Annotated in this window: 60 protein-coding genes, 1 tRNA gene and 3 pseudogenes (1 of these 64 running past the window's edge); 3 read left to right on the top strand and 61 right to left on the bottom strand. The window is 41.8% G+C overall.

Going from position 1 to position 57671, the window contains the following annotated elements:
* A partial coding sequence (locus D8872_RS04870) for a hypothetical protein (RefSeq protein ID WP_142999573.1) occupies positions 1–1095 on the bottom strand: 1095 nt, incomplete at its 3' end.
* A 50-nt stretch (positions 1096–1145) separates the two neighbouring features.
* The gene (gene relB / locus D8872_RS04875) at positions 1146–1481 is read right to left on the bottom strand and encodes a type II toxin-antitoxin system RelB family anti-toxin (RefSeq protein ID WP_125390165.1); all 336 of its coding nucleotides are present in this window, start codon (positions 1479–1481) and stop codon (positions 1146–1148) included.
* A 467-nt stretch (positions 1482–1948) separates the two neighbouring features.
* On the opposite strand from relB, the pseudogene D8872_RS04880 reads away from it, so the two are divergent.
* Positions 1949–2113 (top strand): annotated as a pseudogene (locus D8872_RS04880) (conjugal transfer protein); the annotation flags it as partial.
* A gap of 175 nt (positions 2114–2288) precedes the next feature.
* On the opposite strand, the gene D8872_RS04885 reads toward D8872_RS04880, so the two are convergent.
* The 41 genes from D8872_RS04885 to D8872_RS05095 form a co-directional block, all read right to left on the bottom strand.
* Positions 2289–3170, bottom strand: coding sequence for a class II fructose-bisphosphate aldolase (locus D8872_RS04885; protein ID WP_001019005.1), 882 nt, complete (start codon positions 3168–3170; stop codon positions 2289–2291).
* Between the two features lie 182 nt (positions 3171–3352).
* Positions 3353–3438: transfer RNA gene (locus tag D8872_RS04890), tRNA-Leu, on the bottom strand.
* Between the two features lie 130 nt (positions 3439–3568).
* Positions 3569–3919: a 30S ribosome-binding factor RbfA gene (rbfA, locus tag D8872_RS04895; RefSeq protein ID WP_005590924.1), complete on the bottom strand. Its 351-nt coding sequence runs from the start codon at positions 3917–3919 to the stop codon at positions 3569–3571.
* 175 nt (positions 3920–4094) lie between these two features.
* Positions 4095–6896, bottom strand: a complete 2802-nt coding sequence (gene infB, locus D8872_RS04900) for a translation initiation factor IF-2 (protein ID WP_125390166.1) — start codon at positions 6894–6896, stop codon at positions 4095–4097.
* A 16-nt stretch (positions 6897–6912) separates the two neighbouring features.
* The gene (locus D8872_RS04905) at positions 6913–7212 is read right to left on the bottom strand and encodes a YlxQ-related RNA-binding protein (protein ID WP_125390167.1); all 300 of its coding nucleotides are present in this window, start codon (positions 7210–7212) and stop codon (positions 6913–6915) included.
* Positions 7205–7501 carry an RNase P modulator RnpM gene (rnpM, locus tag D8872_RS04910; protein WP_045498837.1) on the bottom strand — a complete coding sequence of 99 codons (297 nt, stop codon included), beginning with the start codon at positions 7499–7501 and terminating at the stop codon, positions 7205–7207. Before rnpM ends, D8872_RS04905 begins: the two co-directional genes overlap by 8 nt.
* A gap of 11 nt (positions 7502–7512) precedes the next feature.
* Positions 7513–8748 carry a transcription termination factor NusA gene (gene nusA, locus D8872_RS04915; RefSeq protein WP_285875305.1) on the bottom strand — a complete coding sequence of 412 codons (1236 nt, stop codon included), beginning with the start codon at positions 8746–8748 and terminating at the stop codon, positions 7513–7515.
* A 63-nt stretch (positions 8749–8811) separates the two neighbouring features.
* A complete protein-coding gene (rimP, locus tag D8872_RS04920) occupies positions 8812–9300 on the bottom strand; it encodes a ribosome maturation factor RimP (protein WP_037586333.1) in 489 nt (162 codons plus the stop codon).
* 146 nt (positions 9301–9446) lie between these two features.
* Positions 9447–11324, bottom strand: a complete 1878-nt coding sequence (pknB, locus tag D8872_RS04925; protein ID WP_045498830.1) for a Stk1 family PASTA domain-containing Ser/Thr kinase — start codon at positions 11322–11324, stop codon at positions 9447–9449.
* Positions 11321–12061 (bottom strand): Stp1/IreP family PP2C-type Ser/Thr phosphatase, encoded by a 741-nt coding sequence (locus tag D8872_RS04930; protein WP_045498827.1) that lies wholly within the window; start codon positions 12059–12061, stop codon positions 11321–11323. The genes pknB and D8872_RS04930 overlap by 4 nt, the downstream gene beginning before the upstream one ends.
* An 18-nt stretch (positions 12062–12079) precedes the next feature.
* The gene (gene rsmB / locus D8872_RS04935) at positions 12080–13396 is read right to left on the bottom strand and encodes a 16S rRNA (cytosine(967)-C(5))-methyltransferase RsmB (protein WP_185761391.1); all 1317 of its coding nucleotides are present in this window, start codon (positions 13394–13396) and stop codon (positions 12080–12082) included.
* Complete coding sequence (fmt, locus tag D8872_RS04940; protein WP_125390169.1) at positions 13386–14324, bottom strand: methionyl-tRNA formyltransferase; 939 nt, start codon at positions 14322–14324, stop codon at positions 13386–13388. The genes rsmB and fmt overlap by 11 nt, the downstream gene beginning before the upstream one ends.
* Positions 14325–14424: 100 nt before the next feature.
* On the bottom strand, positions 14425–16830 hold the full coding sequence (locus D8872_RS04945; protein ID WP_125390170.1) for a primosomal protein N': 2406 nt from the start codon (positions 16828–16830) through the stop codon (positions 14425–14427).
* Positions 16831–16881: 51 nt separating this feature from the next.
* Positions 16882–17196, bottom strand: a complete 315-nt coding sequence (gene rpoZ, locus D8872_RS04950) for a DNA-directed RNA polymerase subunit omega (RefSeq protein ID WP_005590937.1) — start codon at positions 17194–17196, stop codon at positions 16882–16884.
* A 26-nt stretch (positions 17197–17222) separates the two neighbouring features.
* Positions 17223–17855, bottom strand: a complete 633-nt coding sequence (gene gmk / locus D8872_RS04955; RefSeq protein ID WP_005590938.1) for a guanylate kinase — start codon at positions 17853–17855, stop codon at positions 17223–17225.
* A 112-nt stretch (positions 17856–17967) separates the two neighbouring features.
* Positions 17968–18501, bottom strand: a complete 534-nt coding sequence (locus D8872_RS04960) for a DUF177 domain-containing protein (RefSeq protein WP_125390171.1) — start codon at positions 18499–18501, stop codon at positions 17968–17970.
* 148 nt (positions 18502–18649) lie between these two features.
* The gene (locus D8872_RS04965) at positions 18650–20035 is read right to left on the bottom strand and encodes an amino acid permease (protein ID WP_185761392.1); all 1386 of its coding nucleotides are present in this window, start codon (positions 20033–20035) and stop codon (positions 18650–18652) included.
* A gap of 203 nt (positions 20036–20238) precedes the next feature.
* On the bottom strand, positions 20239–20937 hold the full coding sequence (locus D8872_RS04970; RefSeq protein WP_125390172.1) for a 3-oxoacyl-ACP reductase: 699 nt from the start codon (positions 20935–20937) through the stop codon (positions 20239–20241).
* Entirely contained in the window at positions 20930–21166 is a 237-nt protein-coding gene (locus tag D8872_RS04975) for a DUF2829 domain-containing protein (protein WP_002899859.1), read from the bottom strand. Before D8872_RS04975 ends, D8872_RS04970 begins: the two co-directional genes overlap by 8 nt.
* A gap of 61 nt (positions 21167–21227) precedes the next feature.
* Complete coding sequence (locus tag D8872_RS04980) at positions 21228–21686, bottom strand: GNAT family N-acetyltransferase (protein WP_125390173.1); 459 nt, start codon at positions 21684–21686, stop codon at positions 21228–21230.
* Between the two features lie 15 nt (positions 21687–21701).
* On the bottom strand, positions 21702–22127 hold the full coding sequence (locus tag D8872_RS04985) for a GNAT family N-acetyltransferase (protein ID WP_125390174.1): 426 nt from the start codon (positions 22125–22127) through the stop codon (positions 21702–21704).
* Between the two features lie 155 nt (positions 22128–22282).
* Positions 22283–22528 carry a hypothetical protein gene (locus D8872_RS04990; protein ID WP_125390256.1) on the bottom strand — a complete coding sequence of 82 codons (246 nt, stop codon included), beginning with the start codon at positions 22526–22528 and terminating at the stop codon, positions 22283–22285.
* Between the two features lie 89 nt (positions 22529–22617).
* The gene (locus D8872_RS04995; protein ID WP_125390175.1) at positions 22618–23073 is read right to left on the bottom strand and encodes a hypothetical protein; all 456 of its coding nucleotides are present in this window, start codon (positions 23071–23073) and stop codon (positions 22618–22620) included.
* A 6-nt stretch (positions 23074–23079) separates the two neighbouring features.
* A complete protein-coding gene (locus D8872_RS05000; RefSeq protein WP_125390176.1) occupies positions 23080–23580 on the bottom strand; it encodes a hypothetical protein in 501 nt (166 codons plus the stop codon).
* Between the two features lie 219 nt (positions 23581–23799).
* Positions 23800–24447: an imm11 family protein gene (locus D8872_RS05005; protein ID WP_061422405.1), complete on the bottom strand. Its 648-nt coding sequence runs from the start codon at positions 24445–24447 to the stop codon at positions 23800–23802.
* 147 nt (positions 24448–24594) lie between these two features.
* The gene (locus tag D8872_RS05010) at positions 24595–25164 is read right to left on the bottom strand and encodes an SMI1/KNR4 family protein (protein WP_125390177.1); all 570 of its coding nucleotides are present in this window, start codon (positions 25162–25164) and stop codon (positions 24595–24597) included.
* Positions 25165–25225: 61 nt separating this feature from the next.
* Positions 25226–25612, bottom strand: a complete 387-nt coding sequence (locus D8872_RS05015) for a Cdi1I family immunity protein (protein WP_125390178.1) — start codon at positions 25610–25612, stop codon at positions 25226–25228.
* Positions 25613–25726: 114 nt separating this feature from the next.
* On the bottom strand, positions 25727–26113 hold the full coding sequence (locus tag D8872_RS05020) for a barstar family protein (protein WP_125390179.1): 387 nt from the start codon (positions 26111–26113) through the stop codon (positions 25727–25729).
* 86 nt (positions 26114–26199) lie between these two features.
* A complete protein-coding gene (locus D8872_RS05025; protein WP_125390180.1) occupies positions 26200–26625 on the bottom strand; it encodes a PIM7 family immunity protein in 426 nt (141 codons plus the stop codon).
* Between the two features lie 10 nt (positions 26626–26635).
* Positions 26636–26818 (bottom strand): hypothetical protein, encoded by a 183-nt coding sequence (locus D8872_RS05030; protein ID WP_125390181.1) that lies wholly within the window; start codon positions 26816–26818, stop codon positions 26636–26638.
* A 16-nt stretch (positions 26819–26834) separates the two neighbouring features.
* A complete protein-coding gene (imm40, locus tag D8872_RS05035; RefSeq protein ID WP_125390182.1) occupies positions 26835–27152 on the bottom strand; it encodes an Imm40 family immunity protein in 318 nt (105 codons plus the stop codon).
* A 109-nt stretch (positions 27153–27261) separates the two neighbouring features.
* Complete coding sequence (locus D8872_RS05050) at positions 27262–29538, bottom strand: RHS repeat-associated core domain-containing protein (RefSeq protein ID WP_260471672.1); 2277 nt, start codon at positions 29536–29538, stop codon at positions 27262–27264.
* Positions 29539–29765: 227 nt separating this feature from the next.
* Complete coding sequence (locus tag D8872_RS05055) at positions 29766–30143, bottom strand: hypothetical protein (RefSeq protein WP_125446141.1); 378 nt, start codon at positions 30141–30143, stop codon at positions 29766–29768.
* A gap of 69 nt (positions 30144–30212) precedes the next feature.
* Entirely contained in the window at positions 30213–30638 is a 426-nt protein-coding gene (locus D8872_RS05060; RefSeq protein ID WP_125390184.1) for a hypothetical protein, read from the bottom strand.
* Positions 30616–32256, bottom strand: a complete 1641-nt coding sequence (locus tag D8872_RS05065; RefSeq protein ID WP_223367642.1) for a hypothetical protein — start codon at positions 32254–32256, stop codon at positions 30616–30618. The genes D8872_RS05060 and D8872_RS05065 overlap by 23 nt, the downstream gene beginning before the upstream one ends.
* 329 nt (positions 32257–32585) lie before the next feature.
* Entirely contained in the window at positions 32586–33125 is a 540-nt protein-coding gene (locus D8872_RS05070; protein WP_125390185.1) for a T6SS immunity protein Tdi1 domain-containing protein, read from the bottom strand.
* Between the two features lie 12 nt (positions 33126–33137).
* Entirely contained in the window at positions 33138–33614 is a 477-nt protein-coding gene (locus D8872_RS05075; protein WP_125390186.1) for a hypothetical protein, read from the bottom strand.
* Between the two features lie 4 nt (positions 33615–33618).
* Positions 33619–35358 carry a pre-toxin TG domain-containing protein gene (locus tag D8872_RS05080; protein ID WP_185761393.1) on the bottom strand — a complete coding sequence of 580 codons (1740 nt, stop codon included), beginning with the start codon at positions 35356–35358 and terminating at the stop codon, positions 33619–33621.
* On the bottom strand, positions 35348–36007 hold the full coding sequence (locus tag D8872_RS05085) for a DUF4176 domain-containing protein (RefSeq protein ID WP_125390188.1): 660 nt from the start codon (positions 36005–36007) through the stop codon (positions 35348–35350). Before D8872_RS05085 ends, D8872_RS05080 begins: the two co-directional genes overlap by 11 nt.
* The gene (locus D8872_RS05090; protein WP_061422386.1) at positions 36004–36288 is read right to left on the bottom strand and encodes a hypothetical protein; all 285 of its coding nucleotides are present in this window, start codon (positions 36286–36288) and stop codon (positions 36004–36006) included. Before D8872_RS05090 ends, D8872_RS05085 begins: the two co-directional genes overlap by 4 nt.
* Positions 36289–36299: 11 nt before the next feature.
* On the bottom strand, positions 36300–36725 hold the full coding sequence (locus tag D8872_RS05095; protein WP_061422385.1) for a hypothetical protein: 426 nt from the start codon (positions 36723–36725) through the stop codon (positions 36300–36302).
* Positions 36726–37013: 288 nt separating this feature from the next.
* Here D8872_RS05095 and D8872_RS05100 point away from each other — a divergent pair.
* Positions 37014–38399 (top strand): annotated as a pseudogene (locus D8872_RS05100) (IS1182 family transposase).
* Positions 38400–38490: 91 nt separating this feature from the next.
* Here D8872_RS05100 and D8872_RS05105 read toward each other — a convergent pair.
* The 16 genes and pseudogenes from D8872_RS05105 to D8872_RS05180 form a co-directional block, all read right to left on the bottom strand.
* Complete coding sequence (locus tag D8872_RS05105; protein WP_125390190.1) at positions 38491–39891, bottom strand: amino acid permease; 1401 nt, start codon at positions 39889–39891, stop codon at positions 38491–38493.
* A gap of 130 nt (positions 39892–40021) precedes the next feature.
* Positions 40022–42010: an ABC transporter permease gene (locus D8872_RS05110; protein ID WP_125390191.1), complete on the bottom strand. Its 1989-nt coding sequence runs from the start codon at positions 42008–42010 to the stop codon at positions 40022–40024.
* Complete coding sequence (locus D8872_RS05115) at positions 42003–42770, bottom strand: ABC transporter ATP-binding protein (protein WP_125390192.1); 768 nt, start codon at positions 42768–42770, stop codon at positions 42003–42005. The genes D8872_RS05110 and D8872_RS05115 overlap by 8 nt, the downstream gene beginning before the upstream one ends.
* A gap of 527 nt (positions 42771–43297) precedes the next feature.
* Positions 43298–43429 carry a hypothetical protein gene (locus D8872_RS11005; protein ID WP_005590956.1) on the bottom strand — a complete coding sequence of 44 codons (132 nt, stop codon included), beginning with the start codon at positions 43427–43429 and terminating at the stop codon, positions 43298–43300.
* Positions 43430–43624: 195 nt separating this feature from the next.
* Positions 43625–43972: a class Ib ribonucleoside-diphosphate reductase assembly flavoprotein NrdI gene (locus tag D8872_RS05125; protein WP_125390193.1), complete on the bottom strand. Its 348-nt coding sequence runs from the start codon at positions 43970–43972 to the stop codon at positions 43625–43627.
* Positions 43973–43981: 9 nt separating this feature from the next.
* Positions 43982–44332: a hypothetical protein gene (locus D8872_RS05130; protein ID WP_125390194.1), complete on the bottom strand. Its 351-nt coding sequence runs from the start codon at positions 44330–44332 to the stop codon at positions 43982–43984.
* A 186-nt stretch (positions 44333–44518) separates the two neighbouring features.
* Positions 44519–45085, bottom strand: coding sequence for a TetR/AcrR family transcriptional regulator (locus D8872_RS05135; RefSeq protein ID WP_125390195.1), 567 nt, complete (start codon positions 45083–45085; stop codon positions 44519–44521).
* Positions 45086–45269: 184 nt separating this feature from the next.
* Positions 45270–45671 (bottom strand): DUF3021 domain-containing protein, encoded by a 402-nt coding sequence (locus D8872_RS05140; protein WP_125390196.1) that lies wholly within the window; start codon positions 45669–45671, stop codon positions 45270–45272.
* 10 nt (positions 45672–45681) lie between these two features.
* Positions 45682–46137 carry a LytTR family DNA-binding domain-containing protein gene (locus D8872_RS05145; protein ID WP_125390197.1) on the bottom strand — a complete coding sequence of 152 codons (456 nt, stop codon included), beginning with the start codon at positions 46135–46137 and terminating at the stop codon, positions 45682–45684.
* A gap of 20 nt (positions 46138–46157) precedes the next feature.
* Positions 46158–47021, bottom strand: coding sequence for an ABC transporter permease (locus tag D8872_RS05150; protein ID WP_125390198.1), 864 nt, complete (start codon positions 47019–47021; stop codon positions 46158–46160).
* 218 nt (positions 47022–47239) lie between these two features.
* Positions 47240–47888, bottom strand: a pseudogene (locus tag D8872_RS05155) (ABC transporter ATP-binding protein); the annotation flags it as partial.
* A gap of 149 nt (positions 47889–48037) precedes the next feature.
* Entirely contained in the window at positions 48038–50038 is a 2001-nt protein-coding gene (locus D8872_RS05160; RefSeq protein ID WP_125390200.1) for an ABC transporter permease, read from the bottom strand.
* Entirely contained in the window at positions 50019–50798 is a 780-nt protein-coding gene (locus D8872_RS05165) for an ABC transporter ATP-binding protein (protein WP_005592422.1), read from the bottom strand. The genes D8872_RS05160 and D8872_RS05165 overlap by 20 nt, the downstream gene beginning before the upstream one ends.
* 83 nt (positions 50799–50881) lie before the next feature.
* Positions 50882–51640: a TraX family protein gene (locus tag D8872_RS05170; RefSeq protein WP_125390201.1), complete on the bottom strand. Its 759-nt coding sequence runs from the start codon at positions 51638–51640 to the stop codon at positions 50882–50884.
* A gap of 111 nt (positions 51641–51751) precedes the next feature.
* Positions 51752–52732: a sensor histidine kinase gene (locus D8872_RS05175; protein WP_125390202.1), complete on the bottom strand. Its 981-nt coding sequence runs from the start codon at positions 52730–52732 to the stop codon at positions 51752–51754.
* Positions 52716–53402, bottom strand: coding sequence for a response regulator transcription factor (locus D8872_RS05180; RefSeq protein ID WP_037615348.1), 687 nt, complete (start codon positions 53400–53402; stop codon positions 52716–52718). The genes D8872_RS05175 and D8872_RS05180 overlap by 17 nt, the downstream gene beginning before the upstream one ends.
* A gap of 220 nt (positions 53403–53622) precedes the next feature.
* Between D8872_RS05180 and D8872_RS05185 the strand changes: the two genes are divergently transcribed.
* Positions 53623–54828 carry a DUF2974 domain-containing protein gene (locus D8872_RS05185; protein WP_125390203.1) on the top strand — a complete coding sequence of 402 codons (1206 nt, stop codon included), beginning with the start codon at positions 53623–53625 and terminating at the stop codon, positions 54826–54828.
* Positions 54829–55054: 226 nt separating this feature from the next.
* Here D8872_RS05185 and D8872_RS05190 read toward each other — a convergent pair whose 3' ends face one another.
* Together D8872_RS05190 and metG are read right to left on the bottom strand one after the other, a co-directional pair.
* The gene (locus D8872_RS05190) at positions 55055–55465 is read right to left on the bottom strand and encodes a DUF805 domain-containing protein (RefSeq protein WP_125390204.1); all 411 of its coding nucleotides are present in this window, start codon (positions 55463–55465) and stop codon (positions 55055–55057) included.
* 353 nt (positions 55466–55818) lie between these two features.
* Positions 55819–57671, bottom strand: the 3' portion of a protein-coding gene (gene metG / locus D8872_RS05195) for a methionine--tRNA ligase (protein ID WP_125390205.1). Its footprint extends 145 nt past the window's final position; only the last 1853 of its 1998 coding nucleotides appear in the window; the start codon falls outside the window, past its right edge; its stop codon occupies positions 55819–55821.

Raw genomic sequence — 57671 nt, forward strand, 5'->3', positions numbered from 1 at the left:
AGACAATTGTTTATCAATGTGTAAAATGAAATTATCTAGATCAACTTTTTGATTCTCATTTTGAAAATAATCCAAATATTCTATGTCTAAGGCATCAAGTCTTTTTTCAATTTTTATTAAATAATCAGTAGGTAACTCATTAATATGTAAGCTGAAGTGAGTAATAGCGTTTTGAATATTATTTAAAATTATTTTTATGACTTTAATTTTACTTAGAAATTCAAAATCATTGGATCCATGGAGGTTTTCAAATATTGATTGAAAGAAATTTTCTGCCGAATGTGTTTCAAGGCTGCTTGCTATTGATTGATAGAAATTAAAGGCCATTTTTCCTCTGTACTCATATGTAGTATCAAAGAATATCGAGTCTATTTCTCTATTCTGAACATCGCCTAAAGTATTATAGCTTCCCCAATTTTCATCAGCAGCTATTTGGCTATAAACACCTAGGAGAGGAATTATTGGTTTCCCTGCCTCTTTTAAATATTTGTGAATTTTTACTTGACCATTTAATGATCCAAATATAACATATTCTCCAATTTGAGTTCTTGCAGTAATAAAAAATGAATTAGATTTTTTTGCACCTACAATTTCTCCTGATTTCAAATTTTCAATGTAAGTATATTCAGTTTTATCATGCTCGTTGAAATAAAATCTTATCTCTTCGAGATAAATATCATTATTTCTCATTAATAATACTATTTTTTCTTCTCCTTTTTTATCATCCGTTATTACGAAAGTTGGACGATACTTATCTCTCTTATTTTCTAATTCCTTTTGCTTTTCTTTATTTTCAGCCTCTATATATTTTTTTTGGCTTTTTTGTTGTTCATATATAAAAGAAAATACAGAAAATACAATACTTAATGATGTTGCGTAAAACGGTAAATTCGAATAGATGACATTCAATAATGACTTGCCTATATTTTGAGGCAAAACTTTAAATCCGTGCTCAAAAAAGTATATTCCAACTTTAATTAATATTGGGAATGCCATAATGAATGAAAACGTAACAAAGAATTCTACAAAAATTGTTACTTCCTTATTTTTACTAGACAAATTAAAAGCATCATTCTCTTTTTTTTTATTAAACAAACTAAATACCCTCATTTTTTAATCAATAATAACAATTTTTAACACTTATATTATTTACTGAACGCTTTTTTTCGTTCTTCCATAAACTCAATCAATTCTTTTCTGAATATTTCTTTTTCTTCATCAGTCAATCCTTTTGAATTCATACGGAAAAGCAACTCAATATTATCTAACTCATCTGATTTTTCCTCTGAGTTTCCAACTAGATAATCTACTGACACATTCAAAATCTGTGCAATCTTCACTAAATTTTCTTGTGTTGGTTTTTTTACTCCACGTTCCCATGAAGCGTATGCTGGTTGCGAAATGCCTAGTTTTTCCGCCACATCTACTTGAGTTAGTCCTGCTTGTCTCCTAAGGTCTTTTAAGCGTTCTGAAAATTCCATTTTAAACCTCTAAAAAATTTTTCCTCTTTTCAAAATAATTTCTTGACAAACATAACTAATGGTTATACAACGTGAATATAGCCGATAGTTATATCGGTTTTAAAAATAATAACGCCAAACTTTCGGCATTACGATCATTGACAATTAAACAAAAAGTGCGTCTGACAACCAGAGGACTGATCATCAGAACATCACATAAACTTCGTACCTTTATTGTAAATGTTTTGATAGGAAAAGTCAATTCCGTTGATGGTTGAAGTGAAGATTTAAAACAAGTATTTGTGGGCTTCCACGCATTTCGGACTTTCGCACTTTTCCGAATAGTAAAGTGAACTAGTTGCGCAAAGCAGCAATTCTGTTGCTCCTGCCCTCAATGTCTTTGCTGAAAAATTGGTACTTAAAAAATAAGAAATGAAAGGATAAATTACATGGCTAAAATTGGATTAAACTATGGAGAAAAACTATAAATTGCAGATAAAACTTATCGCGTTATTACAGACGGACTTAACGTTCCAGAGATTCTCGGAAAACTGACTTTCCGAGGTATCGAAGGACCCGATATTATTTTTGAAGAAGATCGCACACAACGAAATCCTGATGGATCATTTGTTCAGGTTAACACTGAAGAGATCAGCTGTGGGAGGATAAACTAAATAATAGACCACGAAAGTATCTCAACTGGAAAACTCCTTGTGAAGTATTTTATGGTGAAATTGTGTCCTTAATTTGACAATTCAAGGACAAAACAAAGAAAAAAGGTTTATCCAAATTGGATAAACCCTGTTATATTAAGCTTTTACAAGCTTCTTATGCTTTACCTTCTGAACCGAATACGTCGATACGTTCTTCAACTGATGCTTGGATAGCTTTTACACCGTCAGCCAAGAATTTACGTGGGTCGAAGAGTTTCTTCTTGTCGTATTCTGCTTCGTTTGCTTCGTAGTCACGAGCAAATTTACGAGTTGCGTTAGCGAATGCGATTTGGCATTCAGTGTTAACGTTAACTTTTGCAACACCAAGTTTGATAGCTGCTTGGATTTGGTCATCAGGGATACCTGAACCACCGTGCAATACGATTGGGAATCCTGGTACAGCTTCAGTCAATTTTTGCAAGTGGTCAAGATGAAGACCTTTCCAGTTTGCAGGGTATGGACCGTGGATATTACCGATACCAGCTGCCAAGAAGTCGATACCAGTTGCAACCATTGCTTTAGCATCTTCGATTGGAGCCAATTCACCATCACCGATGATTCCGTCTTCTTCACCACCAATAGTTCCAACTTCAGCTTCTACTGATACACCATTTGCGTGAGCAAATTCTACAACTTTACGAGCTTTTTCAAGGTTTTCTTCAACTGGAAGGTGTGAACCGTCAAACATAACTGAAGTATAACCAACTTGAATACACTCAAGTGCATCTTCGTAGTGACCGTGGTCAAGGTGGATCGCTACTGGTACAGTGATACCCATTGATTCAACAAGGTTAGCGATCAAGTTGCGAGCAACTTTGTAACCACCCATATATTTAGCAGCACCCATTGAAGTTTGGATCAAAACTGGTGCTTTTTTAGCTTCTGCTGCGCGCAAGATAGCTTGAGTCCACTCAAGGTTATTTGTGTTAAATCCACCAACTGCATAACCATTGTCACGAGCTGCTTGGACAAATTTTTCTGCTGAAACGATTGCCATTTGTAATAGGCCTCCTCTTATTTTTTGTGGAATGAACCACTTACATTGTTTATTTTATCACTTTTTCATTAAAATTGCTAGTTTTTCCTGAAATTTTAAGTAATTCCCAAGTAATTTTTGAATTCAGACAGCTTCAGCTTCTTTGAGAAAACAAAAAAACTGACCGAAGTCAGCTAATCCTATGCGGAGAGAGGGACTTGAACCCTCACGACCTAAAGCGGTCACAGGATCCTTAGTCCTGCGCGTCTGCCAATTCCGCCATCCCCGCGATTGAGTACTTTACTAGTATAACAGGATAATCTCCACTTGTCAACACCTTTTTTCAAAACTTTTAAAAAGTATTGAAAAAATAAAAATGAGACAGGGCTCGTAAACACTGCCCCATCTCACTCTTTTCATTAATGTTTTTCTAAATTGCGTAACATTTGATCAATCTTATTACCGTACTCAATAGACTCATCTTTGACGAAGGTCAAATCTGGAATCTTATACATCTTGAGGTTTCGGCCCAGTTCACGCTTAATGGTGCCGGTTGCCTTTTCCAAGCCCAGCTGTGCCTTTTGATTATCTGAAGCCAAGTCACTCATGATGCTATAGTAGACCTTGGCCATAGACAGATCGCCCAGCATTTGGACATCGGTAATGGTCACACCTTGGACACGTGGATCACGGACTTTCTTTTGCAAAATCTCATTGACTTCACGCTTGATTTCCATTCCTACACGGTCGGTACGAAAATGATTTGCCATAGGATTTCCTTTCTAATCTTTTCTTCTGCAATATAAGCTAGGCTAGGCCTAGCTTATAATTTTAATTTTAGTTAAATGAAATTCGCTCTAAACTCTTTGCGAAAAAGGTGCTTGGGATAGAAGTATCGACTTCCACCCAATATGCTTTTCACTGAGAGTTTTCGACGTATTTCTCTTATTTCTTAATTTCTTCCATGATGTAGGCTTCAATCGTATCATCCACTTGGATATCGTTATAGCCGTCAATCATGAGACCACCTTCGCGGCCGTTTGTAACTTCTTTCACATCATCCTTGAAGTGTTTCAAGCTAGCCAACTGACCGTCGTAAATTACGACGCCATCACGGATGACACGAACCTTAGAATCACGGGTAACTTTACCATTGATAACCATAAATCCACCGATAGTACCAACCTTGGAAACTTTGAAAGTTTCGCGGATAAGGGCTTCCCCGATGATTTTTTCTTGGTATTCTGGGTCCAGCATTCCTTTCATGGCATCTTCCATTTCTTCGATAACCTTATAGATAATGCTGTGAAGACGGATTTCTACATCATCAGCTTCTGCTTGCTGGCGAGCTTGTGGTGTAGGGCGAACGTTAAATCCAATGATAAAGGCATTTGAAGCTTCTGCCAAAGTTACGTCGGATTCATTGATAGCACCAACCGCTGAGTGGACAATGGTGATCTTAACACCTTCCACTTCAATCTTCTGCAAGGAAGCAGCCAAGGCTTCTACAGAACCTTGTACATCGGCTTTGATAATGACGTTAACAGACTTCACTTCACCGGCTTTGAGGGTATCAAAGAGATTTTCCAGACTGACACGATGAGTAGCTTGACGTTGCTTGAGAAGGGCACGTTTAGCACGTTCTTCACCAGCTGCACGCGCAGCTTTTTCATCTTCATAGACAGCAAAATGATCACCTGCCATCGGAGTTTCATTCAAACCTGTGATAGAAACTGGCGTAGATGGACCTGCCGCTTTGACACGACGACCTAAGTCATTGGTCATAGCACGGACACGTCCGAAGGTATTTCCGACAACGATTGGATCTTGAACATTCAGCGTACCTTGTTGGACGAGAAGGGTTGCAACTGCACCTTTTCCTTTATCCAAACGGGCTTCGATAACCGTACCGATAGCGCGAACTGTTGGATCTGCCTTGAGTTCTTGAATTTCTGCTACAAGTAGAACTGTTTCCAAAAGTTCATCGATGTTTTGGTTGAACTTAGCTGAGATTTCAACAAACTCAGAATCTCCACCCCAAGCAGTTGACATAACACCATGCTCAGCCAATTCACCAATCACGCGCTCAGGATTGGCACCTGGCTTATCGATCTTGTTGATGGCCACAATAATTGGCACATTAGCCGCTTTAGAGTGGTTGATCGCTTCAATAGTCTGAGGCATAACACCGTCATCAGCTGCTACGACCAAGATGGTAATATCGGTAACAGAAGCACCACGCGCACGCATCGAAGTAAAGGCCGCGTGTCCAGGTGTATCCAAGAAAGTAATCTTCTTGCCATTTTCCTCAATCTGGTAGGCACCGATATGCTGAGTGATACCACCCGCTTCACCTGTCGCAACGCGAGAGTTACGTAGAGTATCCAAGAGGGTTGTTTTACCATGGTCAACGTGTCCCATGATAGTGACAACTGGCGGACGTTCTACTAATTCATCTGGATTGATGTAGCCTTCTTCGACAAAGAAGCGCTCAATATCAGCTGTATCCACTTCTACCTTCTTCTTAGCTTCGATACCGTAATCCACCATGAGGAGCTCAATAGTATCACCGTCAAGAGATTGGTTTTGCGTTGCCATCACGCCCATCATAAAGAGCTTCTTAACGATTTCAGCTGGCTCGCGCTTGATCCGTTTTGCGATTTCCGCAACGGTCATGCCATCTGTGTATTCGAATTCGCTTGGCAACTCATGGAACTTGCGTTCTGTAACAGGTTTTGGAACCTGATTCTGGTTACCTTTTCCTTTTTTATTTTTCTTATTGTTATTCCAGTTACTGTTTCTTTGATTTCTCACTTGATTTTGACTATTTCGATTCTTTTGTTGTTTTCTTGGACCTTCTTCTTCGCGATCAAAATCATCGCGCTTCTTATCTGGTCGAGCTTGCTTTTTACGACGAGTATCTACCGCAGCTTGTGCTGGTGCAGGAGCAGCCGGTTGGACTGTTTCAGTCGGAGTAGCTTTAAATACTTCAGCAGTTGTTGGCTCTGCTTGGACTGGCTCTTTCCGTCTATTCTGGCGTTCCTGCGCTTCTTTGGCTGCTTGAGCCTGCTTGAAACGCTCCTCACTAGAACGGGCATACTCCGCATTTTGCTCTGCTTTCAGAGCTGCTGCCCGAGCCTTAAAGTCAATTTTCGGCCCTTGTGACTGTTGACGGTTCTGACCGTTGAATCCTTGATGATTCTGACCATTACGACGACCATCTTGACTACGATTATCACGACGGTCATTGCGACGATCTTGGCGATCATTGTTGGCCTTGCGGTCATGACGATCACGCTCATTACTTTCCTTCTGGTCAGAATTTTGTGGTTTCCGATTTTGTTGCTGCTTACGTCGCTCTGCTTGTTCCTTGGCACGTGCTTCACGCTCTGCCTTAAAATTTCGACTTTGTGGCCGAGCTGGAGCCGGTTTAGCTGGAGCTTCAGCTGCTGGTACGTCGGCTACTTTTGGCTCTTCTTTTCTAGCAGAGGCCACTTCCTTTTGGACTGGAGCAGCTGGTTTTTCAGCTACTTTATTTGGTGCTGGCTGGACAGCCGCTTCTTTCTTTGGAAGAGGCTTAGCAACTTCTTTAGTCGCGAAGCTAGCCTTAATGCGCTGGCTTGCTTCTTCTTCTACACTGGAAGAATGGCTTTTGACTTCTAGGCCTAATTCCTTAGCCCGAGCTACTACCTCTTTACTTTCCTTCCCCAATTCTTTTGCGATTTCGTACAATCTAATTCTAGACAATTCTTGTCCTCCTCTTCTATTGCATAAGAGACCTCATTTTCTTTGTAAAACCAGCATCTGTGATGGCGGCTACTTTACGAGCCTTGCCAATCGCAGTGCTTAATTCCAGTGTTGAAAACACGGTTGACACTTCTATCTTGTAATAATGGCTTTTATCAGTAATCTTTTTCATCAGATTTGGTCCGGCATCCTCAGCTAGAAAGATCAGATGAGCCTTTCCTTCTTGGATGGCTTTGATGACCAATTCTTCTCCTGAAATGATGCGGCCAGCTCGCTGGGCCAAACCCAGCAAGTTTGCTAGTTTTTCTTTATTCAAGACCCAACTCTCTTCTCTTGACCTTGTGATCGACATAGGCAATCAGCTCGTCGTAGAAACTTTCTTCTACTTCCATACTGAAACTACGATTAAAGACCCGTTTTTTCTTGGCCTGCTGAGCTTCTTCATTATCTAGCTTGATATAAGCACCTCGCCCATTGGCCTTGCCTGTCGGATCAATGAAGACCTGACCTTCTTTATTCTTGACGATGCGCAACAAATCACGCTTGTCAATCACTTCATTTGACACAACTGATTTTCTTAAAGGGATTTTTCTTGTTTTTGCCATATCTGCCTCCCTTATTCTGCGACTACTGCTTCACTTTCTTCGAGTTCGATTTCAGTTGCCACTTCTGTATCATTCAGCTCTTCCGCTTCAAATTCTGCTGAAGCAGCATCTACTTCGGTTGGTACGTAATCTTGGCCAAATCCACCAAGCTCGTTGGCTGCTTCCATTGCTTCAAATTCGCTAGCTGACTTGATATCAATTCTGAAACCAGTCAAATGAGCTGCCAAGCGAACGTTTTGACCACGACGGCCAATAGCTAGAGAAAGCTTATTATCTGGCACAACAACCAAAGCTCGCTTGTTGTCTTCTGCATGGAAGATAACTTGATCGACCTCAGCTGGAGCAATAGCATTATAGATATACTCGGCTGGATCGGCAACCCATTCGATGACATCGATATTCTCTTCAGTCGGAATCATACGCCCACTTTTGGCATCATATTTGGCTGGGTGGAATTTGCTGGTAATCTTCTTGATATTGGCACCACCACGTCCGACGATGGTTCCGATCGCATCCACGTTTGGATTGTGGCTGCGAACCGCTACCTTGGTCCGATCGCCCGCTTCACGAGATACGCTCATGATTTCAACAGTTCCGTCGTAAACCTCAGGAATTTCCTGCTCCATCAAGCGCTTGATCATCTCTGGATGGCTACGGCTAACGAAGACATTGACACCACGCGGATTGTCTTCTACCTTGTAGACAAAAACCTCGATGCGGTCATGAGAGGCAAAGACCTCACCAGGAATCTGGTCTTGTTTAGATAATTGTGCTTCAATAGTGCCCAGATTGACATAGATAAAGCGATTATCAAAGCGCTCCACAGTTCCTGACATAATTTCATTTTCATGTTCTTTGTAGGTATTGTAAGTGATGGCACGGGTTTGCTTACGCATCTTTTCCATGATGGTCTGCTTGGCAGATTGAGCTGCTACTCGGCCAAATTCAGCTGGCGCTTCTTCAAACTTGATCTTGTCTCCTAGCTCATAGGCAGAGCTGATAGCCAAGGCATCCTTGAGGCTGATTTCCAAGCGGCTGTCAAAGACCTCGTCCACGACTTCACGGACAGTATAGACATGGAAATCACCTGTTTTTTCATTAAACTCAATGGCTGCGCTGTCTGCCTGACCGTAGCGACGACGATAAGCAGAGCGAAGGGATTCTGTCACTGCTTCGATAATATCTTCTTTTTTAATACCTTTGTCCTCTTCCAAAATACGGAAGGCCTCTAGCATTTCTTTACTCATCTTCATGTAACTTTTGCCGAAGCAAAAGTATTCCTTTCTTCATTATATTATTGCGATCTGTTACTAAAATTTAACGGCCAGTCTTGCTTTTGACACTAGATTATATGGAATTTCAACTTCTTTTTTGCGTGTTTTATCCATATATTCCATGAGCAAGACATCGTCTTCAAATCCAAGTAACGTTCCTTCGAAAACCTTATTTTTATCCAGTGCCTTATAAAGACTGACATGGATATAGCTTCCAACTGCAGCTGCCACAGCTTCCTTGGTCTTCAGCGGACGCTCCAAGCCTGGGCTAGTCACTTCCAGAAAATACTGGTCAGGAAAAGGATCGGGCTTGATAGAGTCCAACAGAGGACTGATAATATCAGTCAAATCTGCTGTATCATTGACCGTAATCCCCTCGGGCTTGTCTACAAAAACACTGAGAACATAGTCACCGCCCATCTTGCCGTATTCAATATCTACTAATTCATAGGGTTCTTGTATGGCTGGCTCAATGACTTCTCTTACTAATTCAACAATCGTTGCGATAAGACTGCACCTCCTCACAGACAAGAGGCGAAGATACTTCCTCGCCTCTCTTTTATATTCACTAAAACGATTATAGCATAGTCTGCCTTGAAAATCAAGGGATATACTTCTATTTCTCTACAAAACCTAAAATAGATCAGATAGGATAACTGTAGCTAGACGCCTTATTGATGGTCCGTCGATGCTGTTGTAGAGCTGCTAGAAGAGCTAGAGTGACTTTCACTCTCACTCGTAGTGCTGCTGGAAGGCGATGACGACGATGAACGTTCGCTTGTACTAGAAGAACTTGTTACCGTACCGTCTGTCACGTAGAAAGTAATCTTGGTATTTGATTTCAATTTAATACCTTGACCAGCTGCTGGAGACTGGGATGTCACCAAATCAGCTTGACTGGACTCCACGGAGCGATCAATCACTCGCTCAATACGAGACGAAGCGATTCCCATCTCCATCAGATAGGACCGTGCATAGGCATACGAAACTTGGAGATGACCAAAGTCCGGCATTGGAACAGTAGTCACTGTTTTAGCAACTGTCAGAGTAATCTGTTTATTGGACGTCACATCATAAGAAGAGCCTGCAGCTGGGGTTTGACTGATGACCACTCCTTCTTCAGCATCAGAACTTTCTTCTTCTACGATCTTGATCAGCTTCTCAGGAATATTGTAAGTGCTTTTCAGATCTTCAATCGCCTCTGAGGACTTCTTACCAACGTAATTTTCTACTGTAAAGGTTTTTGCTCCTTTGGAGACAATCAAATCCACTTTACTGTTTTCACGGCGTTGACTATTAGCTGGTGGATCTGTCTTGATGATCTTACCTTCCGCCACTTTATCACTGTAGTCCTCCTTGATTTCTCCTACCTCAAGACCCTTAGCAGTGATGGTCGAACGAGCTTCTGCTACTGTTTGTCCTGCTACATCTGGAACCGTAGTATTGGCAGGACTCTTGTAGATCAGAAAGAAGAAGGCCGCAAAAACTAAGAGAATAGCTAAGAACAGAACTTTGTATCTAGCTCTTAAATGACGTTTTTTCGGCTTTTTGACTGGAGCTTTTAAAACAGGGGCCTCTCTCTTCACATCAGCCGCAACTTTAGGAGCCACTGCTTCTGCGACAGGACTTGGAGCTGACTGAGGAACTGGAGGAACTTTTGGCAAAGTTTTAGTATCTGCCTTGGCCCCATCATCAAAGACCAGTTTCTTTTCATTTCGACGGTCATAAGATAAGCTACTGGACAAATCAACATACATCTCTGCAACGGATTGATAGCGATCGCTCAGCTTTTTAGCTGTTGCCTTAATGACCACATTTTCCAAGGCCTGAGGTACATTCGGATTTTCTGCGATGATTGAAGGCAGGGGCTTTTGGAAATGCTGCAAAGCAATCGTCACAGCACTATCTCCGTCATAAGGGATATGCCCTGTCAGCATCTCGTAGAAAATAATCCCCATGGCATAAATATCGCTCTGAACAGTGGCTTTGGAACCCCGTGCCTGCTCTGGCGAAAGATAATGCACCGACCCCAGCATCGAATTGGTCTGGGTCAGACTGGTCTCAGCGAAAGCCACGGCAATCCCAAAGTCTGTTACCTTAGCATCGCCATCTGGTGTCAAGAGGACATTTTGTGGTTTTAGATCACGGTGGACAATCCCACGTGTATGCGCTAGGCGCATAGCCAGTAGGATTTGCCCCATGATTCTAACTGCTTCTTCGTTTGAAAGTGGAGAATTTTCTTTGATATAGCGCTTAAGGTCAAGCCCAGACACATATTCCATGGCCAGATATTGCTGACCATCTTCTTCTCCAATATCGGAAATCCGGACAATGTAAGGATGATCCAAGTCCGCCATTGCTTTGGCTTCTCTTTGGAAGCGGGCAACTGCAATAGGATCTGTCTGATAATTGGTTCTAAGAACCTTTACAGCAACCTCCTCACCATCAAGTATCAGATCTCGCGCCAGATAGACATCTGCCATGCCTCCACGGCCAATCTGTTTGATGATTTTATATCGCCCGGCAAAGATCTTGCCGATTTGAATCATTCCTGTTCCTCCTTGTCAAAACGAACCAGAGCAACTGTGATATTATCCAGCCCTCCAGCATTGTTGGCAAAGCGAATTAAGGTTTCAGTTTTTTCAGATAGGCTGATATCGCTAGTGACAATATCATAAATTTCGCTGTCTGAAATCATATTGGTCAGACCGTCACTGTTGAGCAGAAGGTAATCACCATCTTCTAACGTGATCATGCCGTAGTCAGGCTGCACTTCGTCTTTTTGACCGATAGACTGAGTGATAATATTTTTCTGCGGATGGCGTTCCGCCTCTTCTTGTGTAATCTGTCCAGCCTTGAGCAAAGCATTAACAAGTGAATGGTCACTAGTTAATTGGCTATATTCCTCACCGCGAATCAAGCCAATGCGAGAATCACCAATATGAGCATAGATAGCTTGATTATCAATAATAGCCAAGGCTTCTAGCGTCGTGCCCATGCCCTTGTATTCTTCGTCCTGACCAAATTGGTGGATCCGCTGATTTTCTTGTTCCAAATGCTCTGCAAACCATTCACGGACTTGGTTCACTGAGTCAATCTGAGTATCAACCCATGCGGCACCCAGGTCTGTTACTGCCATTTCACTGGCAATGTTACCAGCTCTGTGACCACCCATACCATCAGCCAAGATAATCATAGTCTTGCCAGCCCGATTTACAAAAAGATTGGCATAATCCTGATTATTTGTCCGCTTTTGACCAACATCTGTTAATATTGAAATTTCCATACTGTCAGTTTCCTCCTCTTAGTCTGATATCTTCCTAAATTGACTGATAAAAAATCCATCGCTTCCGTATAATTCCGGCGTAATCAAGATACAGCCGTCTTTCACGATATCTTCTCTTTCATGTTCTAGTCTAACTTGCTCAAAATTTGGATGTCTTTCTAGAAATTTCTTAACTACTTCAAAATTCTCTGTAGACACAATCGTGCAAGTACTATAAGTTATTATACCACCTTTACGTAGACTTTGACAAACGCTGTCTAATATATCCAGCTGAATTTTTTGTAAATTTTCAAAATCAGCGTTTTCCTTATTATATTTAATGTCTGGTTTGCGGCGAATTAAGCCAATGCCAGAGCAAGGAGCGTCTACTAAAATCTTATCAAAAGCATTAGGTCCAAAAGTCTCAAACACCTTGGTCGCATCCAGTTTTTTAGTGGTGATTTTATCTGCTAAGCCTAGCCGTTCTGCATTTTGACGAATCAAGTTCAGCTTATGGTCGTAAAGATCCAAGGCTGTAATCTGACCACTCGTCAGATAAGAGGACATGTGCACAGCCTTCCCACCTGGCGCACTGCAGGCATCCAGAATCTGCTCATGGCCCTCAATCTGCAAGGTTGGAGCAACCAGCTGACTAGAATCGTCTTGAATAGTAATCAAGCCTTTTTCAAAGAACTCATGACCAGCAAAATGGCCTTGCTTCTTGACCAAGGCTGAAGGGGCTAAGAGCGAATCGTCCGCATCCAAAACGGCTTTAATTTCTTCCTTTCGGGCCAAATCCGTCACTCGAATGCTGGCCTTGTTGCGCTCAAAGAGACTAGCACAGATAGCTTCCGCACGCTCTTCCCCGTATTCGTCAATCAACACCTTGACAAGCCAGACCGGCAGAGAATACTGGACTGAGTAGCGCTTATTTTTGCGGTTGATAGTAGTCGGATCGGCTGCACCGTCCCGCTCGATCTTCCTCAGGATTGCATTGACATATTTTTCACTGCCACGCTTACGGCCTTTTGCAATCTCAACAGCTTCATTGACAACAGCATGCTGAGGGATTTTATCCAGATAGAGCATTTGATAGAGGCTGAGCTCAAGCAGAATATAAAGCCAGTTATCTAGTTTATCCCTGTCTTCCACCCAATGAGCCAGTTGCCATTCCAGAGTGATTTTGCGAGCGACCGTTCCATAGACCAACTCCGTAACCAAGCTTTTATCAGCTGAGCTGAGGGCACTCTGTTTCAGAGCCTTGTTGAGGGCAATATTGGAATAAGCTCCCTCTTCAAAGACTTCTTCTAGAATTTCCAGAGCAAGCTCTCGGGCTCTTTTTTGCTTACTTTCCAAATTCATCACCTACTGCTAAGTTCCGACCCAGACCATTGAGAAAGTCCTTGATGTCCATCTTAGGCTTGCCGAATGGCTGCACCGTCTTTAGTGAAAGAGCTCCCTCCCCCGCTGCGACGACTAATTCTTTCTTGCTGATCGTCAGGATTTCACCCGGACGACCGCTGCCTTCTACTTGGCTAACTTCGTAAATCTTGAAGCGCTGGCCAGCTAGCAGGGTATGGGCCACTGGCCAAGGATTCATGCCCCGAACCTGATTAAAAATCTGGCTACTAGTCTTTGTCCAATCAATCCGCTCTTGTTCTGGGCTGATATTCGGTGAAAAAGTCACCAGCTCTGGATCTTGAGGCTGAGCTTGAATCTCTCCCGCCACATAGGCTGGCAAGACTTCTAAAAGAAGGTCGCGACCAATCACAGCTAATTTTTCAAAGAGAGTTCCGACATTATCAGACTCTTCAATAGCTGTCGCTCGACTAGCAATCATATCACCAGCGTCCATCTCCTTGACCATCTCCATAATGGTCACACCCGCTTCTTGATCACCATTTATCAAGGCATAATGAATAGGTGCTCCGCCACGGTATTTAGGCAAGAGAGAGGCGTGGACATTCACTGCGAAGTTAACGCTGTCCAGCAAACGGCTAGGCAAAAATTGACCAAAGGCTGCTGTCACAATACCATCAGCGCCCAAGTTCATCATCTCTTCCAACTCAGCGCTTTTAGCTAACTTTTCTGGTTGGTAAACTGGCAAGTCGTTGGCTAAAGCTACTTCCTTAACCGGTGTCATACGGATTTCCTTCTTGCGGCCCACCGCTCGGTCTGGCTGAGTAACTACCGCTAAAATCTCATATTGTTCGCTTTCCAGCAGGCCTTTTAAGACCGTTGCTGAAAAGTCAGGCGTTCCCATAAAAATTAATTTCACTGTCATTTCCTCAAATCTGTCGCAGAAACCTGTCACCTGCGACTATTTTTCTTTCTATTATATCAAAAAAGCGAGCAAAGCTGACAGCTCTCGCTCACTTTTGCCATCAGATAAAATTCTGGGGTTCATTATCAATACTGAGCCGCAGATCCTTGTTTTCCGTTTGCTGCGTTAGTTCCAAGACCCGATCGAGTGTAGCTTGCAGATCATCCTCAAAGCGATACTTCAGTAAAATTTGATAGTGGTAGAGATTGTGGGTTCGGGCAATGGGTTTAGGTGTGGGACCCAAAATTTGCACCTTGTCCGACAAGCCACTCCGTAAAATATCCATAACTTGATAAGATTTCTTGACTACCGTTTCCTCATCCTTGTGTGATAGGGTCAGCCCGACTGTATAGTAATAAGGAGGATAGCCCAACTGCCGACGTATTCCCATTTCATAAGCGTAGAAGCCTTCGTAATCCTGCTTTCTGGCAAAGTCAATGGCATAGTGATGCGGGTTGTAAGACTGGATAAAGACTTGTCCAGCTTTTTCAGCCCGACCTGCCCGACCTGCTACTTGAGTCAGCAGTTGAAAAGTCCGCTCAGAAGAGCGAAAATCTGGCAAATTCAACGCTGTGTCTGCATTAAGGACACCGACCAAGGTCACATTAGGAAAATCCAGTCCCTTGGCAATCATCTGAGTTCCCAGCAGAATGTCTGCCTGTCCCTGACTAAAAGCCTCTAGGATTTCTTCATGACTGCCTTTCTTACGGGTCGTATCCACATCCATGCGCAGAATGCGAGCCTCTGGAAAGAGAGTCGTCAGCTCATCATAGGCCTTCTGCGTCCCCGTACCATAGTAGCGAATACTGCGACTGGCACAATTAGGACAGGCTTGCGGAATGTCCTTGGTAAAGCCACAGTAGTGGCAGTTCATAGTCTTGGTATCCATATGCAGGGTCAGGGAAATGTCACAATTGGGGCAGGTGTCCACCGTGCCGCATTCCCGACACATGACAAAGCTGGAATAGCCTCGCCTGTTGAGCATGAGAACCGTCTGCTCGCCTTTATTTAGACGATCCTGAATAGCTTCTAGCAGGACTGGTGTGAAATTGCTAGCTTCATTTTGCCCGATATAATCTCGGAAGTCTACCACTTGAACCTGAGGAATCTGCGCCAGCGGATTAGCCCGCTTGGTCAACTGCAAAAAGTCATAAACGCCACGGCTGGCTCTGGCCCTGCTTTCCAAACTCGGAGTCGCCGAACCCAGCACCAAGACAGCTTGATTGTAACGAGCTCGCAAGAGAGCCACTTCTCTAGCATGGTAGCGAGGATTGGAATCCTGCTTGTAGGAAGACTCATGCTCCTCGTCAATGATGATGGCTCCGATATTTGTCAGTGGAGCAAAGATGGCTGAGCGCGCACCAATAACGACCTGAGCTTCTCCTCGCTCCACCTTGCGCCACTCATCGTACTTCTCACCGTCAGATAGGCCTGAATGCAAAATAGCCACCTTGTCACCAAAGCGCGAAATAAAGCGATCGGTCACCTGAGGAGTCAGAGAAATTTCCGGCACCAGCATAATCGCGGTCTTTCCTTGGATTAGAGCCTCCTCAATCACCTTGAGATAAACTTCGGTCTTGCCACTCCCCGTCACTCCTTCTAGCAAAACGGGCTGAGCGTCAGCTTGGCCGATTTTTTCACAAATCGCAGTGACCGCGGCTGCCTGCTCCTCATTGAGAACCAGCTTTTTATCCTGTCGCTCCTTTTGGAAATGCGCTGCAGACCGGCTGACCTCTCTCTCCTCTGTGTGAAGAAGCTCCATTTCTAAGAAAATGTTGACCACTGCAGGCGAAAAGAGTTTGCGTAAGTCTTTGAGGCGACCTGATTGCGGATTTTCCAGCAGATAAGTCTGAAGCTCCTGCTGCTTTTTCGCTCGGGCAGAAGGCAGGAACTGAGCCAATTTCTCTCTGTTCACATGATACCAAGTTTCAGTTTTGATATGCTTACGGTCCGTCGCTTGGTATTCCAAGCGAATCTTACCAGCCTGAGTCAACCGCATGAGCTTGGACTGACTTTTCTTGTCCAAATCAGAAAAACGAAGACTAGCTTCCTGACCAAAAATGGCCTGCCGCTCCTCAGCTGAAAGCTGCTCCGTTGGATAAAGCAACTTGTCATAGCTGGAATTAAGAAGACTCGGCAACATGGCCTTCAGAATGGAAATTTTATAGGAAAAGACAGACTGGCGCAATTGGTCAGCTAGCCAGAGCTGCTCCGCATTGAGAACCGGCCTAAAGTCAAGAACTTCTGCAATATCTTTCAATTCTCCGATATGACCAGCCAAATCTTCCGCTTTCTCATCAGCCAAGCCAACAATCAGCCCCTGAATCAACCGACCGCCCTTTCCAAAAGGCACATGCACCCGCATCCCAGCTTCTAGCATCCCAGAAAACTCCTCTGGAACCGCATAGCTGTATGGTTTGTCCGTCTGCATCAGAGGAACATCGACAATAACCTTGGCAACTTTCACACTCTCACCCCGCTTTCCCTAAACGAAAAATAAGATTGAGTAACCCCAACCTTAAATTTTCTCACCCTCTTCTTTTTCTTTGGCAATTTGTTCTTTGATCTTGCGTTCTTCTTCTTCTTTACGCAAACGTTCTTCTTCCGCACGTCGGCGAACTGCTTCGCGTTTTCCTTCTGGATCTGGGTGAATCACAACATTACCAGATTCAATTTCTTCCAAAGCGCGTAGCGTTGATTTCACTGACTTGAAATCCTGAGTTGGCTTAGCACCAGCCTCTAGCTCATGGGCACGCTTAGCTTCTAAAATAACCAAAGAATATTTTGATGGTACCTTGTCTAGCAAGGTATCAATAGACGGTTTTAACATCATAACTATTTACCTAATTTCTAACTTTATTAACGGACGACTGCTTCATCCTTAGGAAGCATGTCTTGGTAGTGACCGATGACCCGGTCCACACGAAAATGCTCGGCTTCAATCACACGTTTTACACGTTCAGCTGCCAAAGGCACTTGGTCATTGACAATAGCATAGTCATACTCACGCATCAAGGCAATTTCTTCTTTTGCTTTCTCAATCCGCTGAGCAATAACGTCTGCACTGTCTGTACCACGGCCAACCAAACGGTCTTTCAGCTCTTCCAAGTCTGGCGGAGTCAGAAAGATAAACACAGCATCGGGCACTTTTTTCTTGACTTGGAGTGCTCCTTGGACTTCGATTTCCAAGAAAACATCTATCCCCTTATCCAAGGTCTCATTGACATAAGTGAGTGGAGTCCCGTAATAATTGCCGACATACTCTGCATACTCGAGCATCTGCCCTTGACGGATCAACTCCTCAAACTCCTCACGAGTGCGAAAGAAATAATCAACACCATCAACTTCTCCAGGACGCTGCGGACGAGTCGTCATAGATACAGAATACTGAAACTGATTGTCCGTACTCTCAAAAATTTCCCGTCTTACTGTTCCTTTTCCAACGCCTGAGGGGCCAGAAAAAACAATTAACAAGCCTCGTTCTGTCATCATATCTCCTTCACAGTCTTTCTATCTAGTGTAACAAAATTGCGCTCATATTTCAAGAAGATTCAAAGAGATTTCCTTGATAATACTCTAGAATTCTACTAGATTTTAGACGCTTTTATTCATCAAATAAACCTTGAAGGCTGGCAAAAGGACTGTTGGCTTCTTTCTTTTCCATTTGCTGCTTTTGGTAGGCTTCCTCCGTCAACACCTGCCAGTCATTTCCCGTAGGCATACTCGCACCAGCTTCCTCTTCAGGAGTCAAAACTTTTAGCGGAATATGAAGTAAAATATTGTCCGCCACACTTGCTGCCAAATCAATCACATCTCCCTCAAATGGTAGAACCAAATCATCTTCCAGCAAATCTTTTTGCACAGAGCCATCTTCGACGGAAGCAAAGACTTCATGAACCGTGTAGGCTTCCTCCCTATCAACTGGAGCCATACTGCGACTAGAAGCCAGGGTAATCTGGTAGGTCAAGGTGTAATCCAAAAAATAAAGCCCATTTTCATACTGGGCCTGACCTCTAGCCACGATCTTCTGGATATCTAGCACTTCACGATTACGTTCTTTTAGCTCTTGCGCCAAATCAAAGTCTTGATCAAACTGCAAACCGCCAGCATTTTTCTTAATTTCTTGAATATTTAACATTTCAGCCTCGTTTTACATTATTTCTTTCTTCATTATATCATTTTCTCGACCAAATACCTATACCCCAAACAGCCAATGAAACAAGAAAAAGAAAATCTCTCAGCCTCTTAGACTGAGAGAAAATACGCTTCTTCCTAAAAAGCTTTGTTTATTTTCGGAATTTGAACTGGCTGTAAAGACCAAAAACGATAATCCAGACAGCTGATCCGATTGCTCCCACTACCGTTGACTTTTGTATGAAAAGAGTGACAAAGACAAAGGCAAAGAAGAGCATGGTCAAAGGATTGAGAAACTTGTAAGCTGGCATGAGGTAACCATCCGCCATAAAATCTGGTGACTTGCGATATTTGAGGTGGGCCAGCATGGTCAAACCATAGATGGCGATGTAGACACCAGACGAGGAAGCCGTAATTAGAGCAAAGGAATCTGATACTCCCGGCAGAATCTTGATGAAGGCCGCAAAGGCAATGACAGCCGCCGAAGTCAAAATCGCATTCTGCGGAACATTTTGCCGAGATAGTTTCCCAGCTCCTATTTTCTCAAGAAAAGGATTGGGCGTATCGTGGGCAATCTGATACAAATGGCGACCTGTTGAGTAGAGGGTCGAGTTCAGTGCGGAGGCCGCTGAGGTCAGAACCACGAAGTTAATCAAGGCCGCCGCCCATTTGAGACCAGCTAACTTAAAAACAATAACAAAGGGAGAGTCAGCCGTTGCTAGTTTTTCCCAAGGAATGATGGCCATAATAGCAAGGAGAGAGCCCCCGTAAAACAAGACAATCCGCAAAGGAATCTCTTTGATGGCCTTTGGCAAGACCGCCCGTGGATTAGCCGTTTCAGAAGTAGTAATCCCGATAAATTCAATGGCCTGATAGGCAAAGAAGACCATCTGGAAAGCCATGATAAAACTTACAAAGCCGTTAGGGAAAAGCTGAAAACCGCGACCAATATTCCCAAGACTAGCTACTCCGTGAGGCGTTTCAAAGCCTGTCAATACCATAAAGACAGCCGTTGCAATCAAAGCAATGATGGCTACAATCTTTATCATAGCAAACCAAAATTCGACCTCGCCGAAGACTCGAACCGCTATCAGATTGACCAAGCTAAGAAGGGCTAGAAAGACAAGCTGAATCATCCAAGCTGGCCAGTCAGGAAACCAGTACTGCACATACTGGGCAACAGCCGTAATCTCAGCCATTCCGATAAAAATCAGAGAAATCCAGTAGGACCAACCAGAAAAATACCCCCAGCCAGTTCCCAAATATTTGGTAATAAAGTTGATAAAGGTATGCTGGTCAGGGTCATAATAAAGCATTTCCCCAATCGCCCGCATCATCAGATACATGAAAAGGCCCGTCAGCATGTAAATCAAGATAATGGATGGACCCGTCAAACTAATCGAACGCCCCGCCCCCAAGAAAAGTCCCGTGCCGATGGTTCCAGCAATGGCTATAATCTGAACATGCCGATTTTGTAAGCCACGTTTCATCCCGTTCTTTTCTGTTTTCTCGTTGTTTTTCAACTCATTTTCACTCATTCAATCATTTCCTTTCACAAATCGCTTTATTGTATCACAATTCAAGCAATTCTGCTAGAAATTCTTTTATTTTTATCTATAAAAGTTAGAAAAAATATTTATTTTTATGCTAAGACCTGTTAATCTTCATCCTATGATCTTAAATTTATCTTCTCTTTTGTAGTAGATTACCACGGATGATGTCCCCAAACTCAGTAGATCTCCTATTTCAAACTCCAGCCACCGTCGATTTTGATAATCTCGCCCTGCATAGCAGTAGCCTTACCGCTTGCCAAAAAGAGGCTAACATCAGCTACTTCCTGAGGGTCCAGCCAGCGCTTGATCGGAGTCTCCTCAGCAACCCAGTCTGCCAGTCCGTCTGGCTCAAAATCTGCGGCAGTCATAGCTGTCTTGACAGCGCCCGGCGCCAGGCCAAACACTTGGATATTTTGATCCGCATAATCCAAGGCTATCTGCTTGGTCAGGCCAGCCAGAGCATGCTTAGAGGCTGTATAGGCAGCACCGCCTCCGCCAGCCAGAAAGCTAGCAATCGAGCACATATTAATGATAATACCAGACTTTTTCTCCAGCATTTTCTGCAGGTAAAAGCGAGTGATTTTCATGGTAGCGGTCAGATTCAGCGCAAAAAGCTGCTCCCAATCCTCGTCACTAGTCTCGTGCAAGGGACGATAATCGTCCAAAATACCGGCCGTATTACAGAGAATGTCCACCTCAGGCAAGCTAGTGAAGAGCGGTGTCAAATCCTCTGTCAAATCCATTTTAAAAAAACGTAGTTCATTTAGAAACCCCGGATTTTCACCCTTATCTACCCCATAAACGCGGTAGCCATTTTCTAAAAAGGTCAGAGCCTGAGCTCGGCCGATGCCAGAGCTAGCTCCCGTCACCAGTACTGTCTTAGTCATCCACTTCTACCCAATCTGTCGCGAGCACATCACAAGGAGTTGGACTCCACATGGAGAAACCCTCCCCTTCACCTGAAACATTGATGAGGAAATAAGGTGTCACCTCGAGAGCCACCCCATTCTGCTCAATCGTATCAAAGAGCTGAACGTAGTTCTCTGCCCCACCCCAACCTGTACGCACATATTTTTTCTTGGCCTTAAGGCCTGGTAAAATTTCTTCAAATGTCATGGTTTTTTCCTTTGTTTATTAATACTCTTATCCAAATTTGCTACTAGCAAGCATAAGTAAGTTAAAGTTTCTTCTCCATCTCCACAAAGAGATGAATATCGCCATTGCTTTCCTGCGGAATACGCCTCACCATTTCAAAGCCCATGTTGAGATAAAGCTGCTGGGCTCGGTGATTGAAGTCAGCCACGGATAGACTTAGGACTTGGGGCGCAAAATTTTCCATGATAAAGTCCAGAATCTCCTGCAGAAATGCTGCGCCCTGGCCTTTTCCGCAGTTCTCCGGCCTCATCCCCAAACCAAGCTCCAAACTTCGCTCTCCTTTCTGCTCTAAGCAGAAAAATCCATAGAGTTTCCCATCGCGCATAACTTGATAATAACGGTCTCCACGTGCTTCTGGAGAGATTATTTCTTCATAATCCTCTAGGTCATTTTTCATATCATAAAAATCATAAGGTGCCTCGTAATGCCAGTCCTTAGCAATTTCTAAAGCATGCTGCTGGCTTAATTGTTCGATCATCATCTACTCCTCTTTTCTCTAAAATTCCCAATAAAATCGTTTCTGGTCAGCTTTTTCGCTGCAGCCGAGACTGCGATAAAATTCATGGGCTGCGGAGCGGGAAATGCCTGAATTAATCCGAATTCCTGTGTAGCCTGCTGCTTTTGCCTCTTCACGCAAAGCTTGCATCAGCGCTCTGCCATGTCCCTGCCCCTGAAAATCCTGAGCGACGGCCAAAGCCAAGAGATTGAGCAAGGACGGGAAATAGAGACAGTCGTAGCTAGCCGCATGAGCGTAGCCTATGACCTGACCGTCTTCTTCAGCAACCAAAATCAAATGCTGGTCATTCTCTAGCAGCCTCTTCAGTTGAGCCTCCGTAGCGTCCCTATCGAAATCATAACCCAAGCACTCAGCATTGAGCTGCTGAATGGCTGCGGCGTCACTTAGTTTTACTTTACGAATCATCTGTCACCTCGTTCTACTCTTTATTATAGCAGAAAAGCAGTCTTTTTGACTGCTTTCAATAAACTATTCTACCATCTATTCCTTCAACCAAGACTCCGCCTCTTCTAAAGGCTGGTCTGTTAAGACATCGGGCTGGATGCCATATTTTCAAAAGCTTATTTCCATCTTTCACTCTTGGAAAATGCAATCATGAGACCAGAACCAGCTAGAACTGCCAGAATAAGAAGACAAATATTTTTCAGAGGATAGAGCCAGTCTTTATTTTCCTCATGCCATCTTGACTTCCAAAGGCCAACATAGTCAGCGCTCATATGTTCGGGTTGATTCAGCTGGATATTGATTACAATCGCCAGTAAAAGTAGGGCAAACAGCCAAACCAATAATAGGAAATTTAATCTGATATTTCATATCTATCAACTAATCTGTAATTGAAGACCAATTATTCGTATCAGGAAAATCCATATTCTTGGAAAGACTAATTAGTTTAATATCATTTAAATTTAGGTTTAAGCCAAAATTCTTGAATATTGCCACACCTATCAATACCAGCAATAGTATTTCTGAAAAATTCAACATAGCTAAGATCTTCACTCAAAATTTCAGAACCAATTTTAAGCCAACCTGATTGCTCATCATAATATGTTTCCCAATTTTGAGCATAGTCAATTCGAAAACTATCCCCCCCATTAATATCATTATCTGTAACAACAATTACACCTTTATCAGATTTAGGAGGAACCAAACTTCTTTTTATCCAAGAAAAGTCGTTATGATAACCCCAAAATTGAGTGGACTCCATATTTTCTGAATTAAAACCTAAAAATAAATATATAAAATTAAAAGTAATATCGCTATTTATTGTTGGAGCAGCTATTAATTCCTTTGTATCTATTTTATATATTAACTCCTCTTGCTGAGTATACTCTTTTTTTATTATTTTAAACATATTTTCCTACCTATTAGTAAAGTTAAAGTGTACAACTTGGTTTGTATCTAAATCAACAACTAATTCCCATATACCACTGCTTCTTCCATTAAATGTACCCTCCACTTCCCAACGCAAACCATTTGGTAAGTACTTATCTTTTACAGGGATTCCACCATCGATAATTTCTTGAATAATTAAATCTGTCCCAGCATTATCAACGAATGGCCTAGCTTTATCACCTATGTATTTGCCACGTTTAATAACATCATTTGCATGATTTTTGACTGTTTCCGTCATAGTTAATTCAGAAGCTTGTATATTTTTAGAAATAACATCATCACTTCTAGCTACATCTTTTGCCGTATCCGTGGTCTTATCCACCGCCTTGACCGCATCTGCCACATCATCGCCATGCTTAGATAGTTGTTCACTAGCTTCCTTGCTGAACTCCTTGCCAACTTTCTTGCCAGCTTGTTCTGCAGCTTCTTTCGCACCCTTAGCTACTTCATCACTATGCTTAGCCAACTGCTCACTAGCTTCTTTGCTGAACTCTTGTTGGGATCACAGACATGTTCCAATGTATTCTGTAAATGTGATTTTTTGATAATTATAAAGAGTAGAGTAATACTTCAAAATTTCATAAAAACACCCTGAAAGCTAGATTTTTTATTCTAACTTTTAGGGTGCAGGTCTCCTTTCTGTCAATGGACTTCTCCATTTTTGGAGTAGGAACCTAACTGACTATTATTCATATATACCATGTTTTTCTATATATTCTTGTTCCTCATTATCTTCAGCAACTCTATAGAATGCAAAACCAGTCCACTTATGTTTCATAACCATTTGACGAAATTTCTCTGATACATATATCACAGTAAAGTTTTTCGAAGCGCGAAAAACATCTACTCCTTGACACTTTAAGGAGTCTATTCTTTCTCCTTTGGGTTCGAAAAAATAAACATCGTATTTCTCATTATAACGGTATTTACTATTTTTCATATCAAATGCATCAATTACACAGAGAACATGTAAAACAAAATAATTTGTATTGATGCTTCCAGTAGCTACATCAATTAATTTTACAGGATAAAATTCTAAATTGGGGTATTCTTTTTTTAGTATTTTTACTACATTCTTTCTAAATATAGGCCATGAATCAATATTACCTAAGTAATCACTTTCCTCTGTCATCTCCAATGAATTATAATAGAATTCTACATTTGGCCACGACTCTACTTTCTTTTCAGAATATATTATTGTATGAAATCTACCTTTAGGATAATTTTCATATTCGATGTCATTGATATTATTACCATCCCCATAAATATAGCATTTCTTTTTTTCAATAACCTTATCTACAAGATCCATATCATATTTTAATTGATAAAACATTAGTCTAAACCTTTCCAATAATTCGAGTAAAGCATTTTTCCATCTTACATACCTAACATATATCAATAATCCTCTTCGTTAGCTCTAACAGTTATTAAGGGACTAAAATCACCTTTTTAATTTTAGAACCCATCCTAACAAACTTGCTCAATAAAAATTACTTGTCCAGAAAGGAACTTCTTTATATTTTTTTGAGTCAGATACAAGTCGCTTATGTCCGAATTCAACCTCAAAATAATCATACAAATCCAATCCATAATAGATAATATCTAAATCTACAACAGATAAAATGGGCATTTCCTTGTTTTCAAATATCGGGAGAAAACGATGCCCGTATAAAGGAATTAGAGGTGGAGCTGATTCTAGCATTTTTCTTATTTTCTTATTTTTATCTTCTACTCTATCAGGCTCTAGTCCCCAGGAAATCTCCCAAACTATTTCATCGATATTTTCCAAAATTCCATTATAAGGACTCGCTAATCTTTCTTTTATAGCTGCTATGTTTTCAACTGAAAAATCTCTCCAGTTATAAAAACGTTCTGAAACAGGCAGTATATTTTGATAAAATTCCAACCACTGCTGGGGAAATTTTACATTATATATTTTCTCAATTTTTCTTACTTCGTCATCGCTTAAGCCTTGCTCTATCTGGATATTATTCTCAAGCAATAGCTTTTTAATCTTAGCTATTTTCATTTTCAAATCATTTTGCTTCATATCTATTTTCAATACTCTATTTAGAAAATCTTAGGTAGACGTTATTATGCTTTCTACACCTTCAATATTCCTCATAAAAAACCTCGATATCTTTATCTGAAATACTCATATCAGACTCTAGTATAAAATTCTTTATATTTTTTATTTCCTTATTCGTTAGAGACTCAGCTTGAAACTCAATAATGAAGTCAACCTTATCTTCATTTCCTGAAATGATAATGATAGCATCTTCAATATATTCTCCCAAAAATATTCGTTTCAAATGCAGATATCCCGTTGCGGGAGTGGAGAAATATTCCTTCCAATTTATAGTCTCTGAATAGTCCATGTCTACATTCCTATAGAAAAAGTGAGAATGGTCTATTTGATGACTAGTATCCAATAATTTCAATAATCTATCTATCACAACTAACTCATTTATAGCTATTCTCAGTTCAATACCTAACATAATCTCATTCCTATATAAATAATTTAAAGATTGGGCTATTAGTCCGTGTCTTACTATGACTTCATCTCAGACTCTTTATATACTTGCACTTGTTCAAACTTCGATGAAGTGGCATTATTCAATGACATAAACATTAAATTTTTTTCTTCTACCACCAACTATGTATCTCTCAACACCTTCATCCCACCACAAAACAATGTCAGATAAAATCTCTAAAAAAACATTTTTAGAAACTTCATCATTGATAAAAAGATATTTTGCATTATTTATAAAAATATTAATGCTATCTGGGACTATACAGTCAGGACGCTCAAGACGATCAGCTAGTGCATCCCAATTACCATCTTGAAGATCATCAATATTAAAACCTTCCGCTAATATCTGTACAGCATCTTTTTCACTCTGTACTGTTTTTCCATCAATATGTAGATAAAAATAACCAGAGAATTTGAACATTAAATATATTTTCTCTAATTTTGTTATTCGTTTATATACATTCACCTTATTTCACCCTTATAAATTGTTCTCAATGCTTAGTTGTGTAGTACAAACTAGCTTCTCTTTCTTTGACTCTTAGAACAGTTTATCTATAAAACATCATTATCCTGCCAGAAGAAATGTGCATCCTTTAAATCAAGATGTTCTATCTGAATATCACGACAAACAATTGTCATTTGCAACAAACCAATATCAAATATACACTTCACAAAATCAGGATTCTCCTCATAAATTTGTAAAGAAATTTCTTGACCATGATGATGCAATTCTCCTCTAGTCATATTTTTAACGTATTGATCTTTTCTCCACTGAATATCTAAAGCATCATTGCTATACTCTACTTTTGCGCATACTAAAAACTTAACTTCCCAGTATTTTTCTTTGTTATGATAATCTTCTATGCACAAAGAAACCTCATCTCCAAAATAGGATATCTTTAAATCTAGTATTCCCATTTCCCAATAATCTATTGCTGCAATCTCTTTTTGTTTAGTTATTAAATTAAATAGTAACATAACTCTCTCCTTACCATTTATCCCAAGGAATATGTCCCGCAGGGCTTTTTACATCAACATTATTCCCATGAATATCTAACGGTTTCCCATTTTTATCATAAATGTGCATATGAGTATAATCTGTACCAACATTATCAGGTGGGTCAATACGCACTCTCATTTTCCCATTTTCCTTAATCTGTGTAGTAAACACTTCTATAACTTCCTTATTATTCTGAAACGGCTATTGCAAAATAAAAATTTTCTCCATTACTATTTGTATACTGTTTAATATAATTTTTGGCCATAGAAATCGACTTTAGTGAATCATTATCTTTATTTTTAGGAGAATAATACCAGCTATCATAAGTTAAATCAAATATATCACCTTGTCTTGAATACACATCTCCACCAAGAATAACAAACTTCTTTGATTCTATCCAGTCTATATATGCCAAAACATCTTTAAATGTATATGCATAATTTGTAACACCAAACTCTTCTAACGAACTACCTCTATTTTCAAAATTATATTTACTTAATTCCATATTGTTTAGCTCCTACTTTTTAGGTCTAAAGAACCTATGATTTACAGTATTATCAGGTTCAATTATATATTCGAATACTCCATCCTTACCTTTATAGGATCCCGGAATTTCAAGTTTTTTCCGTACAATACCGTCTCCACCTGTTATTGTTGATAATTTCCCTTCTGATCCAAATGATTCTACCGCTTCTGGAAATGAGTGTAGATCTCCTTGTTTCATTTGTTTTTTTTACCTTATCCGTAAATGTGATATCTTCTAAAGGATTTATCTTTATCCCGTCTTTAACATCATCTACTTTATCCACCACACGAGTAGCATCTTTAGCTTTATCAGCTGCCTTCGCAACTTTTGATGCATCATTGACCTTATCCAGTGCTTTTAAGCCTTTACCAGCTAATTTCCCACCCTTTAAAACTTTACTAATTCCAAAAGAGGCTAAACCAGCTGTTAACCATCCTGCTGCTTCTAAGCGACTAGCAGCTTCACCTGTTTCTGGATCTTTCCCTGTAGTTAAACGGTATATATCACTCACAAAGAAAAACTCTCCGAGTAAATAAGGTATTTTTTTAAAGCTATTTACTGTATTCTGCCAAACGAGTCTATTCCCTGCTTCGATTTCCTCTTTCGTGCGTGTGTCTGTTCCTACAACTGATTTGAAATCATAGCTTCTTGACAAAGTGGCAATCGCAGACATATCCCCAGAGTTTGCTTTTTGGATGAGTTGCTGTAATTCACTGGCTGTCAGTTTTTTCTTTCTAGCATCATCTTGAGCCTTAGTCGTTTTGGGATCACAGACATGTTTCAATGTGTTCTGTAAAGCTGGAGTCCAGTTACGGTCAAGATTGAGTCCTTCTCGGATCGTCGGTGAGGTATTGAGTCCAGTCGCTAAACCATATTCATAGCGAATCTGTTGGCGACGGCGTTGTTCAGCTTGGGCTCTTGCGTATGCTGCTTGTTGTTGTACATAAGCATATGAACTCTGTCCACCATAACTTCCACCTTGGTAAGTTGCCACATTTGGTCCAAAAGCTTGATAATAACTTGCTGGTGCTCGGAAGTTGCGGTCTGTTTGAATGCGACGATCCGTGTATTCACGTAGTGATACTGCACGGCCTAAAGCATCTTGCCCGACAATACTTTGTTGGTAGAAACGTTGTAGACGAGTATTGATCTTACGGCGTTTCGAGCCTCCGCCTCCACCTAACCAAACCATATTATGCCCACTCGGGTCGGTATAGTTAACGGGATTGTTCTGCACATAGCTATAGCGGTTCTGACTAAGAGGATCTGTGTCCTCACCTGGGTAGCTATCCCCGGTTAAGAAAGTACCTCCCTGACTATCATAATACCTTGCTCGTAAGTAGTCAAGTCCACTATCGTCACGAGCTTCGCCGTTATAGGCAAATGGCTGACCTGTCGTGTCTGTGCTTATCTTTCTTGCCCCATAGAGATGATAGCGACTGGATGCGACGGCTTGTCCATCCTTGGTCAAGCCTGTCACAGAGCCTGATTGGTTTGTCAAGTAGTTGTAGCTATCGCCTGTTTGGTTGTTGAGGTAGCTAGCTCGACCCTTGCCATAGCTATAGGTCTCACGAGCCTTGCCATCATGGTCATAGGTTTCGAGGACTTCTGTATGTTCACGATTGACATCATTGACATAGTTGCGTTCCTCGTAGTAGTTGTAGGTATCCTCTCGTGTGGTATAAGGGATGAGGACATCCTGAACTTGACTGGCATAGGTCACTTCTCCCTGACCCGGTAAGTTACCGAGTTCCGGTGGGTTGACGACGATTCCCTCCTTGGTCGCTCGGTCCTTAGCCACTTTCTGGTGGTAGGCTGTCGATACATCGTCAAAGATGCTGTGCCAGATGCTTCCTACTGTTTGCGGTAGGGTGGATAGGGCTTGTAGGACATTCTGAGTAAAGCCATACCAGAAGAGGGAGTTTTCTTCCCCACTCGGGGCTGTGTATGGTGATTTACGGCCTGACTTGGTATCCTTTGACTTACGTTGGAAGAGCTGATAGGTGTTCTTGCCTTCCTTGCGACTGGCAGTGAAGACACGGTTATCATCCCCGTCATAGAGCGCAGCCATGAGAAGCCCCTTCTTGTCCTTGATCGCAAGCAAGCGGTTTTCTGTATCGTAGATGTAGTCTAGCTTTTCTGAGTTCTTTTCAGAAGCGATGCGATTGCCATTCTTGTCGTAGGTATAGGTGATGGTACCATCTGGCCCTTCCAGTTTGGTCAAGCGGTTATGGTCATCATAGGTAAAGCGTGTCTGGCTCTCCTTACCATCGACTGTCTCGTTGCTAGTCAGTTTATTGCCCGCTAGGTCATAGGTGTAGGAGAGCTTAGAGAGTTCCTTACCAGATGCATCCGATACGGTCATGTTTTCCACTTGACCGAGAGTATCGTATGTGTAGGTATGGACTAGGGTTTCACCATCCTGCTTAATGGTTTCCTTGGCGATATAGCCACCATCGTCATACTCATAGCCGTAGCTGGAGATGAGCTTGTTCTGCTCGTCTACTGTGAAACTAGTATAAAATAAACTAGGGGAAAATTTCCCCTAGTTAGAAATTGAACTAAGTCACAAATTGTATTTGTGAAAGTGATTTATACTTTCTCAATTTTTACATCATTTTCAGATAGAATATCCACTAAATATTCTGTCGACATTATGAAATAGTGATGAAGCTTTTTATTAGCTACTTTTGCAGAAGCGACCAAATCATCAAACTCTGTATTCTCGACCTCATAGATATAGTTGGTCAGATAAAGTGGTCTGTTCTCTGCCAATCCTTGCTCCCAGTATTTATCTCTTAATTCTAAACTTTCCTGGACTGTTCGGAAAGCCCAGATCTTTGTAAAGGTAAATTTAAATTTTTCTGAATCTTCCAAGTAGGCAATTAAAGTATCCCCATCTATATTTATCTCAATACCATAGTCACCAAAAGGGATGAAGCCCGGTTGAATTTCCGTCCATTTTTCCATATCATTTCTCCAAGTTCTATTTTCTGATAATTGTACTAAAGTCATGTACTTGTTTGATTAGCAAATTTTCTAGTATTGGCTGATATCTAATTTCAAATTTGCAGAAACAAGAATCTCCACTACACTATCTTGAGTTATGATTATATAATGTCGTGAATGCAAAGTTCCTAAATCATAATATGATGTGTATTCCAGTTTTCTCACTAATTGACTATTCTTGACTTCGTAAATGACATTTTGGAAATTATTTTCTTCAAATTTTTTAAACATCTCTTTATCCAGAATTGCAGATAAATACAATTTCCTGCTAAAGAATCGTGCTTCATCATAATAAATACATGATAATTTAAAACGGTTTCGCTCTCCAAGCAGCCTAATTTCTTGACCATCTGACAAATTTGTCAACAAGACCTTTAGCCTATAGTTATCTACAGGAATCAAACCTTTAAAGACTTCTACCCATTCTTCATTTTTAGTCTCCATATCTAATTTCATATGAAACCCCTCCTTTTGATTGCCTTATTTGAAATTCCAGTGTTGGTCCTAAATCACTTGTACTTCCAGGTCTAACAACAACCTTTGTTCCATCATCTAAAGTACCCCTATACCCTTTACCAAATGAAGTATTAATTTCCGTTACATTTTCTAAGGGTAATGAATTGAAATCTTCAAGTGCTTTATTATAACCTCCATGTGATTTAAAGTTTTTTGTTCCACTTTTTCCTGAAATATCTTCCATTCCCGAAACAAATTTATCAGCAATTTCTTGACTAGTTAGAGCCCTTGTCCCGTCTTTGACATCATCTACTTTATCCACCACACGAGCAGCATCTGACGCCTTGTCCACCGCCTTTGCAGTATCCGTAGTCTTATCCACCGCCTTGACTGCATCTGCTACATCATAGCTATGCTTAGATAGTTGTTCACTAGCTTCCTTGCTGAACTCTCGGCCGACCTTCCGGCCGCTCTGCTCGCTTGCATCGCCATAAAGATCCCGAAGTATACTCTGATACTCCGCACTCTCACCCGTACTCTGGTAGAGTCGAGCTGTATGCTTGCCAATGTCCTCTCCATAGCGGAAATTATCCAACCCCGCAAAGGCGAACTTCTTGTAACTAAAGTCATCCCAAAGATTCCCCAAACGGCTTCTAAAGAAGTCCTTGGTCGCACCATAGCTCTCCCGTGCTAGTGTGCTCAGATAGTTGTCAGACAACATCGTACGAGCTTGTTTTAAATAAGATAGGCCCTTTTCAATCTTGGGCACCTGTGACAATCGGCTTACCAACTTGCTCTTGCCGGCTATCTTGGCTAACTTAGCCGGACCAATAAATGAAACGATCTCACTGATGATTTCTCCCGCAGCCTGTCCACTTTCATAACCCGAAAACTGTCCAGCTAGTTCGATTTTATCACGAATCGGTTGCTGTTTCAAATCTTTGGCATGACGGGCATCATGTAGAATCGACCCCATGAGACTACCATTACGAGTACTGTCGTCTAAGGCATTAATCAAATCATTCACTTCTGGAATCATTGTGACTAATCCATAAGCAGTCCCAAGCGTATTTAGTAAGACTTCACCAAGAGCATTCTTCCCACCTTCTAGATCATCCTTCATCCACTGCGGAGTTTCTTTCCCCATGAGAGAATTATAACCAAACGCCAGACCCTCGTGGGTGTATTGGGCAAGATCAACACCAAATTCTACAGCTCCAAATGTTGCATCACCTAAAATGCCAAAGGCTGCATCCCCAAAACCTTTGATGTAGGCCCAGTTCGGATCATCCTTCATCCATTCAGTCATTCCGTCTAAACTATCAGAGAGGCCCTTACGCCAATCTCGCAACGTGGCCTGAATTGGATGGTGAAGACGCCAATCCTTTTCTATCCTCTCCTTTTCCTTGTCTTCCAATTCCTTGGCTTTTTGTGCCTCTAGCTCGGCTTTCTGGACACTCTCATCTATCTGATCATCTATCTCCTTGACCTTATCCGCCATGGGGGAAAGATTGTTCACTACTTGGCTGATAATAGGATCGCTATAGTCTAGCCCATTTGTCTGCTGCAGTTGACCCAGCAATTCTTGCAGATATTGGAGACTAGTCTCCGTTGCCAATGCGGTGCTTTAGTTATTTGATCTAATAAAAGAGCTAACATTTCTATTATTGATGCATTTATATATATTGAACAGTCATTTCTTAGGTGCCTCTATTCTGAATGAAAGATTAGGCCATTTGAATCTTTATCATGTTAGATAAAGATGATGATAACTCCCTATCTAAAAAGGCCAGCAAAGCTGACCATTTGAATTATTTTATAGTATTATCTATGTAGCATTGTTAAAAAAACATGAAATGTCTGCAATCACCTTCAGACAAAAAAACAAAAGTTAGACAGAAAAATCTAACTTTTGGGGTGAGGTTCAATAGGGTGGTGATATCATTATCAATCATCCATTACTCCGCCTGTCAGCTGGTACATGAGGTAAATGTGCTCCAAGACTTTTACCTTATCCATATGATCCACATCTTTTACGCCTCCCAAGGCCAGTAAAGGAACAAAACCGAAACATTGGTTGTAAGACAGGGCACCATGTTTTGACACAGCTTGTCTATATAAATCAAGTTCAAAGTTATCAGTCACATATGAATTATCTAAATACTTAAGAAAATATTTTAAGCTTTTTATAATAATGTCGCAGTCTTGAAGATTATATTTCACAATGCCCACAAAATCATTTTTCTCCCAAGTAATAACATCTCCAAAAGCTGTTACAAACATGGGAAAAGCGATGTCTCCTCTGAAATAACTATCTTGGAGAAGCTCAAGATAGTCATCTGGATTAATGACTTTTAGATAACCATCAAAAAAGGTTCCCAGACCATCCTCCTGCCAAATTTGAACTAACTCAGCTGGGACTTGTTCCTTATACTTTTCAATCACTTCTTGGGGCATATCTGCCACTTTTACAAAATTTTCTAACATTTTTCTAAAAAATTAACCCTCTGCGGCAATTTTCAGAAAAGCCTGCTTGAAGTCTTCGTACATCTCAAAAGCAATTCTCATGACATTTTCAAAGTCATCATAATTGGCAATCACTGGATCCATGATTCTATAGTCCGGAGAGATGAGCCTCCTAGAAAACTCCATCAGTGGGGTCCCAAGTATAACTTTGTTTTGAGAGTCCCTAACAACCCATATCAATTCTACTAATCCTTTAAAGATACTAATATGGAAGCCAAAAGTATACCCATCTTCTTTAACAGGCTCAATATAAAAGAATTTTTCACGTCCATCAAATTTAGCTATATACCCTAAATCTTCAAAAACGTCAAATACCAACTCGCCTGTAATGATATTTAAGCGTTTTTCTTCAGGCGTTCTATCTAAGCTAAATTTATCCGAAAGCTCCTTATACCGCTCCACAAAATTTATAGCTTGCAAAGCCCCTTCAACTCTGCTGTCTAATTTCATCTGTCTACTCCTTTGTAAATCTTAGTTCAACACCGTATTCTTTGGCAATTTCCTTAAACTTTTCAATATCTGGTAAATGTTTATTACTGTCTGGTATTTCCAATATATGTTTACCCTCTAGTTTTAAACCATCAATTTCTGGATATTTATTTGAACGAATTATTTCACCAACCGAGTATTTATTCTGAAGTTCCTGTAAATACCCTCTAAAGGTTTCTTCTTGAATCTTATCCAAATCGGTCGCCTTGCGAGATATAATTTCTCCCGCAGTTGGGTCATATGAATCTAAGCGTTTTCCGTTTTCCAAATTCACTTCGTGATGTGGATATATCTTTCGCTCCTGGACAGTTTCATTAAAACGATTACCTCGTGCTATTGGAGAGTTTTGAGTAAAGAAATCACTATCTTGTTTCCAAGTGAGACGATCGCTTACTCGCCTACCTCGGTTGGTGTTCCGAACAACATATTCCTGATACCGTTCTTCCAGTTCCGCATTCTTAAAGACACCGTCTCCATCAAGCAATTCTTCCACAGCTTCTTTGCTGAATTCCTTGCCAACTTTCTTACCAGCTTGTTCTGCAGCCTCTTTAGCACCCTTAGCTACATCATCTACCTTGTCAGCTGTCTTTGCGATTTTCCCTAACTTACCCGCTTTGCCAGCTTTGAGGAAGGGTAATATATCTAAGGCGAGCCATAAACCTGCTTCTAAGCGACTGGTCTCCTCACCCGTAACTGGATCAATCCCTGTAATCAAGCGGTAAACGTCATAGATTCCAAAAATTTCGCCTAAAATATGTTGGCCAGTTGTGAGGGTCCTATCCCAAACTTCTTGATTTAACCGAGCTAATTCAGCTTGAGAACGATAAGGCACGGTCCTCTCCATCGTCTTATCATAGCGATAACTCTTAGAAAGCTCACTAATAGCCTGAAGATCGCCTTTGTTAGCTTTCTCAATCAAGTCTTTGGTCTTCGCATCCAGCTTATATGGTTGCATGGAAGCCTGAACAGGACGCTTACTGTAATAGGAATCTACCAAGGAACGAGCTAGTTTCTGCTGAAGCATGACTCTATAATTGGACTGGTGACTAAGTAGCTGGTATTGCGTTACAGATAAAGCAAAGTTTTGATTCGTATAAAGTGCCCTGGCCTTTTCAGTCGCATACTGCGGCCCCTGAACAGATCTCAGTACTCCAAGTTGGGCATTCTGTTGCGAGATAATACTGGAAAAAGTCTCTGGTCTAGGCAAATCATTGAAAGCTGACATCTTATCCGTTGTATCCGTCAAAATTTGCTTAGCCGCACTCAGATTACTGGATATATCCGAGGTTGAAGACGCATCCAGTGTGATTAAGTCTGATATCCTTGAATAAGTTCCAGATATACTCTGCCGAATAGTGGCCAAGCCCTGACTAATCCATGGAAAGATAGTGCCCAACTCTGCCAGATAGTCCGTATCAATCACTGCATCCTGAGCACTCTCTCCCACCTCCGACTGAAAGGTGCTAATCAATGCCTCGTAGTCAGCTGACATAATCTCCAAAGCTGTCAGATAATGCGTCATCATAGGCATCTGGTGGTTCTTAACTTTAGCATCAATAGCTGTCTTGACATCTCCCTGCAGTGCCTGACTCTCTACAATCTGATTCAATTTTGAGCGGGCTAATTCAACCTGCCCCCGCATCAGCTTGATTGAAGTAGCCAATTTGGTCTTGTTACTCTGCACTTCATTCATATCAATCTTCATTGGCAACCTCCACATCATAAATGGTAGAGTAGACAGATCCCTTGAAATAGAACTCTCTCAACTCCTTATCGCAATGCTGGCTGTCTTTTGCATCACTGTAACCTTCGGAAATCACCCGCTTGATAAAGAGATTACTGATGTAGAGAGGCAATGTATCAAAACGCATACCGTAAGGATAGACATGTCCTGCGTAATCAATGTATGACTGAGAATCCAATTGCAGTCGACGACCAGATAGAACTGCATAAAAATCCATCTCCTCCGAAGCAAACTGCTCAACCAACTCGGTCGGAAGCAGCTCCTTATCCAGCTCCACAATCGTTCCCAATGGGTAGATCTTACTGAAGGCCAAATCAACTAAAGCAAAAAAGCGAATAAACACAGAAAAGGATACACGATAGGAGGTCTCAATCCGCTCAATCTCAACTTCTTCCTGATGATAATGAAAACTGAATAGAAGCGGAGCCCCAATCAATGGCTTGTACCTGCATTTGGACTCTCCTTTCAGAAAAGCAATATAGCAGGAGCGCAACACTTTGGGATGACCCGCTAAGGTCATGCCAATCGTGCGTAAATGTTGGTGTTCTGCTTCACACAGACTCAGCTCCTCTAATCCCTGCTCGAATATATACAACTGCAATTCGTTCATTTCTTCCCCCTCGAACTTTGAATATTGGATGCTTCCGTATGATCATCAGCAACTTTATTCTGTGCTGCACGGTTCATATTTACCACATCCGTACTGGTAAAAGTCCGCAAACTACTTAATGAACTGTTTAATAGCGTAATATAGTCATTAAAATTCACAAAAGGGGTTAAGTCTGAGTTGTTAAATTCCAGCGGAGTCATATCAAAAATAGAGGATACATAAGTTTCAGCAGATTTAGTAGTACTTTCCCATACTGACAAATCAACTTTTGTTTCTGACATTTAATTTCCTCCTACGAATAGCTGAGAGCTATGGAGTAGTAACTATCTGCTTCTGTAAAGGCCATCGAACTCTTTCTTAGTAAACTATCTGCTTCATCTTGAAGTTCCTTAATTTTACTACTAATCTCACCTTTATTTGAAGTTTGTTTAGACTGGTAGGTCATTAGATTTTGTTTAGCATGGGTGCATTTCTCTAAAAATCTACCCTTTACACTTCCTCTAAAACGAGACCCATCTACCTTCTCCAGTCGAGAAAAATCATTGCTCAGTAGTGAATTGATATTTTCAATTTGTTGGTCTAACTCACGATTTGCCTGCTCTAAGCGCTCAATCTTAGCAAGTAGCTCTTGACGTTGAGCTTGCAGATTGTTGCCTTTCTTTATACTTGTCTGATATTTTTCCATATAAAAATTGGCCAGTTGAGGATTTGACTTCATAAAATCTGACAATTCCTTCCGTTTTTATATCATTGTCACTATCCACATTCTACCATATTTTATTACTGATTTCTAGAAAATATAGATGAATATTGACAGAGAAGAAATTGCAAAATTATCATATTACTGCTCTTATGTCCTCATAGCAGATTCGGATCATATTCAAAAAAGAAACTCTTCACAGAGTTTCTCAGATTGAAGACAAAGTCCTTAGAACTCAAGTTTCTAAGGGCTTTTCTTTTTGTAAAGTCGTATAATAAAGGTAAGAAGAATTGTGAGGTGTTCCCTATGTTTCACAAAGAAAAACCAGATTATCATCGCTGCCAATATGGCTTCTATACGATCGACGAATTGGTCCCAGAGGATCACTTTCTTCGCCAAGTGGAATCAGAGGTTGATTTTGACTTTATCTATGACTTAGTTGAAGATACCTATAGCCCCGATCAGGGTCGTCCTAGTCTAGATCCCGTCATGTTAGTCAAAATCCCTTTAATTCAATGTTTTTATGNCATTCGCTCCATGCGCCAAACGATTAAAGACATTGAAGTAAACGTCGCTTATCGTTGGTTTCTTGGGCTAAGCTTGGATGACAAGGTGCCCCATTTTACTACATATGGAAAGAATTACAGTCGTCGCTTTCAAGATAAAGCACTGATTGCTGAGATATTTTCACAAGTACTCCATCAAGCTTTATGTGCTGGTTTAATTGATCCTTCTGAAATATTTGTGGATGGTACCCATATCAAAGCGGCAGCTAACCGTCACAAGTATCATAAGGAAATGGTTGCCCAACAAGCTAAATTTATGAGTGAGCAATTGGCAGTTGAGATTGATTTAGATAGGAGAAAACACGAAAAAAAGTCCTTAAAGCCCGCAAAAGAAAGCGAGGCTAAAGAAAAGAAAATCTCAAGGACAGATCCTGAGAGTGGTTGGTTCCACAAGGGGGAACACAAGGAAGTATTTGCCTATTCTGCCCAAGTAGCTTGTGATAAGAATGGCTGGGCCTTAGCTTATAGTGTTGAAGCAGGAAATGTTCATGATAGTCAGGCTTTCCCTGCCCTTTTTTCAAAGTTAGAAGCTTTCTCCCCACGCTACATTATTGCGGACTCAGGCTATAAGACCCCAGCTATTGCCCATTATTTATTACAGCGAAACATTATCCCCGTCTTCCCTTATACCCACCCCAAGGGAGTAAAGGGGAACTTAAGACCCGGTGATTTTGTTTATGATGCCTTCTATGACTGTTACCTCTGTCCAGAGAACCAAGTATTGGCCTATTGCACGACGACTCGAGAAGGCTACCGTGAGTATAAGAGTCATCCAAAAGTATGTGTTTCCTGTCCCCTATTATCCGTTTGTACTCGAAGCCAGAATCAACAGAAAGTCATCACAAGACATGTATGAAAGGACGCGCTTGAATTTTGTGAAGAGATTCGCCACCAAAAAGGGATGAAGGAGCTCTATAAGAAACGCAAAGAAACTATTGAGCGGCTCTTTGGGACAGCCAAAGAATACCACAATCTCCGTTATACAAGAGAGAAAGGCAAGTCCAAGATAGAAGATAAGATTGGGCTTACTTTGGCGTGTTTGAATCTCAAAAAACTAGTAAAAATGAGGGTGGGCAAGCCTTTTTATTTTGTTCTAAATCCGATTTTTGGATGGAATAGCAGATGATGAGACAAAATATTTTTGAAAATACAAAAAGACAAACGCCAAAAATGACGTTTGTCTACGTTCTGAGAAACTCTTCACAGAGTTTCTTGCATTATCTTTCTTTCACTTCTATTTCCGAATGACGATAGCCGTAGCCAAAGTAAATCAAAATTCCCAAAAGCAGGGCGATGCCAAAGGCCAACCAAGTATCCCACGTGTACTGAGTCATAAAGGAAAGGCAGATGATAATAGATAAAATCGGAGTTAGAGGCACTAGCGGAGTTTTAAACTCTCCTGCCTTGGGCTGCCCCTTTTCCTTCCGCAACTTCAAAATGGCAAAGGCCAGCATAATCAGATAGGTCAATGTACAGATATTGAGGAAAGAGGCGATGCTAGCAAGAGGAAAGATACCCGCACAAATAGCTGAGGCAATCCCCACTAAGATAGTAGCATTTTGAGGCACGCGACTAGTAGCAGTTAATTCCTTGAAAGACCGCGGTAAAAGTCCGTCACGCGCTATACTGTAAATCATCCGAGACAAGGCATAGGTCATGGAGATGCAGACCGTGATCAGGGTCAAAATCGCTACGATAGAAACATAATTGGCAGCCCAATCTAGTCCAATACTGCGAAGTGAAAAGGCTACTGCATCTGGGACATTTAGCTTGGTATAGTGGACCAAGCCTGTCAAGACCAAGGTTACTAAGATATAGAGGATGGTCACAATCCCAAGGGAAAGGACAATGCCGCGTGGCACATTTTTTTGCGGTTCTTTGATCTCATCCACAGACATAGAAATCGACTCAAAGCCCAGAAAAGCAAAGAACATCAGAGAAGCTCCAGCCATAATCCCCGTCTGACCGCCATAGATCTGACCAAAACCGAAAGGTGCAAAGTTGGACCAATTCTCAGGTCGAAGATGGAAAAGCCCAACGAGAATAAAGAGAGCCAAAGCTGAGAATTTGAGGACGACCAAGACTGAATTAAAGCGCAGGGCTGCTTTTGAATTCAGAAGTACCACGCCTGTCACAAAGACCAAAACCAGAATAGGCAACAAATCCACATAAGTCCCTGCTTTTGGATTGAATGTGCCATTCAAGGCTGTCGGTAGCTGGATATGAAAGCCGCTCAAAAGCCCTTTCAAATAAGAACCCCAGCCAGAAGCTACACCTGATATAGCTGTCATAAATTCCATGATGGTCAGCCAACCAGCCAGCCAAGCCGGAAATTCTCCTAAAACAGCATAAATATAGCTGTAAGCTCCGCCATTAGCTGGAACTCGAGAGGCAAACTCTGCATAAAATAGGGCAGAGATGCTGACACACAGGGCAGAAATCACGATCGACACAATCAGAGCTGGGCCTGCATAAGTCGCCGCCCCAATTCCTGTAACCGTGAAAATCCCTGTACCAACCATGGCACCGATCCCTAAAAGAATCAAATCCATCAGTTTCAGGTGCCGCCGCATTCCCGTCCTGTTTTTACTGGCATCTTTTTTTCGAAAAATATTCATAAAATCTCCCTCCAAAGCATAGATGGTTTATTATATCATAGATTATTAGATTTACCAAAGTCTCTTTTTAAATGTTCCTTTTGCATTGGGAAAAGAAAAGCAAAAAAAGAAGCTGGAAAAACCCAACTTCTTACATAGAAACAATTTTACGATAACTGCGGGAAGTAATCATGAAGACAATCACATAGCTGATAAAGAAGATTGCACAGACACCCAGTGTCACAGCCAGCATGAGAGCTGAGTTAAGAACACCAAGAGCAGACAAGATCAAGCTCAGCATATGATAGGCAAAGGTCAGATGGATAAAGGCAAAGGCCAGTGGCAGGAAGAAAACAATCAAGATCTGTTTCCGAATGGTTTGTTTGATTTGCTTCTCATCCAGACCGACCTTTTGTAGAATCACAAAGCGATCCCGATCCTCGTACCCTTCTGAAATCTGCTTGTAGTAGATGATGAGGATGGTTCCCAGCATAAAGACGATTGATAGGAAGATGCCAATGAAGAACATGCCACCCAGCATGCCTTTGATTTCTTGCTTATCAAAAGCTGTTACCGAACCATAGACCGCTTGATTTTCAGGCAAGGTCTGATTAAACTGATGCAATTTTTCTTGGTAAGCATCCCTCAGATTGCGCTGTTCTTCCGTTGACAGCTTTGTATCAAGCCAGCCATAATAATTAAGGTTTACAGCATATTTATCCGTCATTGCAGAGAAGATTTGGTCAGGATTTTTAAGAACCATGTAGATTTTCTCTGGGACGATCATGTTCATCTGATCAGGTAAATGACCAAAGATAAAGTCTTCTTTGAGTTCCTCTTTGATTTTAAAGGTCTGACCAGCCAGCTGCAAGTCTTGCTTGGGATCCAGTTTCACTCCTTGCTGGTAGAGTGCCACCTCGTCATCCCCAAGATTCAGAGTTTTCCCTGTCATATTCTGATAATCCGCTTCTGAAATAGCCAAAATATACGTTTTCGGTGTGACAAATTTTTGAGCGGCAGCGTTGATATCGAGCTGGTTGCCAGCACGACTTGTCACTCCCATCGTATAGTATGGATAGACACCTTTCTTTGTGACTGGTAACTGCTGCTCATTCACAAACTCTGTCAGCACTTGGTCCATCTGCTCACCTGTGGTTCCTTTTCCTTGAATGCTAAAATCATGAGGAAACATAGCCTTTTGCATGTAGTCACCGCCAGCATAGATATTAGCTCCGCCAGATAAGGTTACCAAAACCATGGTTGATAGGATGGCAATTGTTGCCAAGCCCACCGCATTTTTCTTCATGCGGAAAATCAGGTTGGAAACGGAAATCATGTTATTAGGTTGGTAATAATAGGACTTCTTCTTTTTCAAAAATTGCAGAAAGACTGTAATTCCAGCATTAAAGAGCAGATAGGTGCCTAGAATCACAAAGAGCACTGCGACAAAGAAGGTAAAGACTGCTGACAAGGGATTGGTCACTCCTAGTGCAAGGAAGTAACCGTATGCCAAGGCTGCCAGTCCAAGTAGCGTTTGTAGGAATAAAAAGCGACTTTTCTTTTCTCCGCTATTCTTTTCTTTGACCAATTGCAACGCATCAAGCTTTCTCAGGCGCAGACCATTGCTAATCATCAAGCAGAAAAAGACAAAGGCGTAGAAAACGGCAACCGCGATAACTACAGCAGGCTGAAAAGTTGACACCAAGACGACCTTTATCGCCATGATTTTCAGCAAGAGAGCATAGATCAACTGGTCAAATAAGAGTCCAATCCCTAGTCCAAGGATAAGAGTGACCAGACCAAATACCAGTAATTCAATTACCACCATGACAAAGAGGTGGAATTTATTGAGCCCTAACACACTGTAGAGCCCCAGCTCTTTGGAGCGATTCTTGAAAACAAAGCTATTAGCATAAAAGACGATAATGCTGGTCGTGATGCTGACAATCACCATCCCAAAAGATAGCACCAGAGAAACGGCGCTTGCCCCCGTCATTTTTACTAAATTAGGATTAAAGGTCAGAGAGAAAAAGATGTAGGAGATGGCGATAGCCAGACAGGTCGCCAGAGCGAAAGGATAATAAAGCTTACGATTTTTGATTAAGTTAGAAAGCGCAAGCTTACTAGTTAATCTAAGCATGAGCTTCCACCTCACTTGCCATAACTGTCAGAGTATCGGAAATTTCTTGGAACATCTGCCGCTCGGTCTTGTTACCGCGGAAGATTTGATTGTAGAGAATCCCGTCCTTGATAAAGAGCACCCGCTTGGCGCGGCTAGCCGCTGAAGTCGAGTGAGTTACCATGAGAATGGTCTGGCCGCGATCATTGATGTCGTCAAAGACATCCAAGAGAGCCGCCGAAGACTTAGAATCCAGCGCTCCTGTTGGCTCATCCGCCAACAAGATCTCAGGCTCAGTGATAATAGCGCGGGCTACCGCCACCCGCTGCTTTTGACCACCAGAAATTTCATATGGAAACTTCTCTTGCAGCTTGTTAATCCCCAACTCATTGCAGGTGGCAACCAGCTTTTGCATCATCTCAGTAATAGGACGACGAGAGAGGACTAGCGGCAGCAGGATATTATCCTTGACCGACAGAGTATCCAACAGATTGAAATCCTGAAAGACAAAGCCTAATTTTTCTCGGCGGAAGCTGGAAGCCTGGCTGTTTTTGATGGTTGCTGTGTCAGTTCCGTTGAGAAAGACGCGGCCCTCAGTCGGCTTGTCCAGCATAGCTAGGATGTTGAGCAGGGTGGATTTCCCAGAGCCTGACTCACCCATAATGGCTACATACTCGCCTTTTTCCACTGTAAAGTGAACGTCCTTTAGCGCCTCTACTTGGCTGCCCTGAAAGCGAGTCTTATAAATCTTTTTCACGTGTTGTACATCTAATAATGTCATACTTAAACCTCTTTTTTTTATTTATGTGTAAAATGGTTATTTAGATTATCTTTCAATGCTTTATTAGCTAGCTCTGCTCTACTATTGCCTGAGCCGCTGCCCCTACTGAAAGCAAGCTAAAAACGATACTATTATCATACCGAAAAGCCCGATAAGTTTCCATAAGCTAATCTTTCATTTTGAACTCTAATCTTACATTTTTGTCACTTAGCGATTTTCCAATTATGGAAATACCTGACTTCTATTAGAGGGAAAGGGCTGTATGATTTGGGCTGCTTTCCCAGTTTGCCTCCCTAAACTTTCAATTCTATTTGAGCAGAAAGGCGGTGAGGCTGGGACAAAAGTCCTAGCCTCTCAATTGTCTTTGGATTGTCGAGTAAGACGCAGTGGTTGAGTGGGCTCTACTACGCTGATTTCATCAGCTTTTACAGCTCTACTCAACTGTGCGGAGGTGGGACGACGAAATCGAATTCTAACGAATTACCGATTTCTGTCCCACTCTCCAGCCCCTTCACTGCATCTGCTTCTTAATGACTATATTGTAACCAGAAATAATACTGGCTTGATGCACAGCCCAGTCTGGTTTTTTCGATTTCTTCCTTAGAAATCTTTTGCGCCATTTGTGTTTTTTGTTTATGGTTGAAGAGATTTGTTTTCATAGCGGGCCTCCTTTTATTTGGATATTATTTTTGATTTGTTTTTCCTTACACCTATATGATATAAAATTCCACGTCCCACTACCATCGAATAACCTTTCATTTTGAGATTTAAACTTACATTTTTGTCATTTTAAAAAAGATGAGTGATTATCACCCATCCTTTCCTTATAAATTTATCATATAAATCATCCAGTCTTAAAGTTTAGCCAAGTATTCCTGCACAAGTTTGATGTCCGCTTCCTTACCACCTCGGTCAATATCGCAGATGTGCGGCAGTCCATATTTTTCGATAATCAAAGCTGTTGCCCCGCAGAAAGTCCGACCATGCTTAACCGAATCTCCATTATTGACAAACCCTTTAATCAGGCTTGAGTGTTTCTTGATGAAGCGTTTGCTTGACCAAGGAATTTTCCCAGCACCTGCATTTCGAGTAATGAGAATACAGGGTTCTTCCAACTTTTCCTTGATGCTTTGTGTCGGATAGCCCAGCGATTCTGCAAATCGCTTCCCAACACCTGTATTAGAATCATAGACAACAATCATATCTTTCTCCTACTTTCTCAAAAACAACATCATAATCCAAGTTGAAAACCCTAAGATTGCTACATCCGCAATAAGTTTCATCATCAACTCAAAATCATTTGGCATACTATGAATATAGACAATAGATAATAAGCTTACTAAAGCCAAGCCACCTACTTTACAAGCAAGCGGAAGAGTTGGAATCAAAGCCATCCCAAGAAGGGCAACAATCAACCCACCCAATAAAAAGCTTTGAAAGTCCAAACTAAAACTAAAACCAACCGTCACTCCACCATAGGCAACAATCAAAATACCTATTACTATCATACAAATACCCAAAATAGTCATCCCACTCATCGTATATCCTCCTTGTTTGCTCATTATTTTCCTCACTTCCTATTCTGAATGCATGATTCATTTAAAAAAACAATTCCTTTTTTCTTGTTTAATCGGATTCATCTCCCTTCTATTTTTAAAGTGTCTGACATATCAATCACCTCCTTTTTTAATATGAATGAATATTTCAAATTGTTCATTCATATAAATCTTCAAGAAAAGGAACTTTTATTATTTTGAAAAAATTCCCTTTAAAAAATATTTCACCAAAGTCTCGATACTCTCAAAATATCCTGGAAAATCCTGCTCTGTCACATGCATGTCAATGTAGTAGATCAAATCATAAGCCTTCATGATTTGGGCGACTTCCTCCTGTGAAAAGCCCTTCTCCTGCAAGCGCTGGCTGAAAGTCCGAATCAGAAACTGATGAAAGGCATTGGCTGCGCGGCCAGCATCCTGATTATAGTAGTCGTGCAAGATCTGAGAAATGCCCGGCTTGCTCCACTCAGCCAAAATTTTATTAGGTGAAATCAACTCAAAAGTGACTGCAAAAAGCTGTTCAACGACTGCCTCTGGCTCGCCCTGCCAATCCACACGTTGCATGGTTTCCTCACGTATGCGGTTATTCTCAGCCACATAAACCTCTAAAAAAATAGCTTCCTTGGACTCATAATACTTATAAAAGGAGCCGACAGCCATGCCAGCGCGCTTGGTAATATCTGAAATATTCGTCTTTTTATAGCCCTTCTCAGCAAACACCTGCCTAGCCTCAGCCAATAATTCAGCTTTTTTGTCCATGACCTTCTCCTTTTATGAATGAATTAAATTTTCTATTCATTCAAATTATAACACTTTAAAAATCTTTGTCAAGAAAAGCGGAAATCGTATTTTGGAAAGAAGACGGCAGTTTGAGATAATAGCTCCTTTGTTAAATAAAAAAACAAACAAGTTCTCGATAAAACTTGCTTGTGTATTAGATACATTAGTGTTTTCTACGATTTTTCAAGGCCTCGTTAATTTTCTTGGTTTTAATCATCGAATCGACGGAGATAAGAAACCAAACCAAGAGGTAAATCAAAACAAAGTTTAGCCAGAAGAACCAGCCAAAAAGCATATTTCCCCAGCCATTGCAGATCACAGCTAGACAAACGATGGTCGCTGTCACTACAAAGTGGCAGAAGAGTAGGAAAGGAAATGGAAAGCGGTCTGTCGCATCAAAGATATAGCTTGCTACTCCAATCAAGGCGCTGACAAGGAGGACGCTGAGAATAGAACTAGGAGTCAACACAAATGTTTTTCCTGAGAACAGGCCTACCAGCAGAAAGACCAAACTACCAGTTCTCAGACCATCCTGCATACCGATAAGAATTTTTTTAAAGGTCATTATTTTCCTCCTAAATTCCCAAATAGTCCATAAGCAGCTTGACATAACGGCGGCTGACATCGGTTTTGAGCTGATTGGTTAGCTTGGCAGTCATATTACCCGAAAAGCTATCCGACAAGGATTCCAGATGATCGATGTTAATGACTGCATGCCGCGACACCTGAATGAAATTGCGACTATTGAGACGATTTTGAAAACGCGTCAGCGTTTCTGTCGTTGTGTAAATGCCCTCGGTACTGTAAATCATGAGGGTTGTCTGATTGATATCGGCCAAGATAATATCCTCCGTCTTGAGCATAACCAGCTTATCATCCGACTTAATAGGCAGGACACCACTTGGTCCAGCCTTATAGTGTTCCAGATAGTCTAGGACGGTCTTGGCCTCGCCAGCCAACTGATCCGCTTTCACGACGACCAGCGGGTCTTGGGAGGAAATCTGAGCATCTTCTTCAAATCTTGTCTGCAAACCTAGGCCTCCTACTTTCTTTACTTGAAGCTCATCCGTCGATTCAGCAGCCAATTTTGACCTAGCCAGAACAGGGCTGCTACCGTGAGCACTACTCCAACTATATAGTATGTTTCTTGGCTTGTCAAGAGCTGTTGCCATTCAATACGGATACCTAGGAGCTTCTCAAATTCTTGCTGGAGCTGACTCTGGTCCGCAAAAACTTCAGTCAGAGAATCCTTCATCAGGACCTGTCTGAAGAGGGAGGCCATGTAGGTTGAGGGAGTCAGTTTCATGAGATTTTGGGCAAGGCTGGGCAGAGTCCCGATTGGAATATAGGTTCCTACTAGAAAACCAGAGGCCGCTCCGATGACCGTTGCGTATTGCCCCAAGGAATTCACCGATTTGAAACAAGGAACAACTAGCGCATTGAGGAGACTTGCTAGCAAGCTATTGAGCAGCATGAGGCCGACCAGCTGGGGAAGAAGTGCCCAGTCAAAGGCAATCTTGTCCGCTAGAATAAAGTAGGTCAGCATGACAGCAAACATGAAGACTTGCATGACAAAGCCAATCACAAAGGCACTGATTAAGTAGCTAAACCGCAAGCCCCATTGCCCCAAATCTGTGATAAAGAGGTCAGCGGTCACCTTTCTTTCTCGGTCTTCAGTTTGTTGCGAAAAAGCTGATAGGGTGGTTGTCAAGGCGGTGACAGCAAGTGTTCCGCTAATCAACCAGAAGTCGAGCAACTCCGCTGCATGGCTACTGTCTGACCAAGAGCCTTTCATGTTGTTCTTTAGAAAAACCAGATATAAAACAAAGGGAATAATGGCTCCAAAGAGAGAGAGAATCACCCCACTATGATTGCGAAAATAGAGTAAAAAATTTCGTTTGATCAACATTAACATTTAACGTACCTCTCTTCCTGTCAGAGCCATAAAGGCATCGTCCATGGTTCCGGGTTGGAATTCAAATTGTTCAATATAGGAGCCAAGCTGGCTCAGCAACATCAGCGCTTCTTGGGTCGTCTCTGGATAAAAGAAAAACTCATTTTCCTTGCCTTGCTCCCATTCGCAGCGAGTCGGCAAAGCAACCTTCAAGTCCTCTGAATCCGAGGTCAGAATCCGCAAAACATTGCGGGCATAGCGCTCCTTAATCTGGTCAGCAGAGCCTTGCGCAATGACTTGACCATGGTCTACGATATAGATCTTATCCGCATCGTCGGCTTCATTGAGATAGTGGGTGGTCAAAACTACGGTCATCTTTTCCTTCTGCTGTAGGTCTTTAAGCAGCTTCCAGATGCTTTCTCTAGTCTGAATATCCAGGCCTGTCGTCGGCTCATCTAGAAAAAGTAAATCAGGGCTATTGAGCAGGGCTCGCGCAATGTCCACCCGTCGCTTTTGTCCACCAGAAAGCGTCCCGTAGCGTTGTTTAGCAAAGCTAGCCAGCCCCAGTTGCTCGATCAATTGCTCAATCTTACCAGTTTCCACCTGCTTGTACTGCTTGGCACGAATTTGCAGATTTTCAACTACCGTCAAATTAGCATCCAGCACACTATTTTGAAAGACTACGCCCAGCTTGGTTTGTTCTGCATAAATGATTTGTCCTGATGTCGGCTGCAAAAGTCCAATCATCATCTGAATCGTTGTCGACTTGCCTGCTCCATTAGGGCCCAGAATTGCTGTAAAACTACCTGCCTCAATTTCTAAATTCAGGCCATTTACTGCTACCTTGTCTCCATAAACTTTGGTCAGATTTTTTACTTGGACTAACATGATCTTTCCTCCTGTCTTAACTTCTGAGACTATGATAGCAAGTATTTTCTGAAAAATCTCGGCTTTTTGGACAAGCGGTAAAATGAGGGAGATGAGAGGTAAAAATCCAGACATCAAAAAATCCCCGACCAGAGGTCAGGGATTTGCTCTTAGCGGGCGACAATCTTGCGGTAACTGCGAGAAGTTAGTAAGAATACTAAAATATAGGTCAGGAGGAAGACGCCGCAAGTTGCAAGTGTTGTCTGGATTAAGAGAGGAAGATTGGTCACTCCCAATAGGGCAACTATCAAGCGCAGCATATGAAAAACAGCTGCTATATGTAGAAAAGCAAAGATGAGAGGTAGGAAGAAAACAGTCAAAATCTGCTTGCGAATGGTACTTCTAGTCTGCTTTTCATCTAAACCAACCTTTTGCAAGATGATAAAGCCATCACGGTCCTCATAGCCTTCAGAGATTTGCTTGTAGTAAATCACAAGAACAGCTCCTAGAAGGAAGATAACAGAGAGGAAGACACCGATGAAGAGCAAGGTTCCAGTAAGTTCTTGATAGCTCTTTTCTGCGCTATGACGGTCACTAGCCATTGCATAGCTACCATCTTGGGCCTGTCCCTGATCCAAAGTATCCCTCAGTCCCAGCTGGACTTGCTCGACAAATTTCTTACTGTCCTTAGTCTCCGAAGCAACTCCAATGTAGTAATAATGTGCAACATTAAGCCCTACTTTTTTACTATCATTGACCACCATATAGAGGCCCTGTTCCATGGCCACGTCGTTTGGATTAGGGATTTCCCCATGCGTGAAATTCGACGGTAAAATCTGCTTGATCTTCCAGTCTTTACTATTTACTCGGAGAGGTTTATCCTTATTTAAGGAAACATTTTTTCCATAGACAAGAGTTTCATCATCTGCCAAGTCTATCTTTTTCCCTGTCATTTTTTCATAATCCTGGCGATTGATAACTGTAATCGTGCCAGCAGACTTGGTCAAGATACTTGGATCCGAATCCAGCTCGCTTTGCGCTGGAACCGTCACATCATTACCAGCTAATTTCATGATGAAGGCTGATTGATAGAGATAGGCAGTATAGCTTGGCTTCTTCAGGCCTATGTCCTGAGCGACCTGCTGAACCTTATCCAACAGAGCTTCCGTCTGATCGGTCGATTTTGGCAAGACGACGCTGACATTGTAATCCTTTGGATGCAAGGTAGTAATATAATCTTGACCTCCGACATAGATATTGATTGTGCCAACCAGAGTCACTAGGAGCATGGTAGATAGAATGGAGATAGTTGCCAATCCTGCTGCATTCTTACGCATCCGCGAGATAAGATTGGAAACAGAAATGAAATTCTGCGTTTTATAATAGTAGCCTTTGCGCTTTTTGAGAAATTGCAATAGTGTAATTGAACCGGCATTAAAAAGCAGATAGGTTGCTAGGATAACCATGATCACAGCTACAAAGAAATTGCCGATAGCAGCGACAGGTTTGGTAACGGTCAAAGCCATATAATAAGCCACTCCCATGAGAAGGAGACCCAGCAAGGTTTGCACCCAAAGGAAGCGTCCCTTCTTCTCGCCTGCTTTCTTTTCTTTCATTAGGTTAAGAGAGCTATAGCGTAGAAGGCGGGTCGAGTTGAGCAACAAAATCACCGCAAAAGCGACACCCAGACTGGCCAGAGTCATCCAAACATTCTGCCATTGGAAGGTCGAGGCAAGAACGGCCGGCATTCCCATCAATTTCAAAAGAACGGCGTAGAGCATCTTGTCCAAAGCTAGGCCAGACAAGATACCTAGACCAACTGTAGCTAGATAAAAGACACAGAGCTCAAAGAAGGTCATAAGTAGCAAGTGACGCTTTTCCATCCCTAGCACGCTATAAACACCGAGCTCCCGCGAACGGTTCTTCATGACAAAGCTATTGGCATAGGTGATAAGGATGAGCACCGCAATCTGAATGACTTGGATACCAAACTGCAAAGTCATGCGAGCTGCTGTACCACCATAAGAAGTTTCCATATTTGGACTGTGAGCCAGTGAGACAAAACTATACAAAATCGCTGTTGCCAGTACCGTTGCCAAGGCAAATGGATAATACAAACTGCGATTTTTAACCAGATTTGATAAGGCCAGTTTACTCGTTAGTTTGAACATAATTGCCCACCTCACTTGCCATAACAGTCAGAGTATCGGAAATCTCTTGGAACATCTGCCGCTCGGTCTTGTTGCCGCGGAAAATTTGATTGTAAAGAATCCCGTCCTTGATAAAGAGTACCCGCTTGGCCCGACTAGCTGCCGAGGTCGAGTGGGTCACCATGAGAATGGTTTGGCCGCGGTCGTTGATATCGTCAAAGACATCTAGGAGAGCAGCCGAAGACTTAGAATCCAAGGCTCCTGTTGGCTCATCCGCCAGTAAAATCTCAGGCTCAGTGATAATAGCGCGAGCAACTGCCACCCGCTGCTTCTGACCACCAGAAATTTCATAAGGGAACTTCTCTTGCAGCTTGTTAATCCCTAACTCATTGCAGGTGGTGACCAATTTTTGCATCATCTCGGTAATGGGACGACGAGAGAGCACCAGAGGTAGGAGGATATTATCCTTGACCGATAGGGTGTCCAACAGATTGAAATCCTGAAAGACAAAGCCTAATTTCTCTCGGCGGAAGCTGGAAGCCTGGCTGTTTTTGATGGTTGCCGTGTCAGTTCCATTGAGGAAAACACGGCCTTCGGTCGGCTTGTCCAGCATGGCTAAGATGTTGAGCAGGGTGGATTTCCCAGAACCTGACTCACCCATGATGGCGACATATTCGCCTTTTTCTACCGTAAAGTGAATATCCTTTAGTGCCTCTACTTGGCTACCCTGAAAGCGGGTTTTATAAATCTTTTTCACGTGTTGTACATCTAATAAGGTCATCATGATCTCCTTTTCTATAATTCCATTTTAATACAGAAACAGCTTTATTTCTATATTTTACTAATTTTTAAATGCCAATAATTTTATCTCTGCACTAGATATGCAATCAGTGCGATGATCCAGAGATGGGCTGGGTAAAAGATATAGAAGAAATACTTGCCCCACTTGCCATTATAGCCTCGCTCGCCATTGTAGAGATGGAGGAAGGGCAAGACAGTAATAAAGGCCCAGTCTGAATTGTAGAGCATCATTGAAAGGGTCGCTCCCATGGTTGGGTAAATTTCAATGCTTAGGCAAAAGAGCAGAAAAGCCAAGACCATGTAAGAAAGAGTTCTGAGAGCAGGCTGATTGCGGAAGATATAGCTAATCAGCATCAAAGGAATAATGGTCATGCCGCCTTCTGTCAAAAAAACTCCTGCCAAACCAATTAAGACTGCCGCTCCAATCCGCAAATAGCGCTTCTCATCCATAATCTCTTCACCATTTTTGGAAAAACCAAATACAAGATTGAGCACCAGAACGCCACAGGCTAAGCTGAGAAAGATATTATTCTCAAGATGAATCCCCTTGCTATGAAAGAGCATGGTCAAGATGGTATTGCCCAGCTGCATAATAGCCGCCCAGATAAACAAGCGTGCATTGTAGGCCAAGCGATTGCGCGTATGCAGAAAGCCTTCTACTGCACTAAAAGCAAACCAAGCAGCTACACAGCGAGTCAGCAGGTGAAAAATCCCGTCCCAGCCTGTCGGCAAAAGCCCTGGAATCTTACCAATATGATCAAAAACCATTAAAAAGGCCATGAAAAGCTTGAGTTGGAAAGCATTGAATCCTCTTGTTTTCATTTCATATCTCCTTGTCTTCTTTATACATCTATCTTACAAAAAAAGAAAGGTCGGTACCATAACCTAACCTTTCAATTTCACTGGCCAACCTTACAAATTTGTAAGAATGCCTTATTCAAATATCATCTTCTTCTCTGAAAAACTAATCATGACAGTTGTTCCATGTCCAACTTGAGAAGCGATGCTAATTTGATGCCCCAGCTCATCTGCAATTTTCTTGGACAGATAAAGTCCCAAGCCAGACGACTGCTGAGTCAAACGACCATTATAGCCCGAAAAACCTCGCTCGAAAACCCTTAGCAAATCCGCATCTTGAATGCCCAGACCGCTATCTTTGATATAAAGCGTATCCTCCTGAAAATAAATCTCAATCCCGCCTTGACTGGTGTATTTCAGACTATTTGACAGCACTTGCTCCAAAATCACGACAAACCATTTCCTGTCTGTGATGATGGTTCGGTCCAGATCATGCAGATTGAGGCTCAGGCCCTTTTGGATAAAGAAAATCGCATACTTCTTGACAATCTCCTTGACCAAGTCTTCAACATTTTCCTTTTTCAAGACCAAATCCTCATGGAAACTCTCCAGACGAAGATACTGCAAGACGATATTGACATAGGACTCAATCTTGAAAAGCTCTTGCTCCAGCTGGTTCTTGATCTTCTTGTCCTCAATCTCTCCGACCAGCAATGAACTAGCCGCAATAGGCGTCTTAATCTGATGAGCCCAGAGCGTATAGTAGTCCATCAGGTCATTTAGCTTCTCCCTCTCCTCAATCGCACGGTTCTTCTTGTCCATTTCCAAGAGAGCCAGTTTCTCAAAAAGGAGAACCTCTAAGGCTGTCTGAGGCCGACCTGAGGCATAAAAGAGCTGGTTACGGTATTCCTTATAGGCACTAGCTAGATCCATTCCCAAGAAAAAGCTAGCAAGGAGAAAGGCTAAGAGCAGCTGATACTCTAGCAGGCTGCGCCCATCCTCGAAAATAAAGGCAAACATCCCCATAATTGAAAATACAATCAGCAAGAGCAACAAGATGAAGCGACGGGAATACAGATGATGCTTCAAGAAGAAAAATTTATCCTGCATGTCCATTGGTTAAACCGTACCCTATCCCTTTTTTTGTCTCAATGAAATGCTTCAGACCGTGCTCTTCCAGCTTCTTGCGCAGGCGGGCAACATTGACGGACAAGGTATTGTCATCAATAAAGAAATCACTGTTCCAGAGCTCCTTCATCAAGTCATCACGCGCCACGATACTGCCAGAATGCTCAAAGAGCACCCGCAAAATCTGAAATTCATTCTTGGTCAGCGTCACAAGCTCGCCCTCATAGACCAAATCCATGGATTTGAGATTTAAAATCACGCCCTGATATTCCAAAAGGCTTTGATCCGTCCCAAACTCATACGAACGCCGCAGCAGGCCTTGAACCTTGGCCAGAAAAACATTATTATCAAAGGGCTTGGTCACATAGTCATCTGCGCCCATATTGATGGCCATGACGATATCCATAGACTGGTCACGCGAAGACAGAAACATAATGGGCACCGTTGAAATTTTCCGAATTTCCTGGCACCAATGGTAGCCGTTAAAGAGAGGCAGACCAATATCCATCAGCACCAGCTGGGGCTCCTCCTTGACAAAGGTTGTCAAAACCTGCATGAAGTCTTCAATCGCCACAACCTGATAGCCCCATTGCTCCAGCATTTTTTTGATCATTTGACGGATGACCGCATCATCCTCGACCAGTAAAATCTTGTGCATTCCATTTCCTCACTCATTTTTCTTACTGCTATTATATCAAATTCTCCCTTAAATCACAGAGAGTTTTTTAGTTTGAAACTCGTGACATTTTCAGGAAATTTTAAAAAAAGAATAGGACAATCCTGACAAATCATTCAAACTTCTATTGCTGCTCTCTTTGCTTCTGACAACCTGCCCCACTTATGCTATACTGGAAGAAGATAGAATATTGGAGATAAATATGGGAATAATTTTTGATTACCTAGACCAAGTAGCTTACGACAGTATCTACGACACCCCCCTTAATGAACTGGATATGCTGATGCTGACCGAGATAACTTATCTGCCTTTTGACCAGATCGTGTCTGATCAGATGTCCCCTGATTGTACTTGCCGCTTGTTTGAAGCTGCTGAAAAAGTGACTCAAGATTTATCCATGTTGGTGACTAAAAATCGTCTGAAACTTTTAGAAAAGGCAGCCAGCTCCACCCGCTTCAAAAATATCAAGCTCATGGGCTATGTCAATGACATTGATCCTGATGTTCAAAAGCAGTTTGCAGCTATGATTTTCAAAATCAAGCCTGATAGCTATGTTCTGACCTTCCGCGGAACCGATGATTCCATTATCGGCTGGAAAGAGGACTTCCACATGACCTATATGGATCAGGTCCCAGCTCAAAAAACGGCGGTTAATTATTTGCGAAAAGCCATGGATGCTCTGCCTGGTCAATTCATCCTGACGGGCCACTCGAAAGGAGGCAATCTAGCATCCTACGCTGCTAGTCAGATCGAGCCAGAATATCAAGAGCGAATTCAGAGTATTTACAGCTATGATGCACCTGGACTGAATCACTCGGTCATCACCAGTCAAGGCTACCAGACTATTTCAGACAAGATAAAGCGCTACATTCCACAAGGCTCTATCGTCGGAATGATGCTCGAAACGCCCAAGCAGGCTCAAATTGTCAAAAGTACAGCTATCGGCGGTCTGGCCCAGCACGATACCTTCTCTTGGCAGATCAGTGACCAGACTTTTGTCCTGCTGGACAACCTCAATCCAGACAGCCTTCAAGTAGATAAAACTTTGAAAAACTGGGTAGATAGCGTTTCTGATGAGGAATTAAAAGACTTTTTTGACCTCTTCTTCGGTCTCATCCTAGATGCTGGTATCAGCTCCATTAATGACCTCACCAAGCTGGAAAATTTCAACAAAATCTTGGCTGTTTTTGAAAATGCCAATGCTCTCACAGACCAAGAGCGGGAAATGCTGACGCGCCTCGCCAAACTACTGGTAGACATGCGCTACCAGTCTTGGAAAGACGACATGAACCTGCTGAAGCCTAGCAAACTTGTCCAAGAAGTCAAGGAAAATCTATCCGAATTCACTAAGAATCTTCCTTTTACAAGTAATGAGCCTGTTCAAACAGATGAACCCAATGAGCAATAAGCTATAATACAGCACTTGACAACTCTCTAATATAAAAGAAAAACACTCCTGTCACAATCTAGAAAACTAGACTCAGGAGTGTTTTTTATGGCTAATAAGTGAATTCTCCAAAATTGGAAGCAAGCTAAGCTCTCAATAAGGAAAAATCAGAAATCAACTATTGCACATCATCGTACGAGAAAAACAGCTAATGTAAGTAACATAACGATTAAGCACACTGCTTTTCTTAGTTAATATTAAGCGACTGCGTTTCTTGGTCGGTTTTAACATCTAATTCTACAATATTCTTGCTTGGAAAAGCTAACAAAATAAGGAGTGCAATTGAGCCTACCCCAGGAATGAAAGCGATAAAAATCAGAGCCCAGTGAAAACCAGCATCTCTTAGACGACGAATGATTAGAGCTAAGCCAGGCAAGAAGAAAATGATTATCAGAAAGATACTAAAATAAGTTAAGGAATTTACTGTTTCAATTGCCTCAATACTGTTTGGATTAGCTACTACAGTTGAGTAAGTTATCATGTACAAAAAAACAGCAAGAATCAGATTGGTTAGATAAATCCACCAATACTCAGAACGTGTAGAGCGACCAGAAAAATCCACATAACCTTTGAAAAAATTTTTATAAGCATTAATCATACAATAAACCTCTTTATTTTTTTATCAGTTTATCATATGTAAGAAATTTTTACAAGATTTTCAGAAAATAACTTTCTTCTTTGACAGAACAACACGGATCTTGCTCCACATCAACTGAGGAAAACTACTCTAACAAATTCTTCTTTTTCCTTAATGTAAGACACGGAGTAACCCTATTTCATAATCCTGAACCATAAATTTACAGAAACTTAGTACTCCCTTCTCTTCCTCTATGTTCTACCAATCGTCTCATTCGATCAAAAGAACCCCCAGCAAAATAAACTTGCTGGGGGCTTTACATTAGATGAGATTAACACGAATGTTATCAATTGAAATAATGGACTGCGAGTTCTCTACCCAATCAAACTTCCATTTGGGACTTTCTCGTCCACAGTTAGGAGAGTCAGTTGGTCGCCGTGCTCGGCTGAGAGAATCATACCTTGGCTGATGCGGCCCATCATTTTGCGCGGTTTGAGGTTGGCTACGATTTGGACTTTCTTACCGACCAGTTCTTGCTCGTTTAGATAGTATTTAGCAATACCAGAGAGGATTTGGCGGTCTTCGCCGTCTCCTGCATCCAAGCGGAACTGAAGAAGCTTATCAGATCCTTCAACTTTAGAAACCTCTTTGACTTCAGCAACTAGGATTTCAACCTTATCAAAGTCGTCAAACTTGATTTCCTTGCGACTAAGTTTGAGTTCGACTTCTTCTGGCTTCCATTCTTTTTCAACCGCAGGTTTGTTGCCTTCCATTTGTTCTTTGATATAGGCAATTTCTTCCTCCATATCCAGACGTGGGAAGATTGGCGTTCCTTTTTCTACAACTGTCAAGCCTCCTGGGAGTTGGTCAATTGCTAGGTTTTCCAGAGACGTTGCTTGAGGCAAGCCCAATTGACTGAGGACAGCCTTGCTGGTTTCCATCATGAAAGGTGCGATCAAGTGCGCCACAACACGAAGACTCGCTGCCAAGTGGCTCATGACTGCTGCCAGTTCTTTGATCTTGGCTTCATCCTTAGCTAGCACCCAAGGGGCGGTTTCATCGATGTATTTATTGGTGCGGGAGATGAGCGTCCAGACTGCTTCCAGGGCACGTGGGTAGTCCACTGCATCCATGTGTTTGTAGTAGTCAGTGATGGATTCAGCTGCTACTTGAGCCAGAGCACCATCAAAGTCTGTTACATTTTCTTCATAGGCTGGCACTTGACCGTCAAAGTACTTGTTAATCATGGAAACAGTACGGTTGAGGAGGTTTCCAAGGTCGTTGGCTAGCTCGTAGTTGATACGGCCAACATAATCTTCTGGCGTGAAAGTTCCATCAGATCCAACCGGAAGACTGCGCATGAGGTAATAGCGCAAAGCATCCAAGCCATAACGTTCTACCAGCATTTCAGGATAGACCACGTTTCCTTTAGACTTAGACATCTTGCCATCCTTCATGACAAACCAACCATGGCCAATCAAACGTTCTGGTAATTTCACATCCAACATCATAAGGAGGACTGGCCAGTAGATGGAGTGGAAACGAAGGATGTCTTTCCCAACCATGTGGAAGACTGTTCCGTTCCAGAACTTATCAAAGTTACCGTGCTCATCTTGACCGTAACCAAGAGCAGTCACATAGTTGAGCAGGGCATCGAACCAAACATAGACAACATGTCTTGGATTAGATGGCACAGGCACGCCCCAAGTAAAGGTCGTCCGAGAAACTGCCAAATCTTCCAAACCAGGTTCAATAAAGTTTTTCAACATTTCATTGAGACGGCCGTCTGGCGTAATGAAGTCGGGCTGTGATTTGAAAAATTCTACTAAGCGGTCCTGGTACTTGCTGAGACGGAGGAAGTAAGACTCTTCCGATACCCACTCCACTTCATGTCCAGATGGCGCAATTCCGCCCGTTACATTTCCAGCTTCGTCACGGAAAACTTCAGCCAGCTGGCTTTCAGTAAAGAATTCCTCATCAGATACAGAATACCAGCCTGAATATTCACCCAAGTAGATATCATCTTGAGCTAAGAGTTTTTCAAAGACATCAGCCACAACCTTTTCGTGGTAGTCATCAGTCGTCCGGATAAATTTATCATAGGAAATGTCCAGCAGTTTCCAGAGTTCCTTGACCCCAACTGCCATACCATCGACATAAGCTTGTGGGCTGATCCCAGCTTCCTCAGCTTTTTGCTGGATTTTTTGACCGTGCTCATCAAGACCAG

Source organism: Streptococcus cristatus, from assembly GCF_003943815.1.
Classification (GTDB): Bacteria; Bacillota; Bacilli; order Lactobacillales; family Streptococcaceae; genus Streptococcus; species Streptococcus cristatus_F.

Bases quoted from the DNA above. Each gene is read 5' to 3' on its own strand.
- D8872_RS05055 (WP_125446141.1), bottom strand. From the start codon at position 30,143: ATGGAAAAATGGACGGAAATTCAACCGGGCTTCATCCCTTTTGGTGAC.
- imm40 (WP_125390182.1), bottom strand. From the start codon at position 27,152: ATGGAATTAAGTAAATATAATTTTGAAAATAGAGGTAGTTCGTTAGAA.
- pknB (WP_045498830.1), bottom strand. From the start codon at position 11,324: ATGATTCAAATCGGCAAGATCTTTGCCGGGCGATATAAAATCATCAAA.
- D8872_RS05025 (WP_125390180.1), bottom strand. From the start codon at position 26,625: ATGTTACTATTTAATTTAATAACTAAACAAAAAGAGATTGCAGCAATA.
- rbfA (WP_005590924.1), bottom strand. From the start codon at position 3,919: ATGGCAAATCATTTTCGTACCGACCGTGTAGGAATGGAAATCAAGCGT.
- D8872_RS05115 (WP_125390192.1), bottom strand. From the start codon at position 42,770: ATGACATTATTAGATGTACAACACGTGAAAAAGATTTATAAGACTCGC.
- D8872_RS05170 (WP_125390201.1), bottom strand. From the start codon at position 51,640: ATGAAAACAAGAGGATTCAATGCTTTCCAACTCAAGCTTTTCATGGCC.
- gmk (WP_005590938.1), bottom strand. From the start codon at position 17,855: ATGATGACAGAACGAGGCTTGTTAATTGTTTTTTCTGGCCCCTCAGGC.
- rpoZ (WP_005590937.1), bottom strand. From the start codon at position 17,196: ATGATGTTAAAACCGTCTATTGATACCTTGCTAGACAAGGTACCATCA.
- D8872_RS05010 (WP_125390177.1), bottom strand. From the start codon at position 25,164: ATGAAGCAAAATGATTTGAAAATGAAAATAGCTAAGATTAAAAAGCTA.
- D8872_RS05130 (WP_125390194.1), bottom strand. From the start codon at position 44,332: ATGAGCAAACAAGGAGGATATACGATGAGTGGGATGACTATTTTGGGT.
- D8872_RS05160 (WP_125390200.1), bottom strand. From the start codon at position 50,038: ATGTTCAAACTAACGAGTAAACTGGCCTTATCAAATCTGGTTAAAAAT.
- D8872_RS11005 (WP_005590956.1), bottom strand. From the start codon at position 43,429: ATGAAAACAAATCTCTTCAACCATAAACAAAAAACACAAATGGCGCAA.
- D8872_RS05105 (WP_125390190.1), bottom strand. From the start codon at position 39,891: ATGAATATTTTTCGAAAAAAAGATGCCAGTAAAAACAGGACGGGAATG.
- D8872_RS05075 (WP_125390186.1), bottom strand. From the start codon at position 33,614: ATGAAATTAGACAGCAGAGTTGAAGGGGCTTTGCAAGCTATAAATTTT.
- fmt (WP_125390169.1), bottom strand. From the start codon at position 14,324: ATGACAGTGAAATTAATTTTTATGGGAACGCCTGACTTTTCAGCAACG.
- D8872_RS04985 (WP_125390174.1), bottom strand. From the start codon at position 22,127: ATGATTCGTAAAGTAAAACTAAGTGACGCCGCAGCCATTCAGCAGCTC.
- D8872_RS04995 (WP_125390175.1), bottom strand. From the start codon at position 23,073: ATGTTTAAAATAATAAAAAAAGAGTATACTCAGCAAGAGGAGTTAATA.
- D8872_RS05140 (WP_125390196.1), bottom strand. From the start codon at position 45,671: ATGACCTTTAAAAAAATTCTTATCGGTATGCAGGATGGTCTGAGAACT.
- D8872_RS04930 (WP_045498827.1), bottom strand. From the start codon at position 12,061: ATGGAAATTTCAATATTAACAGATGTTGGTCAAAAGCGGACAAATAAT.
- D8872_RS05095 (WP_061422385.1), bottom strand. From the start codon at position 36,725: ATGAAGTCAAATCCTCAACTGGCCAATTTTTATATGGAAAAATATCAG.
- D8872_RS05085 (WP_125390188.1), bottom strand. From the start codon at position 36,007: ATGAACGAATTGCAGTTGTATATATTCGAGCAGGGATTAGAGGAGCTG.
- D8872_RS04980 (WP_125390173.1), bottom strand. From the start codon at position 21,686: ATGATGATCGAACAATTAAGCCAGCAGCATGCTTTAGAAATTGCTAAG.
- D8872_RS05175 (WP_125390202.1), bottom strand. From the start codon at position 52,732: ATGGACATGCAGGATAAATTTTTCTTCTTGAAGCATCATCTGTATTCC.
- D8872_RS05070 (WP_125390185.1), bottom strand. From the start codon at position 33,125: ATGTTAGAAAATTTTGTAAAAGTGGCAGATATGCCCCAAGAAGTGATT.
- D8872_RS05150 (WP_125390198.1), bottom strand. From the start codon at position 47,021: ATGTTAATGTTGATCAAACGAAATTTTTTACTCTATTTTCGCAATCAT.
- D8872_RS05125 (WP_125390193.1), bottom strand. From the start codon at position 43,972: ATGATTGTTGTCTATGATTCTAATACAGGTGTTGGGAAGCGATTTGCA.
- D8872_RS05185 (WP_125390203.1), top strand. From the start codon at position 53,623: ATGGGAATAATTTTTGATTACCTAGACCAAGTAGCTTACGACAGTATC.
- D8872_RS05015 (WP_125390178.1), bottom strand. From the start codon at position 25,612: ATGTTAGGTATTGAACTGAGAATAGCTATAAATGAGTTAGTTGTGATA.
- rnpM (WP_045498837.1), bottom strand. From the start codon at position 7,501: ATGGCAAAAACAAGAAAAATCCCTTTAAGAAAATCAGTTGTGTCAAAT.
- D8872_RS05180 (WP_037615348.1), bottom strand. From the start codon at position 53,402: ATGCACAAGATTTTACTGGTCGAGGATGATGCGGTCATCCGTCAAATG.
- relB (WP_125390165.1), bottom strand. From the start codon at position 1,481: ATGGAATTTTCAGAACGCTTAAAAGACCTTAGGAGACAAGCAGGACTA.
- D8872_RS05090 (WP_061422386.1), bottom strand. From the start codon at position 36,288: ATGTCAGAAACAAAAGTTGATTTGTCAGTATGGGAAAGTACTACTAAA.
- nusA (WP_285875305.1), bottom strand. From the start codon at position 8,748: ATGAGTAAAGAAATGCTAGAGGCCTTCCGTATTTTGGAAGAGGACAAA.
- D8872_RS05190 (WP_125390204.1), bottom strand. From the start codon at position 55,465: ATGATTAATGCTTATAAAAATTTTTTCAAAGGTTATGTGGATTTTTCT.
- D8872_RS04960 (WP_125390171.1), bottom strand. From the start codon at position 18,501: ATGTTAAATATTCAAGAAATTAAGAAAAATGCTGGCGGTTTGCAGTTT.
- D8872_RS04975 (WP_002899859.1), bottom strand. From the start codon at position 21,166: ATGACATTTGAAGAAATTTTACCAGGCCTTAAGGCCAAGAAAAAATAT.
- D8872_RS05050 (WP_260471672.1), bottom strand. From the start codon at position 29,538: ATGACCGTATCGGATGCATCTGGTAAGGAACTCTCTAAGCTCTCCTAC.
- D8872_RS04970 (WP_125390172.1), bottom strand. From the start codon at position 20,937: ATGACTAAGACAGTACTGGTGACGGGAGCTAGCTCTGGCATCGGCCGA.
- D8872_RS05135 (WP_125390195.1), bottom strand. From the start codon at position 45,085: ATGGACAAAAAAGCTGAATTATTGGCTGAGGCTAGGCAGGTGTTTGCT.
- D8872_RS05080 (WP_185761393.1), bottom strand. From the start codon at position 35,358: ATGAAGATTGATATGAATGAAGTGCAGAGTAACAAGACCAAATTGGCT.
- D8872_RS05110 (WP_125390191.1), bottom strand. From the start codon at position 42,010: ATGCTTAGATTAACTAGTAAGCTTGCGCTTTCTAACTTAATCAAAAAT.
- D8872_RS05165 (WP_005592422.1), bottom strand. From the start codon at position 50,798: ATGACCTTATTAGATGTACAACACGTGAAAAAGATTTATAAAACCCGC.
- D8872_RS04965 (WP_185761392.1), bottom strand. From the start codon at position 20,035: ATGAGTGAAAATGAGTTGAAAAACAACGAGAAAACAGAAAAGAACGGG.
- D8872_RS04885 (WP_001019005.1), bottom strand. From the start codon at position 3,170: ATGGCAATCGTTTCAGCAGAAAAATTTGTCCAAGCAGCTCGTGACAAT.
- D8872_RS05060 (WP_125390184.1), bottom strand. From the start codon at position 30,638: ATGAAATTAGATATGGAGACTAAAAATGAAGAATGGGTAGAAGTCTTT.
- D8872_RS05005 (WP_061422405.1), bottom strand. From the start codon at position 24,447: ATGTTTTATCAATTAAAATATGATATGGATCTTGTAGATAAGGTTATT.